Here is a 57,671-nt window from a genome sequence, read left to right as displayed (position 1 = left end):
CGGACGTTTCAGCGATCTGCGACGATCAATGAACCTTTACGTTTCAGAGCAGGACGAATTTGGCATTGTTGGCGCTAACAACTTCTGTAAAAGTGCACTTGCGCGGTAAAATGGCCGCCTGAGTCTCTGATACAGAAAGGACCCGGCATGATCCTGTGCTGCGGTGAAGCCCTGATCGACATGATCGCCTCGCCCACTGTTTCGGGTGAACAGGGTTTTGTGCCCCATTCTGGGGGTGCGATTTTCAACACGGCGATTGCGCTTGGTCGGCTAGGTGTTCCGGCGGGAATGCTGACAGGTGTTTCGACAGATATGTTTGGGCAGCAGCTCAACAAGTCTCTTCAAGCCAGCCATGTGGACACCAGCCATGTCATCGTTTCCGATCGCCCGACGACTCTGGCGTTTGTTCAGCTAAAGGACGGGCACGCGACCTATAACTTTCTGGACGAAAACTCGGCCGGCCGCATGTTGACGCCCGAGGACATGCCCAGCCAGTTGCCTGCGGTATCGGCGCTGTATTTCGGTGGCATCAGCCTTGCTTGCGAGCCTTGTGCAGATGCCTATGCGTCCTTGTTGAATCAACACGGGTCCGAAAAGGCGGTCATGCTGGATCCAAACATCCGTCCCGGTTTTATCAGCGACCAAACCCGGTATCGCACCCGGCTCAATGCGATGATTGCGCAGGCCGATATCGTAAAGGTTTCGGATGAGGATCTGGATTGGATCATTCCGGGACCAGAGAGCCTGACTGACAAAGTTCCGCTGTTGCTGAAAGAAGGCCCCGCTGTCGTCATCGTCACCAAAGGCAGCGAGGGGGCATCCGGATGTCTGGCGGATGGCAGATCAACCTCGGTGCCCGTCAAAAAGGTCAAGGTGGTGGACACGGTCGGCGCCGGGGACACGTTCAATGCCGGCGTACTGGCCGAGCTGGAACGCGCCGGGCATTTGAATAAGCAAGGGCTTCGCACCCTGACCCCCGATCAACTGAAAGCAGCTCTTGCCAATGGTGCCGAGGTCGCCGCCGTTACCGTATCACGCGCAGGGGCAAACCCGCCGTGGGCGAATGAACTTTGACCCCGAAAGGGACATTGATGAAACGATCAGATATCAACGCAATCAAAACCGAAGCCGAGGCTTTCATTCGGTCGTTCGGTACGGTTCTACCGCCCTTTGCCAACTGGTCGCCCGACCAGATGAAAAGCGATCAGGCAGCGGTTATTCGTGAACGTGGTCTGGGATGGGATATCACCGATTACGGACAGGGACGGTTCGACGAATTAGGGCTATTTCTGTTTACGCTGCGAAACGGCGATGTCGCTGATCTAAGCCAAGGGCGCGGCATGCTGTACGCAGAGAAACTGCTTGTCTCGCGGGACAAGCAGCTTTCGCCCATGCATCGTCATATCGTAAAGGCCGAAGACATTATCAATCGCGGCGGCGGCGATCTGGTGATGGAGATTTACGCCTCAGATGCCGAGGGCGGGATCGATCGGGAAAACTCGGTGACAGTGCCCAGCGACGGGTGCCCGGTGACGATCCAGCCCGGCGAGCTTTTACGGCTCGGACCGGGTCAAAGCGTGACGCTGATGCCGGGAATCTGGCACGCTTTCTGGGCCGAAAAAGGTAATTGCCTGATTGGCGAAGTATCGACTGTGAACGATGATCGAACGGACAACGTATTCGAGGACCCAATTCCCCGCTTTGCCACCATCGAAGAAGACGCAGCGCAAGAGTTCCTTTTGGTTGCTGATTATTGAAGCAAAAGCTGTGATCACGGAATAGACCGAACTCTACAACGGCGTATGCCGAAGGTACGTTCTGTATTGAAGCATCTCTTTGGTCAGGCGGCCATGTCGATCTCCCGAAAGGCGTGGCAGCAATATCCCGTGTTCAATCGTTAAGGACGGGACAGCCCTTTGCTGCCCATCCCGATAAGCCCCTTTTGCCAAAACGGAAAAACCGACTAACATGCGGTACAACGCGGTAGAGGGACTTGAACGATGGTGACAAAAGCAGAGCTGGAAGCCGAAGTTGCCGAACTTCGCCGTCAACTTGCCCAGCAAACCAAGGCTGATAAGGCGGAACCAAAGGAAGACCATTCCGACAGTCTGATCGACACGATCGAAAACTGGTCAGACCAGATGGACGAAGTTATGACCGAACTCGGAGAATTGCCGCATAAAAAGCCGATCCTGTTTGCGCTTGGCGTTTTCGCGCTTGGCTATCTGATTGGCCGTTCCCGGTAGGAGCCTGCACATGAGCCGCATTTCCCGCAATCTCTCGATCATTCTGCGTGCCGAAAGGCTGATTGCGCAAAGACAAGTCGCAGTAGCGGCCAAACGTACCGGTATTTACGGGGCAGCGGGGCTGGCAATTGGACTTGCGGTCGTGATGTTGAACGTCGCAGGCTTTTTCTGGCTGTCTGAGTCTGTATCATACGCAACCGCGGCACTGATCATGGCCGGCGTCGATCTGTTGGTGGCTGTGCTATTGGCGCTGATCGCCAATTCCATGTCATCACAGACTGACATCTCTGCGGTGGTTGAGCTCAGGGACCTGGCGCTGCAGGACATTGAGACCGAGATCAAGGACAACCTGGCCGAGGCGCGCGACGCTGTCACAGGTTTCCGGCGCGACCCGCTTGGGGCCGTGACGCCCGAGATCGTCAGCGCCCTGCTGGGCGCCTTGATCAAATTTTCCAAAGCTCGAAAGAAGTCGGGCGACTAACCTTACTGCGTCAGGTCAACCGCAGCACGCGCGATTACCATTTCTTCGTTGGTCGGAATCGACAGAATGCGAACGCGGCTAAAGTCTGTCGACAGAACCGTGCCGCCATCCGCGTTTCGCGCGTGGTCCATTTCGATTCCGATCCAGCGCATTCCGTCACAAACCATCTGCCGGATCGGAGCCGAATTCTCGCCAACGCCGCCCGTAAAGATCAGCGCATCAATGCCTTCCAGCGCGGCGGACAGCGCCCCCAATTCCCGGCGGATGCGGAACACATAATAGTCGATGGCCTTGCGCGCATCAGGCGTATCCGCCGCCAGAAGCGTGCGCATATCGGACGAAACCCCGGACAGGCCCAGCAGACCGGACTTGCGATATAGAACTTCGGCGATCTCATCCGCCGACATTCCATCCTGCTGCATCATGTACAGCACCACACCCGGGTCGAGCTGACCGCTGCGGGTCCCCATCGGAAGACCGTCCAGCGCCGAGAACCCCATCGTCGAGGCAACCGCGCGCCCGCCCGAGACCGCACACATGGACGCGCCATTCCCCAGATGCGCAATCACAACGCGGCCATCGTAGAGACCCGGCGCGATCTCTTTCAGTTTCTGCGAGATATAGTCGTAGCTCAGCCCGTGAAATCCGTACCGTCGGACACCCTTGTCATAATAACTCTGCGGCAACGCGAAAGTATCGTTGACCCAGGGATGGGTACGGTGAAAAGCGGTATCAAAACACGCCACCTGAATCGTATCCGGAAATGCAGCGCTGGCCGCCCGGATTCCAGCCAGTGAATAAGGTTGATGCAAGGGCGCGAACGGGACGAACCCCGTCAGAGTATCAATGACCGTTTCATCAATGAGAACCGGTTCGGAATACACCGTACCACCGTGGACGACCCGATGGCCGACGGCCTTCACGTGGATATCCGGGAGGTATTCCCGTGCCATTTCAAGAAAAGCGTGGATTGCTTCGTCATGACTTTGGGTGTTCGATAACGGTCGCTCGATCGACCGACCTCCGGCAGACTGAGCCAACAATCGGGGGGCATCGCCCAAACGCTCGATCTGGCCACGCCAGCGCATGCTGGGACGGTTTTCTTCGACAACTTCGTACAACGCAAATTTCAGTGATGAAGACCCGGCGTTCAGCGCCAGTACATGATCAGCCATAGAGCTTACCTTTACTTGCATAAGCGTGCAGCGCCGCAACCGCGCAAGACGCCAAGCGCGAGGCATCATCATCGGACCGCGATGTCAAGATGATCGGGGCACCAGCCCCTACGACGATCCCTGCGGCCTCGGCATGAGAGATGAAGGTCAGCTGTTTCGCAACCATGTTGCCCGCCTCAATATTCGGGGCGACAAGAATATCCGCTGACCCGGCGACCTCGGACGTGATGCCCTTGGTTCGGGCTGCTTTCAGGTCGACCGCATTGTCCATCGCAAGAGGGCCGTCAACCAATCCGCCGGTAATCTGTCCCCGTTCAGCCATTTTGGACAGCAGTGCTGCATCCACGGAAGACGGCATATGCGGGTTCACGGTTTCGACGGCAGACAAGACACCGACCTTAGGCGTTTCGATCCCAATGGATTGAGCCAAGTGAATTGCGTTCTGAACGATGTCGGCTTTGGTTTCTAGGTCCGGCGCAATATTCACCGCCGCGTCTGTTACCATGATGGGTCTCGGCATGCCCGGCACATCCATCACAAAGACATGCGACAAACGCCGACCGGTTCGCAGCCCGTTTTCACGTCGCAAGACGGCGCGCAACAGGTCATCCGTATGCAGATACCCCTTCATCAGGGTCTGTGCTTTGCCTTCAACCACCAAATCCACCGCACGATGTGCAGCAAGGCCGTGGTCCCGCGCCTCGACGATTTCGAGATCAGAGATATCCGCCCCTATCTCTGCTGCCGCGGCCATGATCTTGTCAGGATCCCCGACGAGGATCGGCGTGATGATGCTGTTGGCATGACCTAGCATCGCGCCACTCAATGAGTTGCTGTCTTCGGGCGCGACCACTGCCGTCGGCATGGGGTCCAAAGGTTTTGCCTTTTCGAGTAGCGCATCAAAATGACGATGACGCTGGACAACAAGGCCCGGAACTTCGATCGAGTCGAACGCCATGTGCTGGGCCGGAGGTGTGACCTGAACCGTACCGCTCAGAACCAAGGCGTTGTCTCCAACGCGGCGCACTTCGGCGGCGCAGATCAGATCGCCATCATCGCGCTTTTCGGCCACCGAGACGAACGCTGTTAGCTCATCGCCAGCAAGAACAGGAATGTGAAAGGACAGGTCCGCGCGGCGGGTTTGGGTCCCTGCCCCCGGCAACACGTTGCCCAGCACAGCCGCGACCAGACCTGCAGGCCACAAAGCCGGAGCTACCGCTTCGGGTTGCCCGTCGCCGTCGCCATCATAGGCTGCCAGATGCAACGGATTGTGGTCGCCCGATGCAGACGCAAACGCATAGAGGTCATCTACCGTACACAGGCGTGTCAGTTGGGCTTCGTCGCCAACTTCCAATTGGGCAAAAGTGCGGTTTTCGTAAATTTTCATTTTGAACTGGCTTTGCTTTTGTCAGAGGGCCGGACGGTCCGCGATTCAGGCTGGCGCTCTGACGCAGGCTGAGGCTCTGCGAGGTTAAGAACGTTGCTCAAATCCTCTACCATCGCTGTCAGTTCCGGCGAAGGCTCTTGTACCTCACCGGTGATACGGCGGATCAAATCGACTGCTTGTTTGCGATCTTTTTCCAGCGGCAGCAAGTCCGGCAGAGTATCGATTGCCCCTTGCCTGTCAAATGTCACAATAAGCGATTGTTCGTGCAGCAGGCGATGACGCTGATCGACCGTCAGGCTTTTGAACGGATCTTCATGCTTGAAGACGTGCGCCCAGCGATCAAGGATTTCGGCCCTGAAACTTTGATTGCTGCGCGCCAAAAGGATCAACATCCGCACCACGGCTTCTGCAACCCACCCTTGCTTTTTGTGCGCTAGGGCTGCTTCGACCTCTGGCAGGGATTTCAAACTTTCGGGATCGGCCAGCGTTCTGTGTGCCGCATTCTTTTGACCGAACCAAGAGGCCAAGGGGCCGCCCCAAAGAGAAAAGAACGTTAACTCGTACCAAGCGTCTCGAACGTCACGGCCATAGTCCATCGCCTGCTCTATCCAATCCGCTGAGATTTTTTCCAATTCAAGAAATGGATTGTCCGGCGCGGCAGAGGTTCGATTTTCCCGCGCCACGTCAGCCCAATATTTCATGCCCAAGGCGGCAGGCTGGGCAGAAGACATCGCCGCACGCTGTACCCTAAGGGGATGCATATTACGCAGCGCCTTTGCCGTCGCAGGAGTAGAAAGGGACTGAACGATCGGACGGCCAAATGTCTCATAAATATTGGCCTGAGTTTCAGACATATGAGCGACAGCGGCAAAGCTCGCTTCATCCAGTTTCCCGTCGTCCAGCGCCGATACGTCCGCCAGTGTTCGCTCATGAAAGCGAACTTCAAATTTCTTGTCGATGCCTTCGCCTTCGATATTTTCTATCTGCATTTCGTACAGGCCCGGCGCCATTGCTTCGACCGTTTCAAGCGTCGAGGCCAGTTCGCTATGTTCCTTTCGGACCACCTTTGAAGACACAAATATCCCCAGATGCCCGACCTCGTCATGCAGCATGTAGATAATGCGCTGCCCGCGCAGGCGAATCTCCTCTTCATCTGCATAGGTTTCGGCAATCCAGTTCAGCGCCTGCTGCGGCGGAGTGATATTGTCGCCCTGGCTGGCAAAAACAAAAATCGGACCTTTGATCGCCTTGATATCGATAGGTACACCCGGCTCAAGCTGAGCAGTATTCTTGACCAGGCGATTGCCCACGAAAAGCTGTTCGACGATCCAATGGATCTCGGCCTCGTTCAGAATAAAGTACCCACCCCACCAACGTTCAAAATCGATAAACCGTCTACGACCACCTTCGGGATCCCGGTAGAGATCGAAATACTTGCCAAAGTAGTTTCGACTGGCGTTTAGCTGCTCAAAGTTCATCACCAGATTGGCGCCGTCAAACTGACCAGCGCCTAAGTCCGACCAGAACATCGGCTGCCACGTCCCCCCCAGAACCCCGGCATTATAGCGCATTGGGTTTTCACCAACCGCCCCTGCCCAAGGTGCAACGGGCGCTCCGTTCAAGACCAACGGACCCGTTAGATCGGGATTGCACGCAGCCATCAGCAACGTCGCCCACCCCCCTTGGCAGTTACCTGTGACAACAGGGTGCGGGCTATCTGGATGACGGGCGCGCACTGTTCGGACAAATCCAGCCTCGGCATGCATCACATCGGCAAGGGTTTGACCGGGAACCGGATCACGCCCAAAGCTGACGAAATAAACCGGATGCCCCTTGGCCAGGGCGACACCGACCTGACTGTCCGTTTTGAAACCACCGATGCCACCCCCATGCCCCGCTCTGGGGTCGATGATCATGTAGGGGCGCTTTCGTTCATCCAGCGTCACGCCCTTCGGGGGCACGATCTTCAAAAGCTGATAGTTGCAGGGGCGTGTCAGGTCTTTGCCGTCAACGATGACGTCATAGTCATAGGCCAGCACTGGAGGGCAGCCTAGCGCCTCATGTTCAAGAAAAACGTCTCCTCTCTCGCGCAGCACATCCATAGTCAGGGCGACACGCTGGCCGGCATCCCTCAGATACTCAGACCAGTCACTGACGAACGAGCGGGAGGTCAAAATCCGGCCAGAAGCATCAACGACACGTTCAATCAGTCTGCGGGTCCGCTCTGAGTGTTCCTGCGCGATCCGGCTGGATTGCAAAGCCATCGATTGTGACAGCAAGTTCCACTGAACGCCGGACTGGTCCAAGGCATTGGCGACCGCCCCGACGGTGCGATCATTTACGACGGCTGCATCCTTGGCCAAATCCGAACCAAGCTTAAGGGATTTTGAATGAGGGTTCGGTATCACAAGAAAATCCTTTTTCAAACGATGCTTTCGTTCCATCCAAACGGAACATTGGCCGATTCTCTCAATTTTTCTGCGATGCAGCATACCCTTCGTTTCTGATTATCACAAACTTTACGCGGCGATATGACACTTCGACGAAAATCGGACATCTGCCGGCTTCAGAACAGGCGAAACTGCGAAAGCAGCTTTCCTTTGACACGGCGTTTTGGAAATATTCAAAAATCTGATTACAGTGCTTTCAACAAACAACGAGGGCACAATGAAATCACTGACCAGAATTACACGCGGCATTGGCGTTGCACTAAAAGATGGCCGAGTGAAGGGCATCTTGGCTTTCACAGTCGGCATGATCCTTTGGGCATCCGTTTTCTACCATTTTATCGAAGGGTGGAGCTGGCTCGACTCGATCTACTTTTCTGTCGTGACAATTTCGACAGTTGGTTACGGGGATTTTTCGCCGGAAACTGCCGCCGGAAAGGTCTTTACGATGGTTTATATTATCGTCGGCCTCGGCATCTTCGTTACAGCGGCAACGACAGTTGCGGACACGATCCTTTCTCAGGACGACGAAGACAAAAACAAGTAATCCGTCAGGTTCAAAGGCTTTTACCGGTGGTACCGTGAGGGTGCAGACACTCACGCAAACGACCAATTGCCGTTTGGTTTTTTGGGTTATTCTTCAAACCCATACAAATCACCGAGAAAATTATAAAATATACATATTAAATTTTTTGAGTCTAATATCCAAGGAAAGAAGAACTTTGGAGGGACGGAATGGAAAAGACTCAAGACGCAAAAATCGTCGATCTGGCAATACGCCTGCTGTTTCTAGGATTGTTCATCTACAGCGCTTTGGTCATGGTCGCGCCTCTTGCAAGCGTCGTTATTTGGGCGGCAATTCTCTGCGTAGCTCTGCACCCAGTATACGATTGGCTGCAGGGAAAGCTGGGGGGTCGAAAATCGCTGGCTGCGACGGTTTTGGTTCTTCTTGGCCTTCTGCTGACACTTGGCCCGGTCGCTACTGCTGTATCCGGGGCTGCTGAGCTGGGGTCGGATTTCGCTGAACAAGCAGACAGCGGCGAACTCAAAATTCCTCCGGCCCCGGAAGGGCTCAAGGAATTGCCATTGGTCGGAGACAAAATTGCGGATGTCTGGACCATGTTCGAGCGAAACCTGGACGGTGCGCTTGCCAAATACGGTGCGCAAATTTTGGAAGTCACCAAATCTCTGTTCGGAAAAGTGTTGGGCATTGGCATCGGACTTCTGGGTCTTGCGCTATCCGTCATAATCATGGGCGCTCTGTTCAAGCCGGGTCCTCAACTGGTTCAGGGGCTTCAAAGATTTGCCAATCGCGTCTTTGCCCCACGCGGCGGAGAGTTTGTGACACTGGCCGGTGCCACAATTCGTAACGTCACCAAAGGTGTAATCGGGGTCGCGGCGATCCAAGCGGTTGTCGTCTGGGTTCTGCTTGCGGTCTTTGGCATTTCGTCCGCCGCAACGCTGGCCTTTGTGAGCCTAATTCTCTCAATCATTCAGATTGGGCCCGGTTTGGTTCTTCTGCCCGTGATCATTTACGCCTGGAGCTCGATGTCCGGCGGTGCGGCCTTGTTGTTTACGGTTCTTGCGATCCCTGTAAGCATCATGGATAGTTTTCTGCGTCCTGTTTTCATCTCGAAAGGGCTGGAAACCCCGATGCTGGTCATCCTGATCGGCGTTCTTGGGGGGATGATGGCATATGGTCTGATCGGCATTTTCATGGGTCCAGTACTGTTCGCAGTGTTCTATGAGCTGTTCAAAGTTTGGATCGACCCGGCGCCAGAGTCTTCGGAATCCGCCGAGGAGGTTGCGGAATGAGAAAGACAATCTGGACGACGCTGGCCGTCATTCTCATATTTTTGATCTGGTATCTGGTCGCCGACCGGAAAACGCCGTTTACCGGCAATGCGCGGGTAAAGGCGGTGGCCACTCAGATTGTTCCCCAAGTGACCGGAACTGTTACCGAGGTATTGGTGGAAAACGGCCAGGTCGTATCCGCCGGAGATGTTCTGGTGCGTATCGATCGCAGACCTTATGAGATTGAGCGCGCAAAGGCCGAAGCCGATCTTGAGGCCGCCACTCAGGAAGTTGGTGCGTCGTCAGCCGAAGTGAGCGCGGCTCAGGCGAAACTGGCCCGAGCACAGAGCGACTTGGACACGATGCGAATCCAGACCGAGCGTGTTTTCGCACTTGAGAAGAAAGGTTTGATCTCTATCTCGCGGGCTGATGACGCCCGCGGCCAGTTGGCCGAGTCCGAGGCAAATCTGGAAAATGCCAAGGCCGATTTGGAAAAGGCGAAACAACGGCTTGGGGATGAAGGGCTTGAAAACCCCAAAATTCAGCGCGCGCTTGCAGCTTTGGCCGATGCAGAGCTGAACCTGGAATGGACAGAACTGCGCGCGCCTGCAACAGGGGTGATTTCCAACTTGCTGATCGCACCGGGAACTTACGCCCGGTCGGGTCAAGACCTGTTGACCTTTCTTGATGCAACGGATGTCTGGATCGAAGCCTATTTCACCGAAAACAACCTTGGCCGTGCCGGGATTGGGTCACCCGTGGACGTCGTATTGGACATGCATCCCGGTCAGATCGTGCAGGGCAAAATCGAAAGCTTTAGCGCGGCTGTTTCCCTCAGCGGCGGTGACGAGCCCGGCCAACTTGCAAGCCCGCCGAGCACCAAAGGATTTCTGCGCGAACCCGAGCGATTTCCTGTCCGTATCGTTTTGCCGGGCTACGAGGCCGGAAACGCCGAGGATGATCTTAGGTTCCAGTTGAACGGGCAGGCTGATGTGATCATGTATCTCAGCGACAACGCGTTGCTGAACGTTGTGGGGCGCACGTACATCCGCTTGGTATCGATCCTTTCCTATGCGTATTGAAGACAAACGCTCCGTACTCAGGTTGGCGCTTGGGGTAACCGGCGTTTTTGCATTGGGCCTGTTCCTGGGCTGGCCGCTAGCGGTTATCGGAGCGGTATTCACCGCGCTGTTCCTACAGGCACCCATGGCCCTGCCACTGGCGGCATTTGGAAAGCTGTTCGTGTTTTCCATTGGATTGATGTTTATCTCTTTCCTCTTATCGTCGGTTTTCGCGCCCTATCCAGTCGTTTTTCTGGTGTTGGTCGCCATTGGGATCGTGCTGTCCTTTACATGGTCCGTATCCGGTGCCGGGGTGCTGCCCGGCGTCATCGCTCTAATGGGAGCGTTGATGATCCCAAACCTTGTCCTACAGTCTCAGGATTTGGCCTTGGTTCTGGTGTTCTGGATTCCAATGAACCTGTTCTTTGCGGGGTTTGTATCGACTCTGATGTTCGTGCTGATCCCGGCCGAACCACCCAGCGAAGCACAAACGAAAGCCGCCGCCGACCGGGACTTTGACACCAGCCGCCGCATTTTCAGAATGTCGCTGGTCACAGTTCCGTTTGCGATTGCATTCTTTCTGTACGGTGCTTCGGCCTTGCTTGTTTTGTTCTTCGTGGCTCTTCTTAGCCAACAGCTTGCTGCAATGCCCGCCGCTGGAAAAACGGTCGCCAAGGCAATGTTGACCGCGAACTTGCTGGGGGCCGCGGTATCCATAATCTGCTATGAAATAAACGTCATCGCACCGGTTATGCTGACATCGGTACTGCTATGCTTTTTCTTTTGCATTGCCCTTGGCGCATTAGGAAAAACACAAATTCCGCTTGCCGCTGCTGCAGGGTCGGCGATCACGACCGCTCTGATCGTTTACGGCGGCTCGATCGCACCATTTTCCGACGAGGCGGACATCAAAAGCATTACGCGCGTCTTACAGGTCGCCAGCGCTGCGTTTTTCGTGATCATCGCCTATGTCGTCGTCGACGAATTCTGGCCAGAACGAAAACAGCGCGCTACGCCGTGAATACCATTCTTCGCCAATTCAGGTTGGGCCAAGGGTTTGGGGAAAAGGCTTAGAAAGGTTCGATGTTTCCCAAAAGAATTGAGGTCATGTCGGTTTCAAACGCGCCATCAACCGCTGTGACCCCCACTCCGGTCATGTAGTCTACATTGGATCTGGTAATGGCGGAAAGCTCGGCGTTATCATCCAAGAAAACCCACTCTGCACGGTACGCGGTTGATTGACCCACCGCTGTTTGCAAAATGGCCAAAGCATCCAGCGCGTTTATCATTCCATCTTGCGTTATGTCGGCTGCAATCAGGTTTTCAGGCGATGGTGGACCCCAGGTTGGGTTCAGGCCGACAGACATACGCAAGACCTGCAAAGCATCCAAAGCATTGATATCCGCACTGGCAGCCGAATAGGACTTCACGATATCCAGTTCGCCCGAGAATGTGCCGGACGGCAATCCAAGATCAAACCGTCCTTCGTCATCAGCCCGGACACTGACCGTACCGCCACCATCCAATGAGAACCTGATTTCGGCATCCGTCAGCGCAGGGTTGTCGGTCTTGGAATTAAGCGTAACGTTACCCTGAACGCCGTCTGAACTGCCTGGATCCAGTCCTCCGAAGTCACCGAAATCCACTGGAATATGGTCTGGCCCCTCAAATCCGGACCCGAACACCTGTGCCTCGGTCAAGGGTCCGCCGGAAGCGGATATCACTTCGATCTTTTCATCAAGGTATTCGATCTTTGCGCCCCGAACCGTGGACGTGAACGCCAGTTGTCCCGGAGAGCGCAAGAGCGGATAGTCATACATATCCAGACGATCTATTCCGGCCTGAAAATCCGTAATCGTGGTCGGGTCGCTGCCAAACTGCATTACGAAAATGTCTGCGCCGGACCCACCGGTCATGGTTGTCGCACCGGCATTGACAGACCTGGCGGTCACAACGGCAGAACTTGCGGCTTTAAAGCCAGCATTACCAGCGCTACGGGATCGCGCTTTGGTGCGGTCGCCAATACGCGGGATCGTCAATAGAATTCATCGCACGACAATCGGGGGGCTGGCCCGCAGCGGAGAGGAATTGATAGAAATTGTCCCCTTGGACGACGCGCTTCTGGTCGAAGCATATGTTCCCCCGGAAGACATCGCTTTCCTATATGCGGGACAACCGGTGAAAGTGAAAATAACTGCCTATGATTTCGCACGCTACGGAGCGTTGGACGGAAAAATCACACGAATTGGCGCAAACACAATAACGCGATCGGAAAACAGCGATGAGGAAGTTTTTGTGGTCGAAGTGCAGACCCGTCAATCAATCCTGGATGCCAACGGGGTCGCCGTTGAAATCATTCCGGGCATGATTGCCGAAGTTGACATACTTGCCGGGAAAAAGACGGTTCTGGAGTATTTGTTGCAACCTGTAGTGAAGATCAAAGATCAGGCATTGCGTGAATAGCTTAGGCCACGACCTTTTCTCTTGTAGCCGTCAATCAAAAGTCTACTTCTCGGCGTGTCAGGCCCGACCTAGCGTTCATTCCCCGGGGTCGTGAGCGTTTGATCAACGGAAAGATGCACTACATCCAATCAACATCGCCCAAAAAGATGTATCCGGCCCCATAGATCGTCTTGATCAAACGGGGATTCTTGGGATCTTCACCCAGTTTAGTTCGCAAACGGGATATTCTGACATCCATTGCTCGGTCAAAACTGTCACCCGCAGCTCCGCCCAACGCTTCTTGCATCTGCGCGCGACTAATTAGCCTTTTTGGGCTTTCAAGAAACAGACGCAAAACTTCACCTTCAGCATGGCTGAACGGGGTTTCCTCGCCAGAAGTATCTTCTAGTACGTACCTGTCAAAATGCGCTGTCCAGCCATTGAACCGAGCCGAGTCAGAATGAGTCATCTGCGACCTCGGCGTTCTTAACCTCGCTCGAATTCGTGCGACGACTTCGGCTGGATCAAAGGGCTTTGTGATATAGTCATCAGCCCCAAGTTCCAGCCCCGTCACGCGGTCCTGCACCTGGGCCCGACCCGAAATAATGATCACCGCGGCGCCTTGCTCTAGGGCCAGACGATGGACCAGCGCAAGGCCATCAGTGTCCGGCAAAGACAGGTCCACTAGGCACACATCCGGCGTTACGCGCTTTAGAGATGCCTCAAATTCGCGAGCGCGTGAAAAGCTTTGGGTTCTAAACCCGGCATCTTCGAGCGCATCAGTGAGAATTCGACGAATTTCAGGCTCGTCATCGACAATGGTCACCAGCGGTTGAGTCATCACGCAGCCTCGGTTCGGATCAGGGCGGACAGTTGCGCCCGTGTGAATGGTTTTCGCAGAACCGGCGCAAGCGTCAGTGCCTGCCGGTGCAATGGGTCTGAATACGGCAAAGACGTCATAAGGATGCACGGAAGCCGGGAATTCAACCTTCCCAGCAAATCCAAACCAGTTCCCTCCCCTTCAAGCCGAATATCTGAAAGGACCAACGCGATATCTTCGATATCAGCGGTCAGCGCCAGCGCTTCGTCCGTTGAGGTTGCCTCGATCACCGAAAAGCCCAATTCAACCAGCATATCCCGGAACTGACTTCGCAGATCATCACTGTCTTCGACCAAGAGAACCAAGCCTTCTTGAACAGGAGGGGCGGGACGATAGGGCAATCGCAGAACGACCGAGGCACCGGATGGCGTGTTCCGCAGGTTCAAATCGCCACCGGCCAATTTCACTGTGTCGTAGACCATGGGCAAGCCCAACCCAGAACCCTCGCTGCCTTTTGTCGTAAAAAACGGATTCAGCGCTTTCTCAAGCGCTTCGTTGGAAAACCCCGGACCTGTGTCGGACACGGTAATCTCTATCCAGATTGATCCCACCGTATGGGCGCTGATCGTTATCTGACCAGTCCCTCCGCAGGCGTCCCTTGCGTTGAGAACAAGATTGAGTAGCGCGTCCTGCACCATTCCAGGGTCCAACATCATCGCCTCATCCGGAAGCGTGTTCACTACGGAAAGGCCCACCCCTCGCGGAAGGGACGGCGACGCAAGGATACGCAAATCTTCCAGCAATCCACGCATATCTGTTGCCTTAGGCTGCGGCGTCCGATTTCCGGTCATATCTGCAATGCGGTTCAAAAGCTGCCCGCCCCGGCGGGCAGTTTGCTGGGTTGCGGACACCAATTCGCGGGCGGATTCGGGCAGGTCCATCTTTTCCATTCGAGACTGCATCCCAAGAATAATCGTCAGCAAGTTGGAAAAGTCATGCGCCAAACCGCTCGTCATCTGAGCGGCCATAGCGCGTCGACGGGTTTGTTGCAGCGCAACGCGGGCTTGCGTTTCTTCGGTTATGTCAACGGACATGACATAGACACCACCTTCACCGTCCGGCGTAAAGGATACACGAATCCGTCTTGAGCCTTGATCCTCGGTGAATTCGAACACCGAGGTTTCGCCGTCATAGGCTTTTTGCAGATGTGGCTCGACGCGCAGATATGCCGCCGATCCCAACGCCTGAGAAACATGCATTCCCAGAATTTCAGATGGACGACCTGTCATGACAGAGTTTAAGCGGCGGTTTGAATAGTCGTACCGGCCCTCGGAATCCAAATGCGCGATATGAGCTGGCATCATCTCGGTCGTCATACGCGTTCGGGCTTCGATTTCGGTCAACTGACGCTTGGCCTCTTCCAAAGCCGAGTTCGTCGCAGCCAGTTTTCGGTTTGCTGCCGAAAGTTCTTCGGCTCTGTCCAATAGCTGGCTTGACAGCTCGACGGATCGAGCGCGCAACAGCGCCTCGGCCTGTTTGGTATTGGTTATGTCTGTATAGACGGCAACCCACCCCCCTTTGGGCAACGGAGCCCCTTCAACCGAGATAACCTGACCGTTGGCGCGAACACGCTCTAGGTAATGGGGTTCAAACGTCAAAGCCTGCGCAACCCGAGTATCGACTACGTCATCGACGTCGACGTCTTCACCATATTCGCCATTTTCGGCAAGAAACTGGATGGTATCCCGAAACATTGATCCCGGCTCGACCAGATGATCCGGCAGATTGAACATGACCTGAAACGGACGATTGCTGACGACCAGCCTGAGATTGCTGTCATAAATCGACAAGCCCTGACCAATCAGGTTAAGACCGGCAGTCGTCATAGTCTTGATCTGTTCGTCCGTGATGTTCAATTCCGCCCTCCCCGCGTCACATGCGTAACACCGGTTCCAGCGCAGGTGTAGGGGGCATGAACGCGACAAATAGGGCTAACAGCCGCGCAATTGTTCAATACCGGGATTTTGACATTGGCCCATTCGCCGTAATCGAATGGAGCGACAACGTGTGGTCCATATTCCGCATCCGGTGTCGCAGCATCAAACGCCCTAGTCGAGCCAGCTCTGGCGCGTATTCCGGTTTTGTGGCGACGTTCTCCATTTCTCCATTTTTGCTGTGATCAAACAAGATCGGCGGAAGATCGGCGGCGAACTCAACCAGCGTGAACTTTTCGTCCCGCAAAATTCCCAGGCACGACTCGCTGTTTCCAGTGCCCAAGGTCTTTTGCCAGATCGTCGCCTTTTCCGGCTCAGAGAAGTCAAGCTCGCTAAAGGAATAGTCGCGCCAGTCGTCTGGAACCGCCCCTTGCAGCAAAGGCATCAGGGATCTGCCGTCCATCGCGTTGGGCACCGATTGCCCAACCCAGTCCAAAATGGTGGGGGTGATGTCGATTGACTCAGTGGGCGCAGAAACAAGTTTGCCGGCCTGGGACTGATTGCCCGGCACTCGGATCATCAAGGGGGTGTGAAATGCCGCATCATAGACCGTCATCTTGCCCCAGCTGTGCCGATCACCCAACATCTCTCCGTGATCGGCAGTGATGACGATCAATGTGTCATCATACTGACCGCTTTCCTTTAGGAACCGGACGACTCGACCAATGTGATGGTCCACCTCGCTCGCCAGCCCCAGATAGACCGAACGCAAGATGCGCACGTTCTCGGGCGTCGGTTCGACTTGGTCAAAGCCCAGAACGAAATCCGAAACCGACTGCTTGGCCATTGTCGGCCCAAAAAAGGGGTGAAGCGCCAGCTCGCTGGCTGCATCGGGATAACCGGCTGGCAAGGGCAACGTGGACGGGTCATACATGTCGTTATACGGCGCCGGAGCCACAAGTGGCGGATGGGGTCTGATATAGGTCAGATGCGCGAACCAGCCCTGCCCCGCACGAGGTGCCATATTGTCCAAAAAGGCGTTCGTCAGAAAAGCGGTGTCGCTGTCCTCAGCCGCGTAAATCGCGGGGTCGTTGAGACGGGCCGGGCTTCCGTCCGGGGCAGCCGGTTTATGCACATCCCAGTAGTCGTCGAATTCATACCCTTTCTGCATCAAATGAGACCGCCAAGGATAGGATTCCTCCAGCCTCATCTCGACCACTTCTTCAAACCCGGACATGGCGTTTTCGTATGACCTCAGGATAGGGTCGGATGGATCGTGAACCCGTGGGTCAGCCGACGTGTCAGTGTACCCAAACAGCAGCGGAAGATACCCTGCCTTTCGCATCTCTGTCGCGATGTTTGGGGTGTCGTGACGCAGCGGTGTCCCGTTTCGCACGGATCGATGGTTCATCGCATATTGCCCGGTCAAAATTGACGCCCGGGACGGCCCACATGGGTTCGTCACCGAGAAATGTCGGTCAAAGGAAACCGAGTCCGCCATGAACTCGCGCAAATTCGGCAGTTCAACATGCGCTGCCAATGCTCCGTTCAGGCAATCCGCCCGCAATTGATCGATGATGATGAACAGGACATTCCCCGCGCGCCTCATTCCACTCTCCATGATTCCGTAGACGTGGTCTTGGGCGAACTCTGTCGCGGTTCCGTATTTCGGGCAACAGGATTGTCATCGCCTCAATCCGATTACCTATGAAAGGCACAAGGATCTGATATGCCGCTTGTGCCGGGCACTTGGCCCTTCTTGCAAACGTCATTCCCAAGCCACAGAAATGAGTTCGCCTTCAAAAAATGCGTTGCAGCACACCGCCGTTTCACATCACATACGGCCATGACGCAGCCAACGATACAATCTGACAGGGATGCCAACGGCGTTTACTTCAAAGTGTCTGGCGACCTGCTGACACAATCGCTGAGCAGCGTCGAAAAAACCTTCTCGGCTTTCCAGCCGGACGGCAGCGACGTCGTCGTGGACCTTACCGACGTTCACGCATTGGATACCGGAGGCGCGTGGCTGGTCGCAGACTTGGCCCGGCGCGTCCAGACGTCTGGGGCCCAGGTCCACATTCAAGGCGTTCTACCTGCCTATTCCGACCTGATTGAAACGGTTTCGCAAAACATCCCACAAGAACCGGGCACCGAAGCAGATCGCCGCAGCTTTACCGACTGGGTTGAAAGCATCGGCAAACGAACCGTCGGAGGTTGGAATGACACCCTTTCGATGCTTGAGTTTCTTGGCCTCACCCTACACCGGCTTGTCCGAACCATTCTGATGCCACATCGTCTGCGCCGGGCCGCCTTGGTTTCGCAGATGGAAGAAACCGGGTTCAAGGCAATCCCCATTGTTGCCCTGATGGGGTTCCTGATCGGCGTCGTTCTGGCATTTCAGGGCGCGACACAGCTAAAGCAATTCGGAGCCGAGATTTTCGTGGTCGAACTGATCTCGATCTCAGTGCTGAGAGAGCTTGGCATTCTGCTGACTGCGATCATTGTTGCTGGCCGGTCAGGATCAGCATTCACGGCCTCCATCGGCTCGATGAAGGTTCAGGAAGAAATCGACGCCATGCGGACACTCGGACTAGACCCTATCGAGGTTCTGGTGATCCCGCGTGTCGTTGCCCTGTTGATTATGCTGCCGATCCTCGGCTTTGTTGCAGATATGGCCGCTCTGGTGGGCGGGGGATTGATGAGTTGGATTGATCTTGACGTCAGCCCTGGCATGTTTGCGACCCGGCTGAAAGAGAACACTGGCATCTGGCATTTTGCAATCGGCATGATCAAAGCGCCTTTCTTTGCGCTGGTCATTGGCGTCGTCGCCTGTTGGCAGGCGCTGCAGGTCAAAGGCTCGGCCCAGAGTGTCGGGCAACGCACGACCGCCTCGGTGGTGCAATCCATTTTCATGGTTATCGCACTTGATGCCCTGTTCTCGATCTTCTTCTCGGTCATGGGGGTCTGATATGGACGGAACACCCCTTGAACAGGCAACAAAATCCGACGCAAAACGCGAGGCAGTCATCCGCGTTCGCAATCTGACCAATCAGTTCGGCCCGCAAGTTGTCCACCAGAACCTGAACCTCGATGTCTGGCGTGGCGAAGTGCTGGGCATTGTCGGCGGCTCCGGCACGGGCAAGTCAGTTCTATTGCGTACAATCGTTGGGCTGAACAAACCTGCGGCCGGCAGCATCGACGTGCTGGGCGTTGACGTTCTGAACGGCCCCGAACAGGAAAGACGCCGGATCGAACAGCGCTGGGGCGTTGCGTTTCAGGACGGCGCTCTGTTTTCGTCACTGACCGTTTTGCAGAACGTGATGGCACCGCTGCGTGAACACACACGGCTGAGCGAAAGCCTGATGCGTGCGCTTGGGGGCCTCAAGATCAGCTTGGTTGGCCTGCCTCAGTTGAGTTGCGGCAAGTTCCCGTCCGAATTGTCCGGCGGGATGCGCAAGCGCGCGGCACTTGCGCGGGCGCTCGCTCTGGACCCGGAAATCGTTTTTCTTGACGAACCTACTGCTGGTTTGGACCCGATCGGAGCTGCAGCCTATGACGAGTTGATCGGCGAGTTGCAGCACGCACTTGGCTTAACCGTCTTTATGGTCACACATGATCTGGACAGCCTGTACGCCATTTGCGATCGCATCGCAGTTCTTGCGGAAAAACGCGTGCTTGTTGAAGGTCCGATTGAAGAAATGACCAAAGTCGATCATCCTTGGGTGCAGGAATATTTCACGGGCCCCCGCGCGCGCGCTGCGCAAGAGAAGGGGCAGGACAGGTAGAAGCCATGGAAACCCGAGCGAACTATATCCTGATCGGCGCGTTTACCCTTGCGGGTATTCTGGGCGCGTTCGGATTTTTTCTATGGCTGGCAAAATTCGAGGTGACGCGACAATACGCTTACTACGAGGTCCTGTTTGAAAACGTATCTGGCCTGTCGGCGGCTGGGGGCGTCAGCTATAACGGCTTGCCGGTCGGGCAGGTCATATCGCTGGATTTGGATGACGACGACCCGTCCAAAGTCAGGGTCCGCATTGAAATTGATGCAGACATTCCGGTGACAACAGAAACGATTGCGCAGCTTCAGTCGCTTGGCGTCACTGGTGTCAGCTATGTTGAACTGACAGGAGGCTCACCAGAAGCCGAGAGACTTCCCCAAGACAGCTTGATCAAAAGCAAACGCAGCGCAATCCAGTCCCTTTTTGAAGGCGCGCCGCAGTTGATGGAAAAAGCAATAACGCTACTGGAGGACGTCAACGAAATCGTCGACGAAAAGAACCGCAAAGCCGTTGCGGATATTCTCGAAAATGTCGCCTCGGCGACGGGGCGGCTGGACAAGACGTTGTCGGACTTTGAGTCTTTGTCATCCGATCTGGGCGGGGCCGCCAAAGACATTTCCGCTTTTTCATCGCGTCTGGGCCAACTGGCCGACACCGCGGAAACAACTTTGACCACCGGAACCGATACACTGAACAGTGTGAAAACAGCGTCCGAGTCCGCCACGGCCGCGCTGGATAGTGCGAAAGTCACAATCGAGGCGGCTGACACCGTGATCAAGCAGGACCTGAAACCCTTTCTGGACCGAGCCTCAGCATTGGCAGAAGACTTGACCGAACTTACCGGTGAAGGGTCTGTAGCATTGACGATGGTCACCGAAACCTTTCTGAACGCAAACGAGACGCTGGACTACATTGACAGAGCAATGGACACAGCCCACAGCACATTGACCTCGGCAGAGCGCGCGTTCGACTCGGCCAATCGCGTGATCGATGAGGACGTCGGCAAGGTGGTCGAAGACATTCGCAATGCGGCAAATCAAGTTGCCACGACCGTCACCAAAGTGACAGACAGGCTGGACGAGATTTCGGCCGACATCCTCAGCGCGTCTCAATCCGCTTCTGAACTTTTGGGGACGATCGACGGAATTGTGCAGGACAACCGGCGTCAGTTGTCTGATTTCCTGCGTGTGGGGCTGCCTCAATTCACACGCTTCATCGAAGAATCTCAACGGCTGGTCGTCAGTCTGGACCGATTGGTGGATAGGGTTGAACGAGACCCCGCGCGCTTCTTACTGGGTACCCAAGCATCGGAGTTTCGCCAATGATCAGGTCATTTATTGCCATGCTGGCGATCGTTTCGATGGCTGGCTGCACCGGGCTGGGAACGCTTCAGCAGGCGTCCAAGCCAAACGACCTTTACCTTTTGTCACCCAAAAGTACCTTTTCGCCCTCTCTGCCGCGCGTTCAACGACAGATCGTCGTGGAAGAACCGACGGCAACGGCTGCGGTCAACACGGATCAGATCGCAGTGCAGCCCACCCCCTTGCAAGTGCAATATCTGGCCCGCGCGCGGTGGGTGGATCGCGCGCCGCTGATCGTTCAAACTCTGTTGGTTGAAAGTTTCGAGAATAGCGGGAAAGTTGCTGCTGTCGGCAGATCGACTGTCGGCTTGAGGGCAGACTACGTGATCGTTCCCGATCTGCGCGAATTTCAGGGAATCGTCGTTAGCGAAGCGGACAATTCGTCAAACATTCGAGTTGAAGTTCGCATGAACATCAAGATTATCGACGAGTTTGAGGATAAGATTATTGCGTCGAGTTCCTTTCAGGAAAACGTAGTCTCAGCAAGTGACCAGACTGCGGATCTGGTCACTGCGTTCGACACCGCGCTTGGGAGAACGATGCGCGACGCGGTTGAATGGAGCATTCGCAAAATCCACACCCACGCCGCTAACAATCCAAGTTCGTTTTGACCCTATAACCCGGATCAGCACCGTCCAGCTTATTGAGCCAGTGTTTGCGCAAGGCGCATCAGGGTAATCGCCTCGGCCCTATAGCCAAACGGGTCTTTACCCCGCGCGGAACTGGCCAAGTTTATAGCATCCTCATAGGTCCAATCTCCCAAAAACGTGTCGTCTCGCATCAACTGCCCGAAACCGGCTATTGCGTATGAAAAGCGTACGTCATCCGTGACTTCGCCTTGCCGGAAAACGATGGGTTGCTCGATCAACTCACTTTGGGCGGTCCCTGGTGATTTGTAACGCAATTTAAAATACCCGATTTCATCTGACCCTGCGGTCTCAACCTGTTCGGCATAGCGCAGCGGACCATTCCTGACGGCATCCGATCCGACCGGAGTCACTTCGTATATGGCTGTTACGTTGTGGCCAGCGCCAATATCGCCAGCGTCCACCCTGTCATTCGAGAAGTCTTCGCGACGCAACGCCCGTGTCTCGTAACCAATCAACCGGTACTCGGCGATTTGCGCCGGATTGAACTCGACCTGGATTTTGACGTCGTTGGCAATCGGAAACAAAACACCCGTCAGTTGATCGACCAGAACTTTGCGCGCCTCGCTCAGCGTGTCGATATAGGCCGCCTGACCGTTGCCGTTCTGCGCCAGCGCCTGCATCGTTGCGTCGTCCAGGTTGCCACGACCAAAACCCAAAACACTCAGGAAAGTGCCGCTATCTCGCTTGTCTGCGATGAAATCCGTCAAAGCCTCGGGGTCGGATAGGCCGACGTTAAAGTCGCCGTCCGTGGCGAGAACAACCCGCGTTACTTCTCCTTCCGCGGCCATAGCTTCAGCAACTTGATACGCTTGCTGCAATCCTGCCTGTCCCGCAGTTGACCCTCCGGCCTCAAGCCTGTCCAGCGCGGACATGATCTTGGACTTTTCCGCAACTGTCGTTGGCTCAAGTACCTGCCCCGCACTACCGGCATAGGTGACGATCGAAACCTGATCTTCGGGTCGCAACTCGGACAGCAGCAGGCGGAACGACTGTTTGAGCAAGGGCAACTTGTTCGCATCCTGCATCGACCCAGACGTATCAATCAGAAAGACCAGATTCAGCGGCGGCCGATCGGCAATTTCGGGCATGGCACCTTGAATACCGATATGAACAAGCTGCGTGTCATTGTTCCAAGGTGTCGGGCTTACAGCAATGGTAGGTCGAAACGGTGCGGCTCCTTCCGGGGCAGGGTACGCATAGGGGAAATAATTCACCATCTCCTCGACCCGAATGGCGTCCCGCGGCGGCAAATGTCCACTTAAAAGCGATGAACGCGCGATCGAATAAGAGGCTGTATCCACGTCGATCGAAAACGTCGAAACAGGGTCTTCCGAAGTGACCTTTAGCGGATTGGTATCTGCGTTTGAAAATGCTTCTGTGTCCTGATCCGGCTGCACGACCAGCGATCGTTCTGACGGCGTAGCGGCGATCACCGGTGCCTCCATCAACGCGCCGCCAGTAACGATGGCAGACGGCTGATCCGCCGGAACCAACGCTCTTTCCTGCCGCTTTCTCTGAACGGCCGAGGTCGCCCCCTCATCGGCAAACTGCTCTTGCGAAAGGAGCGTGGCGGCTTCTTCCTGATCCAACCCTGTGCTTGGCGAGGAAAAACGGCTTTCAACCCAGCTTGTCGGTTGGATAACGTAGTCCCGCGTTTGCGGGAGGATCACGATCAGGGCAACGGCTGCAACGGCCGTAGTTGCGGTCAGTACGCCGCGATGGGTCAGGGCATTTAACATGGGCTTCGCTCCTTCTATCAGACGGGCCAAGTGGCCTCGCTCGACAGTGGGACGTGCCTCGGTCGCATTTCCTTGGGCATCAAGGAAACTTTTTTGCGCATGAGCCAGGTTTGCAGCGCGCCGTCCCGCATCCGGTGCCGGGGTGGCCGCACTTATTGTGGCCTTCAGCTTTTCAAGTTCATCTGTCATTGGGCCAGCTCCTCCTGCCGCATGACGCGCAGGCGCTTTCGGATTTCCGACATTCGCCAGGACACGGTGCCTTCTGAAACACCCAGCACCTCAGCAGCTTGGGCATGTGTCATTTCGTCTTCCAACGTCAGCGCCAACGTGTCCTGCAACTCGCAGGGCAAAGAGCGCATCGCCCGCACCAACCAGTCCACTGCCTCGGCCGTCTCTGCAGCCTCGGCGCGGCGCATTTTCTCGACATCGCCCCAACTGGCGGCCGCACGGGTGTGACTGGCACGGCGGCGGCGCGTGTCCTCCGCTGCGTTTACAACGACACGGTATAACCATGTTGTGAACTGCGCCTGTGCACGGAATCCGGTTATTTTCCCAGGCAACGCCAAGCAGATATCCTGCGTCAAATCTTCAGCGAGATCCGCACGCCCGGACAGCCGAAACGCCAATCGGAATATCCTGTCGTAGTGCCGCGCCAAAAGGGTGGCAAACGCCTCAGCGTCGCCATTGGCAGCAGCCATTGCCAAGTCCTCATCCGATGTTTTCATACGCATCACGATTGGTAAGACGGATCAGGAAGGTCAATCCTTGGCCAAAACAGAAAAAAAATTAGAACCGATCAGCCGAAGCCATATTCCAGTCCAGCTTGTATTCATCCGGGATAGCATCGGTCAGCAGCACGCCTTGATCCAGAAACGTATACAGTTCTCCGTAGGACCGTTCACGTTCATCAGCGGTCCGGCGGTGAATATCTGACGGTTGCAACTGGGACACGCGGCTTTTTCCCATAGCCCCAAGCAGTTCACGGAAACTTTCAAGCGTAGAGTCGTGATAGCGATGCACCCTTTGGCGCTTTTGCTGAACGTTCACGGCGCGCCCCCGCACCGGGTCTTGCGTTGCGACACCTGATGGACAGCGGTTGGTATTGCAGTGCAACGCCTGGATGCACCCGACAGCGAACATCATTGCACGCGCTGCGTTGCACATATCGGCCCCAAGCGCGCATTTCTCGACCATGTCATAACCAGTCGCCACCTTGCCCGAGCAAATGATACGTATCTCGTCACGCAAACCGGCGCCGCGCAGACAGTTGTTCACAAAGATCAGCGCTTCGTTCAGTGGCATGCCCAGACGGTTCGTAAACTCGACCGGGGCTGCGCCGGTTCCCCCTTCCGAGCCATCAACGGTGATAAAATCGGGCAAGATACCTGTTTCCAGCATCGCCTTGCAGATCGCCATGAATTCCGAGGGGCGACCAATACACAGCTTGAACCCGATAGGCTTGCCGTCCGACAGTTCGCGCAAATGCTGTACAAACTCCAGCAGACCTTTCGGTCCGTCAAACGCGGAATGGACGGGCGGGGAAATAACGTCCTGATGCAACGGAACACCGCGAATATCAGCGATCTCCTGATCAACCTTGGCCGCTGGCAAAACGCCGCCATGCGAGGGCTTTGCCCCTTGAGACAGTTTTATCTCAATCGCTTTTACAACTGGATTTCCTGCCTTTTCAGCGAATTGAACCCTGTCGAATCCACCATCGTCGGTGCGACACCCAAAATAACCTGTCCCGATCTGCCAGATGATGTCGCCACCTTCGGCCAAGTGATGCGGCGACAGGCCACCTTCACCGGTGTTGTGCGCAAAGCCTCCGTCCTTTGCGCCGCCATTCAAAGCCCGGATTGCATTGGCGCTAAGCGCCCCGAAACTCATCGCCGAAACGTTCAGGCGGGACGCGCTGTAAGGTTGCTTGCATTGCGGGCCGCCCAACACAATCCGCCCTTCGCTTTCCGGCACGTCCTTGGGTGCAAGAGAATGGTTTGCCCGGTGATAGCCTACGGACAAAATGTCGTATTGGGTGCCAAATGCCTGAGTATCGACTTGTCCCTTGGCGCGCGCATACACCAGACCCCGGATAATTCGGTTGAAGGGGCGCCCGCTTTCGTTTGTTTCAACAAAGTACTGGCGGATTTCGGGGCTCACAAATTCCAGCATATAGCGGAAATGGCCTAGAACAGGGTAATTGTTCAGCACGTTATGCTTGGTCGTCAGAATATCGTAGAGGCCAACCACGGCGTAGGGCACGAGTATCACAAGCAGCCAATAGGCCGGCGGCCAGAAATAACCCCAAAGCAGAGTTAACGGCAGGCACACATAGCTGAGGAAGTAATAGAGTCTGCGTACAATCATCGTGATCTCCGATACCGAGATAGGCTTAACCAATCGTTGGGCAAAACGACGTTTAGTTGCAAGAGTTTACGCCGTTCTACACCAAAAAGGGCTTAATCGCGAAGCTGGGTCTTCTGTTGATCCGAATGGTTGCCGCCTGTATCTGGAAAGACAGGTGAACTTGGGCAGGATCATTGGCTTTGAAAATAACGCGACCGGCGGTTCGATCCACGGCCCTTATGTTCTTGGCCGTTTTTGTAGGTGGGGCCGCGGGTTCGCTTCTGCGCGAAAGTCTATCCGTCACGATCCCTGGAATTCCGGTTTTGACTGCAACGTTCGGGATCAACATTGTGGCGTGCTTTGTTCTGGGTTGGCTGTTCTCCATCCGCCACTGCGTGCACGCCCATGTCCTGCACCTGGGTGCTGTTGGGTTCTGCGGGGGATTGTCCACTTTTTCGTCATTTGTCGCCGAACTTGAACGCCTCGCCGAGGCGAACTTTCTGACCGCCGCAACAGCGGCCGGTCTCGAGATCGCAATCGGTCTCGCGGCGGCCATCCTCGGCGAAGCGATCGGAAGACGCGGCCTTGGTCGGAGGGCGGGCGGTTGAATGATCTCTACCTTCACGCGATGTTTGGTTTGGGCGGCGGATTGGGCGCGGTTCTACGTCATGCGATCGCGTTGACAATCAGGCACGACCTTCCCTTGTCGACGCTAATCGTGAACGTGCTGGGCAGCCTGCTGTTGGGCTTGTGGTTTGGCTATCTGGGTGGACCAGCGGATATGGGCGAGCAGGAACGGCGCTTGGTTTTTGGTTTCTGCGGTGGCTTCACAACGTTTTCCAGTTTCGCCTATCAATCGCTGGAACTAAGACGAGAGCGCACGATCGCGTTGGCCGCCGGCAACATTCTTATAAGCATATTTTTGTGTTGGTCCGCACTTTGGCTAGGGCTTTTCCTCACCCGCTAATGAGCGTGAACCGTAGCCTGAGTTCCCGGCTTAGGCGCCTTACAGAACAGCAGAAGCGGTATTGAGGCCAAAGCCAGCAAGCCCAGATTATTAAATACGGTCAGGTAAGAAATCAGCTCGGCCTGACGGTTGATCTCCTGACCCAGAATTGCCGCACCTTCGGCGCTGTCCGGTGTCAGGCCCAGCGGTTGCAGATAATTTTGAGCGGCGGTGTTGTATGGCGTCACATTCTGGCTCAACACCGCTGTATTGGTCTGTAACCCACGAACAACCCACGTCCCGACCAGAGAAATTCCGATGGATGATCCAAGCTGCCGCGTAACATTGAACAGACCAGAGGCTTCGTCCTGACGCGCTTGAGAAATGCTTTCAAACGCAAGGATGGACATGGGAACGAAGACAAGACCCATGCCCAAGCCGCTTACGGCACCAGGCCAGGCCAACTGCCAGAACCCGGCATCCAGATTGAGTGCACCAAGCATGAAATTACCGACAGCCGTCAAAAGCATCCCCAGCCCGGCCAGAACACGAGGATCAAACCGTGTAGACAAAACTGCGCCTGTAAGAACCATTGATGCGCCGGCCGCAATCCCTCGGGGAATGAACAGATGGCCAGATTCGATGACCGGATAGTCCAACAGACTTTGAACAAAGGTCGGCAGTATGGCAATTCCACCGAACAGCGAAATGGCAAACCCAGCAATGACCAGATTGCACAGGGCAAAATTCCGGTCGGCAAAAAGGCGAAGATCAACGACCGGTGTCTTTGAGGACAGGGCGTGAACGACGAAACCAACAGCGCCAAGCACCGAAGCGATTAGGGCAACCTGAATGACGCGCGATGACAACCAGTCCTTGGTTTCGCCCTGATCCAGAATGAATTGCAGGCACCCGATTCCCACTGCCAGCAATGCCAAGCCCTTCCAGTCGATGCGAACATCTTCGGTTTTGTCGTCAGGCAACTCTCCGGCCAGCAACAGCAGCGCCATCGCCGCCACCGGAAGGTTCACGAAAAACACCATCCGCCACGAGAAATACTCGGTCAATATCGCGCCAATTGTCGGACCCAGAACCGGTGCAACAACCACCCCGAGGCCGAAAACTGCCATCGCCTGACCTCGTTTCTCGCGCGGGAAAGCATCAAAAAGAATGGATTGTGATAATGGAATAAGAAAGGCTCCGAACATGCCCTGTGCAAGTCGAAAGGCCACGATCGTCTCAAGGCTCCAGGACAATCCGCACATGACCGACATTGTCGCAAAACCAGTCACGGCCGTCAGGATCAACCGGCGTCGCCCTACCCTGCGGGCGACAAATCCGGTCAGGGGCATAACTACGACGGCCGAGACGATGTAGCTTGTTAATATCCACGTCGCCTGATCGGTTGTAGCTCCGAAGGCCGCTTGAATATGAGGCAGCGCGACATTGACGATCGTGCTATCCAAAACTTCGAGAATGGCACTCAGCACCACGGCAATGACAATCACCGGATTGACATGGCCTGTAGCCGAAAGGCTCATTCTCCTGCCCGTTCCGAAGTCGTATCCACCGTGACTTTGCTGCTGCCGCCTGCCCGCAGCGGAGCATCCGTCGGGTCAAGAGACACCCGCACGGGAAACCGGCGGGTGACCTTGACCCAATTACCGCTGGCATTCTCGGACGGCAGCAAGGAAAACGTATCCCCCGATCCGCGGCCAATGGATTGCACTTTCCCGCTCAGCGTCACCCCAGGCAACATGTCGATCTGCACTTTCACCGGCTGACCGGGTCGAATACGGGGCAGCGATGTTTCCTTGAAATTCGCGTCCACCCACCAATCGGAAGACTCGACAATCGAAAACTGGGGCGCGTTCGCTGATACGGCGGAACCGGGGCGCAATGTCAGGTTCGCAATCCATCCGTCAGCAGTTGCAAACACTTTGGTCCAAGCAAGATTGGCCTGATCGATTTCCAACTGCGCGCGCGCCGACAGAACATCATCCTGCTTGGCCTGCAATCCGCTTTGCAAAGCCAAAAGGCTGGATTGACTGGTGGTAAGCCCAGCCGAAGCCTGCGCAAAATCCGAGGTCGCCTGATCCAACGACCCCTGGGCCAGATCACCGGTCGAGAAAAGCGCCTTGGCTCGTTCGAGGCTTTTTTGGGATGTATCGAAAACGGATTGCGCGGATGCAACCGACGCTTCGGCCGCAGCGATCTGAGTGGCGTAGGATTCAGCCTGCTGTACGGCACTGTCCAGGTTTGCCCTGGACTGGTCCACGGCCGCCCGGAACTGAGTCTCATCAATCGTAAACAGCAGATCGCCGGCTTTGACTGCCTGGTTTTCTAACACCGAGACATCATCCACCTGGCCAGTCACCTGCGCGGCCACATTGATGATATTTGCCCCCACATAGGCGTCCTTGGTTGACGGATACCTTTCTTCATGCCGCCAAAACAGAAGCAGGCCAACAGCGATAGCGATCAACATTGTCACGGCAGCGACAGTTTTGAGGGACTTCATGGGTCGATCTCCTTGCTCAATCGCGTTTTGATCACATTGGATAGGTATGCATGCGGACCGCAAGGTTGCCCATGATCCATACGGTTCCGACGATAATGATCAGCAGGACCAATGTAGAAAACAGCACCAAGTCCAAGTCTTCGCGACTGCTGCGTCGACGGTCGATATGAAGGAAATAGACCAGTTGAAGGACAAGCTGCGCCAACCCCAGTAAGCCGATTGTCAGGTAGACGCCCTTTGTCTCGATCCCGAAGACATAAGCGACGGTGAAGACGGCTATGGTCAGGAACAGTGAACCGCCGTAGCCAATCACATAGCGCCGCCTCTCTCGCCTGTGCATTTCGCTGCGTCTATCCATAGGTCAGACCTCCGAAATAAACGATCGTAATTATCCCGATCCAGATCAGGTCGAGGAAATGCCAGAACAGCGCCAGCCGGACCACGCGCGACATCAGCAAATCCGTCAGCCCCATCAGTCGCAGTTGGACACCCAACACGATCAGCCACAGACACCCGGCAGCAACGTGCAAACCATGCAGCGGAACAAGACCGTAAAACGCGGACAAAAACCCACTGCGTTGTGGGATACCGCCTTTGTCCGCCATCGCGATAAAGTCCCGGATTTCCAACACCAGAAAGCTGAGTCCCAGAACCAAGGTCACGCCAAACCACAAAACGATGCGCGAACGCGGCAGGTTGTATTTCAATGCCAGCATTGCCAGCCCGACCGTCAGGCTGCTGGTCAACAGGATCAGGGTCTGTGCAAAGATGCTTTTGAGGTCAAAAAGTTCGTGCGGTCCCGGCCCGCCCGCCTGTGCGTCGATCATTGTGATGTATATGGCGAACATCAGCCCGAAATAGACCAGATCGCTCATCAGAAAGACCCAGAAGCCAAACGTGACGACTTCGCTGGCTTTGTCAGCGCCCGGATGCCGCCGACCAAGGTTCAGGCCGGGATAACTGTGTGTTGGAGCGCGCTTCATGTGGCGACCTCCAAGTCCGGACCCGCGCGCCCCCGGTTATCCGAAGAGAATTCAAAGTCCCGATTGATCGGGGCAGAGGCGTGGACAAGATCCAGCCAGGCCTCATGTTCCCTTTGCACCTGAGCTGCCGGAATAACCTCTTCGATATCCGTTTTGAAAGTCCACGCAACGAAGGACAACAGCATCAGAATGGTGACCAGCGCTGCCAACCACCAGATCCACCACACCAAGGCAAACATCCAGACACCGCTGAGGACGCAGAGCGTGAAACCAATCCGCGTATTGCGCGGCAGGCTGATGTCCTCATAGGCTTCGGGTGCTGGATAAGCCTCGCCCCTTTCCTTTGCGGCGGCAAAGTCATCGCGGTCGGTGACATGCGGAATAATGGCAAAGTTATACGGCGGTGGCGGTGCTGGGATGGACCATTCCAGCGTACGCGCATCCCACGGGTCGCCAACAGGCACGCGGGTTTTCTCACGGTCTCGAATGCTGACCCACAATTGCACCACCACCGCAAGCAGGGCACACAAGATGACCACCGACCCCAAAACGGCCACGATCATATAGGGATGAAAACTCGGGTCTTCCCAACTGAAAGACCGACGTGGCATCCCCATCAGGCCGACAAAGTAGAGGGGTAGGAACGTCAGCATGAAACCGACCGTCCACAGGACAACCGTGATGCGGCCCCAGGATTCGTTCAGGCGGAACCCGAAGGCTTTGGGGAACCAGTAATTATACCCTGCCAGTAGGCCAAACAGGACCCCGGGCAGCAGGACGTTGTGGAAATGGGCAACCAGAAACAGCGTGTTGTGAACCTGATAATCCACGGTTGGGTTCGCAAGGATCACCCCCGAAAGACCCCCGATGACAAAGAGCATCAGAAACGCCAAACCATAGAGCATCGGCACTGAGAACCGAATACGCCCACGGAACAGGGTCGCCATCCAATCATACACTTTTACCCCGGTGGGGATGGCGATCAGCATGGTCGCAATGCCAAAGACCGTATTGATCAGCGCGCTTTGACCCATTGTAAAGAAGTGGTGCAGCCAGACGGTGAACGACAGCACGGCAATGGACATCGTCGCAATGACCAGCGAGTTGTAGCCATAAAGCCGCTTGGCCGAGAACGTTGCGAACACCTCGGAATAAATCCCGTATGCGGGCAGGACCAGCAAATAGACCTCGGGGTGCCCAAACAGCCAGAACAGATTGGCATAGTTCATCATGTTGCCGCCAAGGTCATTGGTGAAGAAGTGGAAATCCAGATACCGGTCGGCGGCCAGCATCAGCGCCGCGACACCCAGCGGTGGCATCGCAAACACGATCAGGATAGAGCTGCAGATAATCGTCCAGCAGTACATCGGCAAACGCATGAATTTCATGCCCGGTGCACGCAACTTATAGATCGTGACCGCGAAATTGATCCCGGTCAGCGTCGTACCGATACCGGAAACAACGATTGCCCATATCCAGTAGTCCGGCCCAACGCCCGGATTGAAAGCGGCCCCCGTATAGGGCGGGTAAGCCGTCCAGCCCCCGGTCGAGAATTCGCCTACAAGCAAAGAAACCATCAGCATCATCCCGGCCGAGACCGTCAGGCCAAGACTGATCTGGTTCATCACGGGAAAAGCGACGTCGCGCGCGCCAATCATCAAGGGAACCAGAAAATTCGCCAATCCGAAGACAAATGGCACGGCCACGAAAAAGATCATGATAGTGCCATGCGTACTGAACAATTCGGCAAAGTGGTCCGCTTCCAGAAATCCGTCCCCCGGACCCGCTGCTTGTTGCGCGCGCATGACAACACCTTCAAGAACACCGCGCGCCAGCATCACAATTGCGAAGACAATGTACATGATGCCGATTTTCTTGTGGTCTGCACTTGTCAGCCAATCGCGCCAAAGCAGTCCCCAAAGGCGGAACCATGTCAGGGCGCCGACAACGACCAGAATACCGATAATCACAACGCCCGCAGCGGCATTGGCGACGATCTCATTCGCGTTCGGAGTTTGTATAAGGCCCGCCAGAGGGAACGACTCCCAGCTTAGTCGGCCAAAGAAACCACTGTCCGCAAAGCTCATTGCTGTGCCTCCTGCCCGAATTGTGCGGTTCCGGGCTGCTGATCGGCGGTCAAAGGTGCACCTTGGTGATACCGATGCAGGATGGATGCGAATAGATCGCTTTCCTCAAGGGTGAAATACAGCGCTTTGTCAGGCATTTCCGGCGTGCCAAGCGCGGCCTGAACTTCATCCCGGTCAGAACGCATGGCCAGTACCCTGTAGGTGTCCGCGGCCAAGGGAATACCGCTGGTGCGCACGGTTTCAACCCAGTGATCGAAATCCTGTGGCGACATGGCAAGAGTCTGAAACTTCTGCTTGGTGAACCCGCGGCCATTATACTGCGTGTTTTCGCCCTGCATGGTCGCCGGGGTATCCGCCACGATGTGCAGCTTGGTTGTCATTCCCGGCATAGCGTAGATTTGACCGGCCAGAGCGGGGATCATGAAGGACTGCATCACTGTGTCCGTTGTCAGTGTCAGCGCAACCTGTTGTTTGACAGGTACTGCCATTTCTCCGACGCTGGCGATCCCAAGGTCCGGATAGATGAACAACCACTTCCAATCCAATCCTACGACCTGCACGTTCAAGGCAGGCGTTTCACCGAATTCCGCAGAATAAGGATCTAAACGATGCGTTGCTTTCCATAGGTAAAATGACAGGATCGCAACGATGAGAACCGGAACGCCCCACATGACGAATTCCAGACGGGCCGAAAAATCCCACTTGGGTCGATAGGTTGAGCTAGCGGTAGTGCGCCGTCTATAGCGCCAAACAATCACTGGCACAAAAACCAAGACTGGAACGACAGCAATCAAAATCAAAACCGTTGCGCGTAGCAGATGAAGCCTCTGAACTTCCGCAATTGGGCCAACAGGGTCCAGAAAACTGTCACTGGCCCAAGATGCTTGCGCGCAGGCTGAAATCAGCACGATGGCGATCAGGATAGGCTGCAAGGCAAATGAAAACCTGTAACTGGCCACTCCTTACGATCCTCTCCTGCCTCCATTTGCAGCCAACTATCGGCAGAGTTCCAAGTTTTCTCAAGGTTTTTTGCGAAACCGGAAATTGTTCGCCACTTTGTGTGATCAACCGCGGAAATACGCACAATCAAATCGTGGAAAACGGCACTGTTGACTTACTCTTTTGGGCGCGAGACCTTTTTCCGATGCGTTGGCTTCTTTTCACCCTTGGCCTGTTGTTTCTTTCCACGAACGCGGCTGCCCTGGATCGCGGGGCGGTCGAACAGCAGTTTCAGGATTGGTTGACTAAAACCATATGGCCACAGGCCAAAGCCAAGGGTGTCTCCAAGCAGACGATGAACCGTGCTTTCGATGGAGTGACCCTTAACTGGAAATTGCCCGATCTCGTGCCTCCGGGAGGGTCAGCCCAAATACCCAAACAGCAAAAACAGGCAGAGTTTGGGTCACCTGGTCGATACTTCAAGGCAGGCACCGTACAAGGGGCCACGTCCATAGGGCGCCAGATGGCGCAACGCCATGCAACGACGCTTTCTCGGGTAGAGGCAAAAACCGGTGTTCCGTCACGCATCGTTCTGGCCATCTGGGGCCGTGAGAGCGGTTACGGTCAGGTTCCAATCCGCCACAATGTTTTTCGAGTTCTTGGGACCAAAGGGTTCATGAGCACCCGAGCAGATTATTTCACCAGCGAGCTGATCTCTGCCTTGCAGATTGCCGAAGCCGGACATGCTCCTCCGGGGGTGATGAAAAGCAGCTGGGCCGGTGCGCTGGGTCAGCCGCAGTTCATGCCATCGAATTTTCTAACCTATGCCAAGGACGGAAACGGTGACGGGCGCGCCGACATCTGGGCTTCGCCCGAGGACACGATCGCGTCCATAGCCAACTACCTTGACCAACATGGCTGGATCGCAGATCGCGACTGGGGGTTTGAGGTCACTGTCCCCAGCTCGGTATCTTGCGCCCTTGAAGGGCCGGATCAGGGGCGCCCAATCAAGGACTGGGCCAAGATGGGTATTTCGCGGGTTTCTGGCAGACCCTTTCCCAAGCATGAACTTTCGGGTCAAGGCTTCCTAATGATGCCTGCCGGTCGAAATGGTCCCGCATTTCTGGTGACCGAAAATTTCTATGTGCTGAAAGAATACAACAAGAGCGATCTTTACGCCCTTTTTGTCGGACATGTCGGTGATCGAATTCAATACGGTGTCGGAGATTTCCAGGGGCGTTGGGGCAAAGTCGGAAATCTTTACAGGTCTGATATCGCAGCGATGCAAATCGCCCTGGAACAGCAAGGCCATGACGTTGGCGGCGCGGATGGCTTACCGGGCTTCAAGACGCGGCGGTCAATCGGACGCTGGCAGCAGGCGACGGGCCAATCGCCAACATGTTTCCCGGACAAGAGCATGAAATCAGCATTGGTACCCTAGCGATTCGCGCTTGAGCCACCCTCGCCAAAAAGTCTTACCTTGCGTAACCGACCGATCCCTTATCGAAGCCTTTCACAAATGTGTCTGGAAGCCGCCAAGTTTCATCATAATATTTCCAGCAATCCCCGGTTTTCTTCACAATTCGCATACAACTGCCTAATTTGCAGGCAGAGGCTTTAACCTTTTTTTAAATAATGCCAACGTCAGCGTCAGTGAAAGGCGACTTTCGCAACTGCGTTCCCGACTGAAAACCGAAAGACTGCCGCGCGGTGTTCCTTGCGATCTGACGAAGCAGAACTTGAACCCGCTCAGAACCCTTTCAACGTCGGGCAAACAAGGTGGCCCGCCGCGATCGTGATCGAACGCGCGCGAATTTCCGCCAAAAAATGGGAGAAAAACATGAACAAGCACATTCGGACAACGCTGGCGGGGCTGCTGACCTCGACCATGATCACCGGCGCGGCATTCGCCGCCGGCACTCATCCTGAAACAGGCGAAGCATTGGCGGATGACCAGACATTCACCTATCGTATTCTGGACGAACACAGCTCGGTCGATCCGCAGGTCGTCGAGGACGTATCGGGCGCCGAGATTGTGCGCGACCTGTTTGAAGGTCTGATGAATCAGGACGAAGACGGCAATCTGGTTCCCGGCGTAGCCACCGAATTCACCACCAACGATACCAAAGACGTCTACACATTTACCCTGCGCGATGACGCCAAGTGGTCCAACGGCGACCCGGTAACCGCTGGTGACTTTGTCTTTGCCTGGAAGCGCGCTGTCGATCCGGCCCTGTCCTCGCCTTACGCATGGTTCATGGAACTGATGTCGATTGAAAACGCGGCCGAAATCATTGCAGGCGACAAGCCAGTGGATGAGCTGGGCGTCACAGCGATCGACGACCACACGCTTGAAGTCAAGCTGAGCGCCCCTCTGCCCTATTTCGCGCAGATGACCACGCATTCCACGACTTTCCCCGCCCCGCAGAAAGTCATCGAAGAATTCGGCGACGCGTGGACCAAGCCTGAAAACATCGTCTCGAACGGGGCATATGTTCTGACCGAACACCTGCCGCAGGAACGCTCGGTTCGTGAGCGCAACGAGATGTACTGGGACAATGACAACACCATCGTCGACAAGGTTGTCGCATTGGTGATCAACGACGAAAACGTCGCCCTGACCCGTTATCTGGCCGGTGAGCTGGACCGCACCGAGGTTCCCGCAGGTCAGTTCCCACGCCTTCAGAAAGAGCACCCCGACGAAGCCATCAGCTTCCCGCGTCTGTGCAACTATTACTACACGTTCAACCTGTCCGACGGTGGCCCCGAAGCGTTCAAGGACCCGAATGTCCGCCAAGCGCTGTCGCTGGCCGTAGATCGCAAGATCATCACTGAAAACATCATGGCAGGTGGCCAGCCTCAGGCTTACACCTTTGCGCCTGAGGCAACCGCCGGGTTTACGGTTCCCGAAGTTGAAATGGCCTCGATGTCTCAGCAGGAACGCGACGAGCTGGCCAAGGAACTGCTGGCTGCCGCAGGTTACGGTCCTGACAATCCGCTGAGCTTTGAGATGGTCTACAACACCTCGGAAGCTCATAAGAAAGTCGCTGTGGCGCTCAGCCAGATGTGGAAGCAGAAACTGGGTGTAAACGCCGAACTTGCCAACATGGAATGGAAGATCTTCCTGGAGGAGCGCGGCAACCAGAACTTCGATCTGGCCCGTGGCGCTTGGTGTGGCGACTATAACGAAGCCTCAACCTTCCTGGATTTGCTGCAGTCGGATTCCGGCTACAACGACGGCAAATACAACAACGCCAAGGTTGATGAACTTCTGGCTTCAGCCAAAACCGCCGATGACGCAGCACCTCTGTACACCGAGGTCGAGCGGATCATCGCACAAGAGACCCCTGTAATCCCGATCTATCACTATGCTGGCGTCTACATGATGGACAGCGATGTCGGGAACTGGCCGGTCAATAACGTAGAGCAGAACTGGTATTCCAAGAACCTCTACAAAATCGCTGAGTAATCATCTGTTGATCACGCTTTGCCCCGGAGACTTCTTTGGGGCAAAGCCAATATTTGGGGGCATGAAATGCTTGCCTATATCGTCCGGCGGTTACTGATCGCCGTCCCAACGATCCTTTTGCTGATCGTTGCAAGTTTCTTTTTGATGCACTTCGCACCCGGCGGGCCATTCACGTCAGAGCGGCCCCTGCCGCCGGCGGTTCTGGCCAATATCGAGGCGCGCTACGGGCTGGACCAACCGCTGTGGAAACAGCTTTGGGACTATCTGTACAACATCGTCGTGCATTTCGATTTCGGCCCGTCCTTCAAGTTCAAGGACCGCGACGTGAATGACATCATCGCGCAGGGCTTTCCGATCTCGCTGACCTATGGCTCGCTGTCCTTCCTTGTCGCCACTGCCGTGGGTGTCAGTCTTGGAATCGCCGCCGCGATCAAGCACAACAGCTGGATCGACTATTTCGCAGTTGGTCTGGGGATCGCGGCACAAGCGCTGCCGAACTTCATCATGGGGCCGATCCTGATCCTGACCTTCACCCTTTGGCTGGGCTGGTTGCCCGGGGGCGGCTGGAATGGCGGGCAATGGCAGTACCTGATCATGCCGGTGATCGCATTGGCGACCTCTTACATGGGGTCGATCGCACGGATCACCCGGTCCTCGATGCTGGAAGTTCTGAACTCGAACTTCATCCGCACCGCACGTGCCAAGGGCTTACCGACAAGGACCGTCATTTGGCGGCACGCGCTGAAACCTACACTTCTGCCGGTCGTATCCTATCTTGGGCCGGTTTTTGTCTACGTTCTGACCGGTTCGGTCTTCGTCGACATCTACTTCTCAACCGGTGGGTTGGGCCAAGCCTATGTGGGGTCCGCCCTTTCGCGAGACTATGCCGTGCTATTGGGCGTCACGATCCTTTATGGCGTCCTGACCGTGCTGGTAAACCTGCTGACCGACCTGGCCTACGCCTGGTTCGATCCGAAAATTCGTTACTGAGGGGCCGGCTATGCTTGGAAAATCACAAAAAGCCGCGCATCTGGCCGAGGATATCACCGACTACACGGTTATTCAGGGCCGCTCGCTCTGGCAGGACGCGCGTATGCGATTTGTCCGAAACAAGGCTGCAATGGCCAGTCTGTTCATTCTGGGTCTGATCGTACTGTTCACCCTTATCGGGCCTTATTTTGCCGTCTGGAACAACGAAGAAATCGACTGGAACGTCATGGGTGACGTCCGGGGCATGGGGATGCCCTCGGTCGAGACCGGGCATTTCTTTGGCGTCGATGATCTGGGGCGCGACCTCTATAGCCGAGTCATTCAGGCGACCACCACGTCGCTTTTGGTGGGGCTGATCGGGGCCGCAACCGCGCTGATCGTGGGAACCTGCTATGGGATTGCGGCTGGATATATCGGTGGCCGTACCGACGGCATCATGATGCGTTTCGTTGACATCTTGCTGGCGATCCCGGCCACGCTGGTCATCATCCTGCTTCTGGTCGTGGCAGGCCGGTCGTTCTTCATGCTGTTCATCGCTCTTGGCGCGGTGGGGTGGCTGACCATGGCGCGGATCGTTCGCGGGCAGACACTAACCCTGAAGAACCGTGAATTCATCGAGGCCGCCCGCGCCGCTGGCGTCAGTGAGTTCACCATCATGTATCGCCACATCCTGCCGAACCTGCTGGGTGTTGTGATCGTCTATGCCTCGTTGCTGGTGCCCGAGATGATCCTGACCGAAAGTTTCATCTCATTCCTTGGATTGGGAATTTCGGAACCCTATACCTCACTTGGCCGTCTGATCGCCGAGGGTGCTGGTACTATGGGCTACGGAACCCTCTGGCAATTGATATTCCCCCTGACATTCTACGTCGCCATCATCATCACGATGTTCTTCATCGGGGATGGCCTGCGTGACGCTCTGGACCCGAAGGATCGCTGATATGAGTCTGTTTTCTGTAAAGGACCTGAGTGTGCAATTCGATACACCGGATGGTGTTGTCGAAGCCGTCAAGGGCATCAGCTTTGACATCAATCCAGGCGAGTGCCTCGGCATCGTTGGCGAAAGCGGATCCGGTAAAAGCCAGACATTTATGGCTGCGATGGGGTTGCTGCCTCCGGCCGGGCGCGCCACCGGGTCGGCCTTGCTGAACGGCAAAGAGATCCTGAACCTGCCCGTTAACAAGCTGAACCAGATTCGGGGCGACGATGTTGGTATGATCTTTCAGGATCCGCTGACAGCATTGACCCCGCATTTGCGCATCGGTCAGCAAATGCGCGAAGTGCTGCAGGTCCACGAAGGGTTGCAGGGAAATGCGGCCCGCGCCCGATGCCTCGAGTGGCTGGATCGCGTTCGCATCCCCGAGGCGAAACGACGTCTGGACCAATACCCGCATGAACTGTCAGGCGGCATGCGTCAGCGGGTCATGATTGCAATGTCGATGCTGTGCAGTCCCAAACTGCTGATCGCGGACGAACCGACAACTGCGCTGGATGTGACGGTTCAGGCAGACATTCTGGACCTGATGGTCCGCCTGCAAAAGGACGAAGGCACGGCCATCGCCCTGATCACGCATGACATGGGCGTTGTCGCCCGCATGTGCGATCGAATTCAGGTGATGCGTCTGGGGCAGTTTGTCGAAGCTGGCGAGACGCGTGAAGTCTTTCGCGCTCCGCAGCACGAATACACCCGCACCCTGCTGGAAGCGATGCCGCGCATCGATGCCGGGGACGCACCCAAGGCTCTGGGCAAGACCGAAGAACCTCTGCTTGAGGTCGATGACGTCAAAGTGCATTTCCCGATCCACGTCTCTGGCGGCTTGTTTGGTCGCAAGGTACCTCTGAAAGCTGTTGATGGTGTGACTTTTGACATCCGCAAGGGCGAGACCCTGGGTGTCGTGGGTGAGTCGGGTTGTGGCAAATCGACATTGGCGCGGGCCGTACTGCAGCTGATCGAACCCAGCGGCGGCAATGTTAGCTGGCTGGGTCACCCCATCGTTGGGCTGAAACGGGCCGAGCTGAACAAGTACCGCAAGGATTTGCAGATCGTGTTCCAAGACCCGCTGGCCAGTCTGGATCCCCGGATGACAATTTCAGCTTCGATCGCTGAACCACTTAAAACCTACCGCCCCGACCTTACCGAGCGGGAGCGTAAAAAGATGGTTGCCGAGATGATGGAGAGGGTTGGCCTGAAGGCCAACATGATCAACCGCTACCCGCATGAGCTTTCCGGAGGGCAAAACCAGCGGGTTGGAATCGCGCGGGCGATGATCAACAAGCCGAAACTGATCATTTGCGATGAGGCGGTATCCGCGCTGGACGTCTCGATTCAGGCCCAGATTGTCGAATTGCTGCGGGAACTGCAGCAGGAGTTTGGCCTGTCGATGATCTTCATCAGCCACGATCTGTCCGTGGTTCGCGCCGTATCTAATCGGATCATGGTTCTGTATCTCGGCCGAATCGTCGAACTGGGTGATGGTGAAACCATTTGTTCGGACCCCATTCATCCGTACACAAAGTCGTTGATTTCGGCCGTGCCGATCCCGGACCCGGATGTAGAGCGCAGTCGGCAGAGGCTGAAATTGCCGGGCGAGCTTCCGTCTCCGATGGATCCAAAGGCTGCCCTACGGTTTTTGCCCAGTCGTTTATCTGCCGGGCAGACGGATTACGTGCCTCAATTGAATGAGGTAAAGCCTGATCATTTCGTAGCTGAACACGACCCGCTTGAGGCAATCATGGCCAAAGCCTAGTCAACCCAGCCCAGAGCCAGCCTTTTGGCTTTGGGCTTCCTTCTCACTATGCCTAAAAATTGACCGCATTGCCTACATTTTAGCGATCAATTTCCCATCAATTGATATTATTGTTTCCATTCCTGCGCTAAAGTAAGGCTCCACTGCTGCATGGTGCTGCAGATCGTTTTGACTCCCATTCCTCACAGTGGCACGATTTCTCCTGACACAGTTTACCGCGCCGAATGACGTTGATCATTTTGGGCGCACAGCCTAAGAGGAAGCCGCGAAAGCATTATGATTTTCGGGCAATAATTTATTAACTTGAGAGGTAACATGGCACGCAAGGTCACCAAGGCGATTTTCCCGGTTGCGGGACTGGGTACCCGGTTTTTGCCCGCAACAAAGTCGGTTCCAAAAGAGATTATGACCCTGGTCGATCGCCCTCTTGTTCAATATGCCATCGATGAGGCGCGCGCAGCCGGTATTACCGAGTTCATTTTCGTGACGTCGCGTGGGAAATCTGCACTCGAAGATTACTTCGATCACAACCACATTCTAGAGCAAGAACTGAAGTCCAAGGGCAAAACCGATCTGTTGGAAACCCTTAACGCAACCAACATGGAAAGCGGCGCGATTGCGTATATTCGCCAGCATAAAGCGCTGGGTCTGGGTCACGCTGTCTGGTGTGCACGGCGTCTTATTGGGGACGAACCTTTTGCCGTGATGCTGCCGGACGATGTAATCGCAGCCGACAAACCCTGCCTGCAGCAAATGGTAGAGGCATATGAGGAAACGGGCGGCAACATGGTTGCGGCCATGGAGGTTCCACCAGAAAAAACCCGCTCGTACGGTGTGTTGGACGTTGGTGAAAACATCGGATCCGTCGTGCGCACGCGAGGCATGGTCGAAAAGCCCAACCCCGAGGATGCGCCTTCAAATCTGGCTGTTATCGGCCGCTATATCCTGGGGCCGTCGGTTCTGTACAACCTGAACCAGAAGAAAAAAGGCAGCGGCGGAGAAATCCAGTTGACCGACGCGATTGCCGAAGACATCGGCAACGGCGTTCCGGTCTTTGGCTACAAGTTTGAAGGTCAGCGATTTGACTGCGGCTCAAAATCCGGTTTCCTCCAGGCGACCGTCGCCTATGCGCTTTCTCGCCCAGATTTGCGCGACGACCTGCGCGAATACCTTCACGAAGTTATCTCTGCAGATAAAGCGGCCCAGTAAGGTGTCCGCCGTTTAACGCGCTACTTGCCTAAGGCTAGCGCCACAGAGACCTTCAACTCGCAATGGGGGCGCGGACTACCGCGTCCCTTTTGACAAAAACTTCCCCCACGATTGTCAGTCAATATCTTCATTGTCAGGCTCAGTGCCGAATGGCGATGCTGATCAGAATTGGTCCAATTTTCTGTCTTTGATTGGAAACCTTCCAAGCAAATCAGAAGGATTAGCAGAATCCTTCCTGCGCGTGCGCATCAATCAGAACGGTTTAATCCGTCTCGGCCCAGTGTGTCCCGCGACACATGTCAGCGCGACAGCCACAGGAGGACAACCATGTCACAGAATTCGCCCCGACTGGACTTGCCGTTCATTCAACCCTCGCAAGCCCAGAAACATGTCACCCACAACGAAGCCCTGCGGCAACTGGATCTGATCGTCCAACTAAGCCTCTCGTCAACCGAAGCAACCAATCCGCCCGCAGCCCCTGATCAAGGCGATGTCTATGCCTTGGGCGTTGCTTCTACGGGGGAATGGGCCGGTCAGGATGGAAAGCTGGCCGCTTGGCTGGACAATGCGTGGCACTTCACAACACCAGCCACGGGATGGCGCGCTTGGGACGAAAGCCAGCACCGCCTGATTGTATGGGACGGTGCCGAGTGGATTGACGCTCCTATCGTTTCTCAGAATCTGAACGGTGTGGGCATCGCGACGGTTTTCGACGAGACGAACCGACTGTCTGTGCGTTCATCGGCCTCTTTGTTCAGCCACGACGGAGCTGGGCATCAGTTGAAAATCAACAAGGCAAGCGCTGCTGACACCGCCTCCTTGCTGTTTCAGTCGAACTGGACAGGACACGCCGAGATGGGTTTGTCGGGTAGTACAGGATTTTCCATCAAGGTCTCACCTGACGGCGGCACATGGACCGAGGCACTTAGCGTTGACCCCTCGACCGCACTTGCCAGCGGCGCGGCGATTCAGGCCAGCCCCGATGACACAACCCCCGGCCGCTTGATGAGAGCGGATTTCGGATACGGACCCGGAAATTTGCTAGGCACAGTATCCGCAAGTGGCGGCGTACCAACCGGGGCTGTCATCGAACGCGGAACGACACCCAACGCGGAATATATCCGGTTTGCGGACGGAACTCAGATCTGCACCGCCGTCCTTGGGCTGGTTGACTGTACCACCAGCGAAGGGGCCTTGTTCGCCAGTGGATCAGAGGTTTGGGCCTTTCCGATTGCGTTTGCTTCCGGGTCCACACCATCTGTCAGCGGCAGCGGCAGCAGCACCAGCCGGTTCCTGGGATTCGACGCCCCGACCGAAACTGAAGTCTCCTACAAAGTGCTTTCCACTGCGTCCGACACAACGCCCCGCGCTCCGACGGTCACCGCGATCGGTCGTTGGAATTGAGTTTCAGTTTCGCCCAACGCTTGGTTTGGGCGACTACTTAGATCTAAGTTCGGATTCGGCCTGATCCAGAAACCACGCGTAGGTTTCGCGAATACCGTCCTCAAGGCTGACCTCAGAACGCCAGCCCATATCAGCAAGCCGGGATACATCCATCAATTTGCGCATGGTCCCGTCCGGCTTGCTGACATCTTGCGTAATCCGCCCAGTGAAGCCTGTCGTTTTCGCCACCAGCGCTGCCAGTTCAGCGATGGATACATCCTCACCGCAGCCAACGTTAATGTGGCTGAGCATGGGCTGAGTGTTCGCTTGGTAAACATCCCGCGGCAGGTCGAGCACAAACAACGACGCCTCGGCCATATCGTCTACATGAAGGAATTCGCGGCGTGGTTTTCCTGATCCCCAAATCACCACTTCGTCCAGACCATCCTGCTTTGCCTCGTGAAAACGGCGGATCAAAGCGGGCAGAACGTGGCTGTTTTCCGGGTGAAAGTTATCACCGGGTCCATAAAGATTTGTGGGCATGACCGATCGATAGTCGACCCCATGCTGGCGGTTATAACTTTCGCACAGTTTGATCCCGGCAATTTTGGCCACTGCGTAAGGCTCATTGGTCGGCTCCAACACGCCGGTCAGCAAGGCGTCTTCGCGCATAGGCTGTGCAACAGCACGCGGATAGATGCACGAGCTACCCAGTTGCAGCAGAGAGGTAACGCCTGCGGCAAATGCCTGATGAATGACGTTGCACTCGATCATCAGGTTTTCATAAATAAAGTCAGCGGGATATGTATTATTCGCGTGAATTCCACCCACTTTGGCAGCCGCGAGAATGACCACATCGGGGCGTTCCGCCTGCATGAAATCACGCACTGCGGCCTGATCGGTGAGATCAAGTTCGGAATGTGTGCGCGTGATCAACTCAAGCGCTTCACCCGCCGCTTGCCGGTCCTGTAGGCGGCGCAGGATTGCGCCCCCGACCATACCGCGATGCCCGGCAACGTATATTTTGCGCACGCGCCCCACCTCAGCCATTTTCCAGACTGACAGGGAGATCGAACCCATGCTCTTTCAACAGCGCGTGGCGTTTGGCTGTTTTAAGGTCTTCCGACACCATCTCGGCACACATTTCCTGAACGGTCAGCTCGGGTTCCCACCCCAGTTTGTTCTTGGCATTTGATGGGTCGCCCAACAGGGTTTCGACTTCGGCTGGGCGGAAGTACTGAGGATCAATGCGCATGACCACGTCACCCTGTTTCAACGCCGGAGCCTTGTCACCGCGAACAGATTTGACGGTGGCGATCTCATCCACGCCGTCGCCTGTGAATTCGAGCGAGACACCCAGCTCGTCAGCAGACCATTCGATAAACTGCCGAACGGAATATTGAACGCCGGTCGCGATCACAAAGTCTTCGGGCTGATCCTGTTGCAACATCAGCCACTGCATCCGCACATAGTCCTTGGCGTGGCCCCAATCCCGCAGGCTGTCGATATTGCCCATGTACAGACACTCTTCGAGACCCTGCGCGATATTTGCCAGACCGCGTGTAATCTTGCGCGTCACAAAGGTTTCACCCCGGCGCGGGCTTTCATGATTGAACAAGATTCCATTGCACGCATACATGCCATACGCTTCGCGGTAGTTCACCGTGATCCAGTAAGAGTACAATTTGGCAACGGCATAAGGCGAACGCGGGTGAAACGGCGTGGTTTCACGCTGAGGGGTTTCCTGAACCAGACCATACAGTTCGGATGTCGACGCCTGATAGAAACGGGTTTTCTTTTCCAGACCAAGAAACCGGATGGCTTCCAGCAACCGCAAAGTGCCGATCGCGTCCACGTCGGCCGTGTATTCGGGCGATTCAAAACTAACCGCAACGTGAGATTGCGCCCCAAGGTTATATACCTCGTCCGGCTGAACCTCCTGAATGATTCGAGTCAGGTTGGATGTATCGCTCAGGTCACCATAATGCAGGTGCAGCCTTGGGTTGGGGACATGCGGGTCTTGGTAAATATGGTCAATACGTTGGGTATTGAACGAGGACGCCCGACGCTTGATACCGTGAACTTCATAGCCCTTCTCAAGCAAAAATTCGGCCAGATATGACCCATCCTGCCCTGTGATACCGGTTATTAGTGCAGTTTTTGTCATTGTCGTGTTCCACAAAACTCAATCTGGCTGATTGCACTCTCAGAAACAGCAAGATACCCCGGATTGCAAGCCAAGGTCGTCTGCATGCGCTGAAAGCAGCGGAACTTTCCTGAGCGAGCACGCGCCAAGTCCGGCATTTCGGAGAAAGGGAATGAAAAATGCGTATAGCGATGATCGGGACCGGATATGTCGGTTTGGTGTCGGGTGTGTGTTTTTCGGATTTCGGTCATGACGTGGTTTGTGTCGACAAAGCCGCCCAGAAGATCGAGACACTAAAGGCTGGAAACATACCGATATATGAACCCGGTCTTGATGTGCTGATGGCCAAGAATGTGGCTGCGGGTCGTCTGACTTTCACCACTGATCTTGCCGCTGCCGTGGACGGGGCGGATGCCGTTTTTATTGCAGTCGGTACTCCAACCCGCCGCGGGGATGGGCATGCTGATCTGACTTATGTCATGGCTGCTGCTGAAGAAATTGCACGGGCCGTAACCGGCTATACCGTTATTGTAACCAAATCGACGGTCCCGGTCGGAACGAACCGACAGGTTCACGCGGTTGTTTCTGGTGCCAACCCCGACGCCGATTTCGACGTCGCCTCGAATCCGGAATTCCTGCGCGAAGGTGCGGCGATTGACGATTTCATGCGACCTGATCGAGTTGTCGTCGGAGTTGAAAACGATCGTGCCGCCGAAGTCATGGCCGAGATTTATCGCCCTCTCTATCTGCGGGATTTTCCGATTTTGACAACGGATTTGGAAAGCGCCGAGATGATAAAATATGCGGCGAACGCATTTCTGGCGACCAAGATCACCTTCATCAATGAAATAGCGGGGCTGTGCGAACGTGTGAATGCAGATGTCAAAGAGGTTGCGCGCGGCATAGGGTTGGACGGCCGGATCGGGAACAAGTTCCTGCACGCCGGCCCCGGCTACGGAGGCTCCTGTTTCCCCAAGGACACCGCTGCTCTGGCTCGGATCGGACAAGAACACGCGTATCCCATGCAAATCACCGAAACGGTTATTCGCGTGAATGAGGGGGTCAAAAAGCGGATGATCGAGAAGATTCGCGACGCCTGCGACGATCGTTTTAATCAAAAAACTGTCGCTATCCTTGGCGTCACCTTCAAACCCAACACGGACGACATGCGCGATGCGCCGTCATTGACGATCGTGCCCGCCCTGATCGGCGGAGGAGCGAAGGTTCGCGTCGTAGACCCGCAAGGTCATGCAGAAGGCGAGGCTCTGCTGCCCGGCGTTGAGTGGCACAACGACCCCTACTCTGCCGCTGAAGGAGCCGATGTTGTTGTGTTGCTGACCGAATGGAATGAATTCCGCGCGCTCAACCTGCCTGAACTGGCATCAGCAATGAAATCGCCCCGGATGGTCGATTTGCGCAACATCTATTCCAAAGAGGCCGCCAAGAAAGCAGGTTTTCAAAGCTACGTTGGCGTCGGCCGGTAATCCTCGGCTCAGGTCGCGGCATAAAGCGGAACCGAATTGTCAGCGCCTTGCGCCAATGCCTTGCTTTGATCTTGTCGGACTTGCTCATACAAGGTCAGAGCCTCATTCGAGAACAACCCATTCGGGGGTTCCACATGTACAAAATTACCTTGTGCGTCCCGGCCTCGCGCTGGCATGGCGTAATCCCGTTCAGCGACCAGTTGCCTTGCATTCGGATTTAGATATCGGATCGCCAGACCAATTCGCCGGTCATCTGACCGGTTCGGGCCTGAGCCATGTATCGTCAGCCCATGGTGCAAGGACATCTGTCCGGGCTTCAATTCGATGTGGGTCTTGTCTTCATCGGCGACCTCGACGGCGATCTCCTGTCCGCGCGACAGCAGGTTGGTTTCCGAATACGTATCGTTATGCGGCAGAATTGGATTCTTGTGGCTTTCCCGCACAAAATCCATACATCCGCTTTCCACGGTTGCGGGCGACAGCGCAATCCACGCGGTCACCTGATCCGGTGTTTCGCCCATACCCCAATATGTCAGGTCCTGATGCATGCCGACTGTGTGCTTGGTGTGCGGCTCTTTGACAAAGAACTCGGCTGACCAGACCATGATATCTGGCCCCAAGACGCCCTGAACCACATCCAGAACGCGGGCGTCCAGCGCAATGCGCGCGGCGATGGGCATGACGAGATGCGCGTTCACCCGCTTGTATGTATTCAACGGCAGCGGAAGATTCGCTTCTCGCCAGTCACGTTCAATCCCTTCAAACTCGGCGCGTATCTCGGACGCTTCTTGCTCGGAAAATACACTTAGAGGAAACAGGAAGCCGTCTTCCCAGTACCGGGCCGATTGCGCCTGGGTCAAAGTGGACTGGTGTTTAGCGGTTTGATCAGACATGCGCGTTCCTCCCCGATGCATGATTGGAGAGGCTAAAGCAGAATTCGATATCGGCAGAACGCGAACTCTTGCCCGTTAGACTAAGTTCAGCTTAGCCTGCTTCACATGGCAACCCGTATCCCCTCCCTGAATTGGCTGCGCGTGTTTGAAGCAGCCGCGCGAACCGAAAGCTTTTCCCGCGCGGCCACGCAATTGAACATGTCGGCCGCAGCCGTCAGCCAACAGGTCAAGGCGCTGGAAACGCAGCTTGGGACACCCTTGTTCCATCGACACCCACATTCCGTCACCTTGACCGAAGCTGGCCGTGCCTATTTACCTTCGGTTCAGCAATCCCTTTTGATGCTTGAAACTGCGACGACCGGACTGTTTGGGGAAACCCGCGAACAACGGCTTTATGTTCAATCCGTGCTGTTGTTTGCGCATGGGATATTGGCAGCAGGCTTGCCGGATTTTCATGGGTCATATCCCCAGATCAACTTGTCTCTAACCACCGGAAACGCGACCTTGGACTTTGCCAACCGGTTCACTGACCTCCAGGTCGTTTTTGGAAACCCATCCTTGTTTGGCACGGAAGGCGACGAGCTGTTTCGCGAGCAGCTCTACCCTGTTGCGCCTCTGGAAGTGGCTGCCCAGATAAATGAGCCTCAAGACTTGTTCAGATTCACACTCATCGAGGTATCCACCCACCGCGCAAGCTGGCCATACCTGTTTGAAACCCTTCGACTACCAGCGGGGCAAGCCAAGTACTTCTTCGCCGATAACTCGATCATGGCAGCAGAGCTGTCCGCCAGCGGAGGTGGCATTGCCTTGGCCCGCGCCCCGGCGTCTGACCGGATCATGTCGTTGTCCGGTCTTGTCCCATGTCTGGAAGATGTCACGGTTCCGGGCCAGGAGGCGTATCACCTAATATACCAGTCACGCTCGGCCCTTCGCCCCCCTGCCCGCGCCTTTCGCGATTGGATCATGGACTACAGCGCGGCCGTCCAGACCCTGTAACGCCCCTGCCCTGTCACTTCGCGGATCAAGCCACGGTCGGTAAAGCGAGCGATATTGCGTTGAACTGCAGCCCGGGACGCTTGGGTCAACTCCTCCGCCAGAGGTGCTGAAACCATTGGCCATGACCTGAGAACATCAATCAACAAGGGTGGCGTGCGTCCGCTTAGGTCGTGGATGGACTCCCGTGCGCGCTGCTCCCATGCGTTCACACGATCAAGGTGCAACAGACCTGCCAAAACCGCCTGTCCTGCCCCCCTGATCCACGCGGAAAGTTTTTCATCAGGTGCACCCACACCGCGCAGAGCACCGGGTCCGGACAAAGCCAAAGGCATGAACATCGCTCCGCCACGGCCCATCGTTGCGCCATGCCTTGCTGCTATGATCGCGGCCTCGGTGTCCTGTCCAACCCCCTCGGAAAAGGCACGCCACGCATGAAATCCAATCGCGGCCTGCGTGACCGGATGCAAACCTTCGGTAGTGCCCAACACTTCGGCCAAGTCAGCAACCGCTTCGGGCACATCGTCCAGACCTTGTGCCATGCGATCCAGAAACGCGGTCAGACCTGTACTCCATCCCCCTTCCGAGGGACCAGCACCCGAGGTCAAACGACGCACTGCCCAGCCAGCACGGAACAACGCCTGTACGTCATCACCGGTCGCGCCAATTCTCAGCCCGGTCCACAAAGCCAGTCGATCAACACTGATGCGATCACCCGTCCACCACCCAAGATCCGACACATCCATAAGGGCAAGCCGGTGGGTCCACCCTCTTGGACCAGCTCTTAGACGTTCGTCCAACGCGCCGAATGTCGCAGCCAGGTCCGCCAATTCGTATGACAATTCAGCCTGAGCCGCACGCCAGTCTCGCGGATCAAACAACAGGCGGCGGTCCGCCCTTGGTCCGGGCGGCAGAAAGTTGTCCTCAGGTTCTGCCTCGCCGTCAAACGGCATGAACCACAGATCCTCATCCTCCGGCGGGTCAGCATCATAGATACTGGGAGGACCGAGTGTTTCGTCGTCCTCGTCTTGACCTGGCCTGTCAGAGTTTGAAGTCATGACCGGTATAATTCGGCTATTTCAACCAGTTCACAAGGCATTTTCTGTGGCACCACGAAAGCGGCCGGCAAAACCTCTGGACAGCACGGCCAGACAAATTCGCATTGTCCAAAATTATGTAGTTCCCTTTGACTACCCCACCGCGCTATCCCTTGTCACAAAGCAATGAGAGAGACACAGGGCATGAGCGAAACGGTCAAATTAACAGCGGATGAAGCCCGAAACCTGTGCCTGACTGTACTGACCAGTTCAGGGTTTGGTTCCGACCATGCAGAGGCCATCGCGGAAACCCTGATCACATGTCAGTTCGACGACTGCCAATCCCACGGGCTATTCCGCCTGTTCATGTGTGCAGACACGATGAAATCCGGAAAAATCGACGGCATGGCAAAACCCGCGGTTACCGCGTCTGACACGGCAATCGTACGAGTGAACGCGCAGGGCGGCATGTCTCTGCTGGCGTTCCAAAGCGCCCTGCCCGTCTTGATAGACAAAACCCGCAGACACGGAATCGCGGCGATGGTTATCAATCGCTGCTTTCATTTCTCTGCGCTCTGGCCCGAAGTGGAACGTTTGTCCTCTGCTGGGCTGGCTGCAATGGCAATGGTACCGAGCCATTCATGGGTTGCGCCAGCCGGAGGGACACGCGGAAGCCTGGGCACAAATCCCCTGGCCTTTAGCTGGCCACGCCAGAACAAAGACCCGTTTACCTTTGACTTCGCCACAAGCGCCTTTGCGCGCGGCGAGATCGAGCTTTATCGTCGCGCAGGAAAACCGTTGCCCGAGGGTGTCGCGATTGACAGTGAAGGAAACCCGACCACCGACCCCCAAGCTGCAATGGACGGGGCGATGCTGACCTTTGGCAGCTATAAGGGCTCTGCCCTGTCAATCATGATCGAGTTGCTGGCCGGTCCGCTAATCGACGATTTGACCAGTCTTGAAAGCATGGAATTCGCTGATGGTACAGGGGGTGCCCCCTATCATGGCGAGATCATTCTGGCCTTTGACCCAGCCCAATTCAGCGATGGAAAGATCCATGAAAACGACGCTCGGGCCGAGCGTCTGTTTGCTGACATAACCGACCAGGGCGCTCGATTGCCGTCCCAACGAAGGTTTGAGGCACGCGCCCGGAACGCGGCACGCGGCTATGTCGAAATCTCAAAATCTCTGTATGATGATCTGCAAGCGCTCGCCCATCAGATTTGACCCCTCTTTTACTTGCTGAGGTGGCTGGCTAAGAAGGTTTTCCAAACGTTTTCAGGAGACCCCCTTGGACCGCATTACCCGCACTATCGCAACTGAAATTAACGCCCGCCCGGAACAGGTCGGTGCAGCGGTCAAGCTGCTGGACGAAGGTGCGACTGTCCCGTTTGTGGCTCGCTATCGCAAGGAGGCGACAGGCGGGCTGGATGACACCCAACTGCGCGACCTTTCTGACCGTCTAACGTACCTTCGGGAAATGGACGCACGACGCGAGACGATCCTGAACTCGATCAAGGATAAAGGGAAATTGACCGAGGATCTTGCGCGTTCCATTTCACGCGCGGATACCAAGGCGCAGTTGGAAGATATTTATCTGCCGTACAAACCCAAGCGTCGAACCAAAGCGATGATTGCGCGGGAAAACGGACTTGAGCCGCTAGCCGACGCAATTCTTGAGGATCGGGCCGCCGATCCGGAAACCTTCGCTCGGGATTATCTGACAGAGGCCGTCGCGACACCCAAAGACGCACTGAACGGTGCGCGGGATATTATAACCGAGCGGCTAACAGAAAATGCTGTGCTGCTGGGTGAGCTCAGGACATTTATGCAGAAAGAGGCATTGCTGTCATCCAAAGTCGTTGACGGCAAACAGACTGAGGGCGCGAAATTCAGCGACTATTTCAGCCATTCGGAACAGTGGGCAAAAACTCCATCTCATCGGGCACTGGCCATGTTGCGTGCCTCGAAGGAAGGCATCGTGACGTTGGACATCGCGCCCGACCCTGAAACAGGTGCCGCACGGGCGGAGGCGATCGTGGCGGCGCATCTACACACCCGCACGGAAGCACCTGGTGATGTTTGGCTGCGCAAGGTGGCCGGATGGACTTGGCGGGTCAAGTTGTCTTTGTCGATGATGGTCGAACTTATGGCAGAGTTGAGAAGTCGTGCCCAAGAGGATGCCATTCAGGTTTTTTCTCGCAACCTCAAGGACTTACTGTTTGCAGCGCCCGCAGGGGAAAAACCAACGCTTGGGTTGGACCCAGGAATTCGGACCGGTGTCAAAGCGGCAGTGGTTGACGCGACCGGAAAAGTTTTGGCAACGGATACGCTCTACCCTTTCCAACCGCGAAACGATCTACGGGGTGCGCAGCATGCAATTCTGAGCCTTGTTGCGGCACATGGAATTGAATTGATTGCGATAGGCAATGGAACTGCAAGCCGCGAAACAGAAAAGCTTGTCTCAGATACACTCAAGCTGTTGCCGAAATCGACGAAAGTCCCCACCAAAGTCGTTGTGTCAGAGGCTGGGGCTTCTGTGTATTCTGCATCCGAACTTGCCGCGCGAGAGTTTCCCGATCTGGACGTTTCACTGCGAGGCGCGGTTTCAATTGCGCGCCGCTTGCAGGACCCTCTGGCGGAACTGGTCAAGATTGAACCGAAGTCAATCGGCGTTGGCCAATATCAACATGATGTTGACCAGCATCGCTTGTCGCAATCGCTGGAGTCTGTAATTGAGGATGTTGTGAACGCTGTTGGCGTTGATCTGAACACCGCGTCTGCCCCTTTGCTCTCACATGTCTCGGGCCTGGGCCCCGGGCTGGCCGAGGCCATTATTGCCCACCGCGATCAAAATGGCGCGTTTAAATCGAGGAAAGAGCTTTTGAAAGTCTCACGGCTTGGCCCGAGGGCGTATGAGCAGTGCGCTGGTTTTCTACGTATCCGAGACGGAGCAGACCCTTTGGATGCGTCTTCAGTTCACCCCGAGGCATATGAAGTCGCTCGGCGTGTGGTCGCGGCCTGTGGGAGGGACATTCGTCAAATAATGGGCCAGGAAGGTGCACTAAAAGGATTGCGCGCCGAACAATTCGTGGATGGCACCTTCGGTTTGCCCACTGTTCGGGACATTTTCTCTGAATTGGAGAAGCCCGGCCGTGATCCGAGGCCAAGCTTCGTGACAGCCTCGTTCGCAGATGGGGTTGAAGATATTTCCGATCTGAAACCAGGTATGACGTTGGAAGGAACAGTGACCAACGTTGCAGCCTTTGGTGCTTTCGTTGACGTTGGGGTCCACCAGGATGGATTGGTCCACGTCAGTCAACTCGCCGATCGATTCGTCGAAGATCCGCACGAAGTCGTCAAAACCGGGCAAGTGGTGAAGGTCACTGTGGTTGAGGTTGATGTTAGTCGAAAGCGAATTGGACTGAGCATGCGGAAGGATGGAAAGCCGACAGGCAGCAAAAAACTCGGAACGCATGATCGGTTGAAGAGTCAAACCGCACCCGGGACGAAGGGATCGCAACGGTCAAAATTTGGCAAAAATGCACACTACAGCGCGTTAGGCGATGCGCTAAAGTCGGCGATGAAGAACCGCTGATCTTGCCAGCTCGACCTAATCAAAGGCTTCGGGCTCCAACTCCTCCCAGAATTCAAAGATTCTGGTGGCGTTCAGACCCGATCGCCACCCGTGTGCTCTGAAATGCTCTCGGTCCAGGTCATTATCTAGGCCGGCCAAAAACAGACGTTTGTCTGCATCCTTCTGAGTAGGGTTTCGCCGCGAAACCAACTCTTCAACGATGGAGAGCTTTCTGGACCTTTCTGAACGCTCCGCCGACCGAGCCGCGTACTCCCGGTCTTCCAGAGCCTTCTTTTCCTGTCTCAGTCGAGCAGCTTCAATAGCTTCGGGACTCGGAGGCAATGCCTTTTCCTCAGTCGGGGCTTGATAGTCGTCTCTAAGCGCTGCTGACAGATACCCGAGAGTGGACTTAACAGCCCCCTGCCCTTTCATGTAGTCAATCTTTTGCTGAACATAAGTTTCACCATGCTCGGCGATCCACTGGCGGGCCAATCTGTCAGACACTCCTTGCTGTCGCAGAGCTTTGTACACAGGGAGATTACGAACACCGTCACTGTCATCGATCTCAAACATCGCTTTTTGCGGGTTGCCCCTTATTCGAAATCTTATATCGGTGACTGTGCGCCCCTTCTTTTGGAACTCGGGCTCAATGAGGATGTCCGAGCTCTTATTCACTTCGGCAACCGCAGGTTTTATTATCTTGGCATTCAGGTGTTTGAAGCTGCTGTAGTAGTCACTTCCATCCACCCCCATGAGCTTTCTGAACACATCCAATGTCCACCAACCTGTGGAACCAGTCCTTACGAAGCGGTAACAATTTTCATAGAGTGCCAGACCGTGACCTGAACTGAAATTTCGCTGGATCTGGACATTGATCAAAGCATAGATTTTTGGATCATAGAGCTTTTGCGCCAACGCAGGAGAATAGGCGTACTCGCAGACACCGTTCTTTAGCTTGGCAAAACTTAGTAGTGACGAAACACCCCACTCCTGTCTGCCTTGTTCGTCCAACATATCCCATTCCGCTACGGTTTCGGCCAAAGCACGCAGACTGGACCGTAATGTGTCGAAGTCGTTGGAATTGTAGCCAACCATCAACGCCAGGGTACGAGCATCAATTGTATGCGTTGCGGCAGATGTCAGCGTATCATATGCGTTAAGCAGAAGTACATTTGACAGCTTGCGTTGGAGCAGCGTCAGCTTACCGCTAATGTGAATAGCAGCAACGTTCTTTTTGACCGTCTCGCGGCGCAGCGCACCGGAAAGGTTATCCATATCCAATTTAGTTTGCGGCATGATTCTGCCTGACTGCTCGTTTAGACATTTCTGACACGAAAGGTACCTGCGCATCAATCTATTTTGGGTGCCCAAATACAGGATTGGCCCCCTCCCGTGAATGGGTACCTTTAAGCAAATCGAATCCAGCTACCCTCGGAAAGGCATGTGTAGAGAGTCGATACGCGTGTAATGGACGCTACCAGCATCTCGAAAAACCTATATTCAGGGTCTTTTTTCGATGATCTCCAAGAATACTGAGAATCGGGCCTCGTCATACTGACTCTTGGTCCGTTTAGCCCTGTATACGGGTGCCTTTGATCCTGAATACAGGTACCCTACATACCGAAACCAGGTACCTTAGTCTATTTATGTTTTTGTTTTCGAACAATAAAATGGTCACAAAGAGTCTAAACTAACTAAACAAATTAAACGTTTTGTTGTGTCCAATTCTGGATTTTTAATCAGTTTCGCCACGAAACCAGACACCGAAAGCACTTTCTTCTAGAATTAGCCATTCTTGAGATAGCCTCAGGTAAAAATGTGCGTTATATTGTTATACATACGTCGCAAAGGCGAACATTACCCGAGGCACCGACAGTGAAAAAAACCAACCAACCTCATCTACCGCCGTACCTGAATCTCGACCCCAGAACGTCTGCTGGCAAGTTGCCTGATCCTATCGGAACGACTCGATTCGCCAAAGCTGCTGCTTTTTGCGCTAAAGGCCGAGAGGACCTAGCTCGGAGAGGATATGCTCCAGACGGTGAAAAGAGACTTCGCCGGTTTTCGATTTGGGAGATAACAAAGTACCTAATCCCAGTGGCGCCAGCGCATTTGCGGCGTGTTTTGAAAGCCAATCCAGATTTACCACAAGGAGAAGGTGAAACAGGCTCAAAATGGTTTTCACTTGAAGAAGTGTTGTTACTACGCAAGCATTTTGCGGCCGAGGGAGTAAGTACTAAGGAGTATTTGCCGTACAGACCTGAAGGGTTGCCTGCAAAAGTGGTCGCGGTAGCCAACTTTAAGGGCGGTGTAGGGAAAACGTCTACGGCAGCGCATCTGGCGATGTCTGCTGCTCTGGACGGGTATCGGGTATTGGTGGTCGATTTGGATAGTCAGGGATCCATGACGTCAATACTTGGGGGAAGTGTTGCGGATGAATGGCAGACCGTTTTCCCCTTGATAGCAAAAGATTACGCAAAGGCTGTGCAAGAAGAGAATCGAGTGCGAAATGCGGCGGGGCAAGCCGAGATTCCTTTGGATGAGACTTTGAATGAAGCTCTGAAAACAACTCCTGGTGATGTTATCCAAAAAACCCACTGGCCCAACATAGATTTGTTGGGCGCACAGTTGAACCTATATTGGGCAGAGTTCCAAATACCTGTATGGAGAATGGGGCTAAGGAGTTGGCCACTATGGGATGGTTTGACGAACTTCCTTCACGATGATGGCGTCTTGGATGACTACGATATCGTCTTTCTCGATACCCCTCCTGCACTTGGGTACCTAACAATCAACGCCCTTGCCGCGGCCGATATTTTGCTAGTGCCGCTTGGTGCGTCGTTTCTTGAGTTTGATTCAACAGGCCGCTTCTTCGACATGCTCTATACTACTTTTGCCAGCATTGAGGATGGCGAGAATGCAGCACAACGCGCCGCGGGGCTTCCAGAGCTCAAATTCGAGTGGGATGTTGTTCGGGCAATTATAACTCGGTTTGACGCCAGTCAGCAGACGGACATGGCCAATGTTATTCAAGCTTATTTTGGCGACTTCATGAATGCATACCGGCAAGATTACACGGCTTTGGTCGGGCAGGCCGGTGAGCAGGTTAATGGAATTTACGAGGCTGATTATCGTGACTTCAACCGTGACACTTATGTCCGTGGTCGAGAAACCTTCGATAGGACCTACGCGGAATTCAAGGAAGTGCTGATCGGATGCTGGTGGCGCGACGCTCAAATGGAGGGAAAGCAAGATGGCTAAACGCAGAAGGCTGACAGCCCCAGATACAACCGAGCTCGAGCAATTAGAGGCTGGTTTCGCGGCGAAACCGTCCATGAATCCCTTCGATGCAAAAGGGGCCGCTCCCCCTATCGCGCAGGTTGCTGCCGAGGCCGCTTCCCTCAACGGTATGGCTTCAGTAACAGATCGTGTTGCTCTGGCTCAGGACCAAGGGGATGCCGAGCGGTGGCGCGATGCTCAGGACGCGGGGCTGATTGCGCAGATGCTGTCCTTATCCGCGATTGACGAAGATTTTATCCGCAGAGATCGAATGGTCGAAGATGAAGAGGCCATGGACGAACTCTTGGAATCGTTGCGTGTTCATGGCCTGAGAACTCCGATCGAAGTAGCCCGAGATGGTGACGGCTATGGCTTGATCTCAGGTTTTAGAAGGCTGGGTGCATTCCGTAAATTGGCGGAAACCGACTCGAGATTTTCCGAGATTCCGGCTTTCGTGCGAGAAGCAGATTCGGGTCAAAGTGCGTATGTCTCGATGGTCGAGGAAAATGAACTTCGGTCCAACCTGAGCCCCTATGAGAGGGGCCGCATTGCTGTTTTGGCGGCAGGGCAGGGCGTTTTCGATTCAACCGAAAGCGCTGTTGACGTATTGTTTGCCGCATCTTCCAAGGCAAAACGTTCAAAAGTACGAAGTTTCGCGGTCGTGCATGAGGCACTAGGAGATCTACTTCAACACCCCATTGTTCTCACAGAAAAGGCTGGCCTGAAGTTGGCCTCAGCATTGAGAGCAGGTGCGCAACCCATGTTGCGCCAGGTATTGGCCGGGGCAGGGGTGCTTGAGCCAAGAGAGGAATGGGCATTGCTTGAAGCGGCGCTGAAATCAACCTCAGAACCGGTCAAAAACAAAGCGCGTGGAGGTCGGCCGCAGCAGGTGAAGCGTTTGAAGCCAGTCGCCCTTCCGGGAGGGGGGGATGTCGCGGGTGAACTAACCGCGACTGAAGTGCGAATTCGAGTTCGCTTGGAGGATGTTTCAACTGACGATGCACAAGAACTCCTTCGTCAAATTGCGGTTCACCTAAGCTAGTTTCGCTGCGAAACCTACCTTACCAATGCAAGTGATGCCAAGCTAGCGAAGCATTCTGCCAAGAGCCCAAATTGGACTTTCAAGCCGAACTCACATGTAATGAGCAAAATTGCCATATAATGACCGTTATTCTCAGCGAGGGCTTGTATGTGGAATGTTGGGCCTGCCAACAACCGAGTGTTGGTCGGGCTTTGTTGCAAAGTTTTGAGCTGACCGAACTGTCTTGGCGATTGCAACGAAACTAGGCAGCCAACTCAGCGAATTGTTTGAACGGACAG

General features: G+C 55.3%; 50 protein-coding genes (1 of these 50 running past the window's edge). 29 read left to right on the top strand and 21 right to left on the bottom strand.

What is annotated here, in order from left to right:
* The 5 genes from ACR0KS_RS17735 to ACR0KS_RS17715 form a co-directional block, all read left to right on the top strand.
* Positions 1–109: the end of a glucokinase gene (locus ACR0KS_RS17735; RefSeq protein ID WP_480681609.1), read on the top strand. Its footprint begins 872 nt before the window's first position; the window shows 109 of its 981 coding nt (coding positions 873–981); its start codon lies beyond the left edge, outside the window; its stop codon occupies positions 107–109.
* A gap of 38 nt (positions 110–147) precedes the next feature.
* Positions 148–1,074: a carbohydrate kinase family protein gene (locus tag ACR0KS_RS17730; protein ID WP_170563316.1), complete on the top strand. Its 927-nt coding sequence runs from the start codon at positions 148–150 to the stop codon at positions 1,072–1,074.
* A 17-nt stretch (positions 1,075–1,091) separates the two neighbouring features.
* On the top strand, positions 1,092–1,757 hold the full coding sequence (locus ACR0KS_RS17725; RefSeq protein WP_170416002.1) for a D-lyxose/D-mannose family sugar isomerase: 666 nt from the start codon (positions 1,092–1,094) through the stop codon (positions 1,755–1,757).
* A gap of 243 nt (positions 1,758–2,000) precedes the next feature.
* A complete protein-coding gene (locus tag ACR0KS_RS17720) occupies positions 2,001–2,246 on the top strand; it encodes a hypothetical protein (protein ID WP_170416004.1) in 246 nt (81 codons plus the stop codon).
* A gap of 10 nt (positions 2,247–2,256) precedes the next feature.
* The gene (locus tag ACR0KS_RS17715) at positions 2,257–2,727 is read left to right on the top strand and encodes a phage holin family protein (protein ID WP_170416006.1); all 471 of its coding nucleotides are present in this window, start codon (positions 2,257–2,259) and stop codon (positions 2,725–2,727) included.
* 2 nt (positions 2,728–2,729) lie between these two features.
* Here the strand turns inward: ACR0KS_RS17715 and ACR0KS_RS17710 are convergent, their stop codons facing one another.
* From ACR0KS_RS17710 to ACR0KS_RS17700, 3 genes are read right to left on the bottom strand one after another with little or no spacing between them, the layout of a single operon-like run.
* On the bottom strand, positions 2,730–3,902 hold the full coding sequence (locus ACR0KS_RS17710; RefSeq protein WP_170416008.1) for an acetate/propionate family kinase: 1,173 nt from the start codon (positions 3,900–3,902) through the stop codon (positions 2,730–2,732).
* Positions 3,895–5,289, bottom strand: coding sequence for a bifunctional enoyl-CoA hydratase/phosphate acetyltransferase (locus ACR0KS_RS17705; RefSeq protein ID WP_170416010.1), 1,395 nt, complete (start codon positions 5,287–5,289; stop codon positions 3,895–3,897). The genes ACR0KS_RS17710 and ACR0KS_RS17705 overlap by 8 nt, the downstream gene beginning before the upstream one ends.
* Complete coding sequence (locus ACR0KS_RS17700) at positions 5,286–7,697, bottom strand: DUF3141 domain-containing protein (RefSeq protein ID WP_480693288.1); 2,412 nt, start codon at positions 7,695–7,697, stop codon at positions 5,286–5,288. Before ACR0KS_RS17700 ends, ACR0KS_RS17705 begins: the two co-directional genes overlap by 4 nt.
* A gap of 259 nt (positions 7,698–7,956) precedes the next feature.
* Here ACR0KS_RS17700 and ACR0KS_RS17695 point away from each other — a divergent pair, with 259 nt between their 5' ends.
* From ACR0KS_RS17695 to ACR0KS_RS17680, 4 genes are all read left to right on the top strand, one after another.
* Positions 7,957–8,283, top strand: a complete 327-nt coding sequence (locus ACR0KS_RS17695) for a potassium channel family protein (RefSeq protein ID WP_170416012.1) — start codon at positions 7,957–7,959, stop codon at positions 8,281–8,283.
* A gap of 188 nt (positions 8,284–8,471) precedes the next feature.
* Positions 8,472–9,551 (top strand): AI-2E family transporter, encoded by a 1,080-nt coding sequence (locus ACR0KS_RS17690; RefSeq protein ID WP_170416014.1) that lies wholly within the window; start codon positions 8,472–8,474, stop codon positions 9,549–9,551.
* Positions 9,548–10,612, top strand: a complete 1,065-nt coding sequence (locus tag ACR0KS_RS17685) for an HlyD family secretion protein (protein WP_170416016.1) — start codon at positions 9,548–9,550, stop codon at positions 10,610–10,612. Before ACR0KS_RS17690 ends, ACR0KS_RS17685 begins: the two co-directional genes overlap by 4 nt.
* Positions 10,602–11,612, top strand: coding sequence for a DUF2955 domain-containing protein (locus tag ACR0KS_RS17680; protein WP_170416018.1), 1,011 nt, complete (start codon positions 10,602–10,604; stop codon positions 11,610–11,612). Before ACR0KS_RS17685 ends, ACR0KS_RS17680 begins: the two co-directional genes overlap by 11 nt.
* A gap of 49 nt (positions 11,613–11,661) precedes the next feature.
* On the opposite strand, the gene ACR0KS_RS17675 is transcribed toward ACR0KS_RS17680, so the two are convergent.
* Positions 11,662–12,507: a dockerin type I domain-containing protein gene (locus ACR0KS_RS17675; protein ID WP_170485901.1), complete on the bottom strand. Its 846-nt coding sequence runs from the start codon at positions 12,505–12,507 to the stop codon at positions 11,662–11,664.
* Between ACR0KS_RS17675 and ACR0KS_RS17670 the strand changes: the two genes are divergently transcribed.
* Positions 12,506–13,054, top strand: a complete 549-nt coding sequence (locus ACR0KS_RS17670) for a beta-barrel domain-containing protein (RefSeq protein WP_480693287.1) — start codon at positions 12,506–12,508, stop codon at positions 13,052–13,054. The genes ACR0KS_RS17675 and ACR0KS_RS17670 overlap by 2 nt on opposite strands.
* A gap of 118 nt (positions 13,055–13,172) precedes the next feature.
* Here ACR0KS_RS17670 and ACR0KS_RS17665 read toward each other — a convergent pair whose 3' ends face one another.
* From ACR0KS_RS17665 to ACR0KS_RS17655, 3 genes are all read right to left on the bottom strand, one after another.
* Positions 13,173–13,874 carry a response regulator transcription factor gene (locus ACR0KS_RS17665; RefSeq protein WP_170389038.1) on the bottom strand — a complete coding sequence of 234 codons (702 nt, stop codon included), beginning with the start codon at positions 13,872–13,874 and terminating at the stop codon, positions 13,173–13,175.
* Complete coding sequence (locus ACR0KS_RS17660) at positions 13,874–15,739, bottom strand: PAS-domain containing protein (protein ID WP_480681611.1); 1,866 nt, start codon at positions 15,737–15,739, stop codon at positions 13,874–13,876. The genes ACR0KS_RS17665 and ACR0KS_RS17660 overlap by 1 nt, the downstream gene beginning before the upstream one ends.
* 124 nt (positions 15,740–15,863) lie before the next feature.
* Positions 15,864–17,396, bottom strand: a complete 1,533-nt coding sequence (locus tag ACR0KS_RS17655; protein ID WP_170416023.1) for a sulfatase-like hydrolase/transferase — start codon at positions 17,394–17,396, stop codon at positions 15,864–15,866.
* Positions 17,397–17,633: 237 nt separating this feature from the next.
* On the opposite strand from ACR0KS_RS17655, the gene ACR0KS_RS17650 reads away from it, so the two are divergent.
* From ACR0KS_RS17650 to ACR0KS_RS17635, 4 genes are read left to right on the top strand one after another with little or no spacing between them, the layout of a single operon-like run.
* On the top strand, positions 17,634–18,758 hold the full coding sequence (locus tag ACR0KS_RS17650) for an ABC transporter permease (protein WP_170416025.1): 1,125 nt from the start codon (positions 17,634–17,636) through the stop codon (positions 18,756–18,758).
* 1 nt (position 18,759) lies between these two features.
* On the top strand, positions 18,760–19,575 hold the full coding sequence (locus ACR0KS_RS17645) for an ATP-binding cassette domain-containing protein (RefSeq protein WP_170389034.1): 816 nt from the start codon (positions 18,760–18,762) through the stop codon (positions 19,573–19,575).
* Between the two features lie 5 nt (positions 19,576–19,580).
* On the top strand, positions 19,581–20,897 hold the full coding sequence (locus ACR0KS_RS17640; protein ID WP_170416029.1) for an MlaD family protein: 1,317 nt from the start codon (positions 19,581–19,583) through the stop codon (positions 20,895–20,897).
* Positions 20,894–21,544, top strand: a complete 651-nt coding sequence (locus ACR0KS_RS17635) for an ABC-type transport auxiliary lipoprotein family protein (RefSeq protein WP_480681494.1) — start codon at positions 20,894–20,896, stop codon at positions 21,542–21,544. Before ACR0KS_RS17640 ends, ACR0KS_RS17635 begins: the two co-directional genes overlap by 4 nt.
* Before the next feature lie 29 nt (positions 21,545–21,573).
* Here ACR0KS_RS17635 and ACR0KS_RS17630 read toward each other — a convergent pair whose 3' ends face one another.
* The 3 genes from ACR0KS_RS17630 to ACR0KS_RS17620 form a co-directional block, all read right to left on the bottom strand.
* Positions 21,574–23,511: a VWA domain-containing protein gene (locus ACR0KS_RS17630; protein ID WP_170485903.1), complete on the bottom strand. Its 1,938-nt coding sequence runs from the start codon at positions 23,509–23,511 to the stop codon at positions 21,574–21,576.
* A complete protein-coding gene (locus ACR0KS_RS17625) occupies positions 23,508–24,047 on the bottom strand; it encodes an RNA polymerase sigma factor (protein WP_170416033.1) in 540 nt (179 codons plus the stop codon). The genes ACR0KS_RS17630 and ACR0KS_RS17625 overlap by 4 nt, the downstream gene beginning before the upstream one ends.
* A 61-nt stretch (positions 24,048–24,108) precedes the next feature.
* Positions 24,109–25,689, bottom strand: coding sequence for an FMN-binding glutamate synthase family protein (locus ACR0KS_RS17620; RefSeq protein ID WP_170559541.1), 1,581 nt, complete (start codon positions 25,687–25,689; stop codon positions 24,109–24,111).
* 179 nt (positions 25,690–25,868) lie between these two features.
* On the opposite strand from ACR0KS_RS17620, the gene ACR0KS_RS17615 reads away from it, so the two are divergent.
* The gene (locus tag ACR0KS_RS17615; RefSeq protein ID WP_480681497.1) at positions 25,869–26,276 is read left to right on the top strand and encodes a fluoride efflux transporter FluC; all 408 of its coding nucleotides are present in this window, start codon (positions 25,869–25,871) and stop codon (positions 26,274–26,276) included.
* Positions 26,273–26,635 (top strand): FluC/FEX family fluoride channel, encoded by a 363-nt coding sequence (locus ACR0KS_RS17610; protein ID WP_170563321.1) that lies wholly within the window; start codon positions 26,273–26,275, stop codon positions 26,633–26,635. The genes ACR0KS_RS17615 and ACR0KS_RS17610 overlap by 4 nt, the downstream gene beginning before the upstream one ends.
* Here ACR0KS_RS17610 and ACR0KS_RS17605 read toward each other — a convergent pair.
* Genes ACR0KS_RS17605 through ACR0KS_RS17580 form a run of 6 tightly spaced genes read right to left on the bottom strand, consistent with a single transcriptional unit; the run spans position 26,632 to position 33,164 of the window.
* Complete coding sequence (locus ACR0KS_RS17605) at positions 26,632–28,155, bottom strand: DHA2 family efflux MFS transporter permease subunit (protein WP_170416039.1); 1,524 nt, start codon at positions 28,153–28,155, stop codon at positions 26,632–26,634. The two genes, ACR0KS_RS17610 and ACR0KS_RS17605, sit on opposite strands and share 4 nt — an antisense overlap.
* Positions 28,152–29,135, bottom strand: a complete 984-nt coding sequence (locus ACR0KS_RS17600; RefSeq protein WP_170563324.1) for an HlyD family secretion protein — start codon at positions 29,133–29,135, stop codon at positions 28,152–28,154. The genes ACR0KS_RS17605 and ACR0KS_RS17600 overlap by 4 nt, the downstream gene beginning before the upstream one ends.
* A gap of 31 nt (positions 29,136–29,166) precedes the next feature.
* Positions 29,167–29,493: a cytochrome o ubiquinol oxidase subunit IV gene (locus ACR0KS_RS17595; RefSeq protein ID WP_480681499.1), complete on the bottom strand. Its 327-nt coding sequence runs from the start codon at positions 29,491–29,493 to the stop codon at positions 29,167–29,169.
* Positions 29,486–30,118, bottom strand: a complete 633-nt coding sequence (locus ACR0KS_RS17590; protein ID WP_170416045.1) for a cytochrome c oxidase subunit 3 — start codon at positions 30,116–30,118, stop codon at positions 29,486–29,488. Before ACR0KS_RS17590 ends, ACR0KS_RS17595 begins: the two co-directional genes overlap by 8 nt.
* Positions 30,115–32,205: a cbb3-type cytochrome c oxidase subunit I gene (locus tag ACR0KS_RS17585; protein WP_170563327.1), complete on the bottom strand. Its 2,091-nt coding sequence runs from the start codon at positions 32,203–32,205 to the stop codon at positions 30,115–30,117. Before ACR0KS_RS17585 ends, ACR0KS_RS17590 begins: the two co-directional genes overlap by 4 nt.
* Positions 32,202–33,164 (bottom strand): cytochrome ubiquinol oxidase subunit II family protein, encoded by a 963-nt coding sequence (locus ACR0KS_RS17580; RefSeq protein WP_480681502.1) that lies wholly within the window; start codon positions 33,162–33,164, stop codon positions 32,202–32,204. The genes ACR0KS_RS17585 and ACR0KS_RS17580 overlap by 4 nt, the downstream gene beginning before the upstream one ends.
* Before the next feature lie 185 nt (positions 33,165–33,349).
* Here ACR0KS_RS17580 and ACR0KS_RS17575 point away from each other — a divergent pair, with 185 nt between their 5' ends.
* The 7 genes from ACR0KS_RS17575 (at position 33,350) to ACR0KS_RS17545 (ending at position 42,963) form a co-directional block, all read left to right on the top strand.
* On the top strand, positions 33,350–34,585 hold the full coding sequence (locus tag ACR0KS_RS17575) for a lytic murein transglycosylase (RefSeq protein ID WP_170485908.1): 1,236 nt from the start codon (positions 33,350–33,352) through the stop codon (positions 34,583–34,585).
* Positions 34,586–34,984: 399 nt separating this feature from the next.
* The gene (locus tag ACR0KS_RS17570; RefSeq protein ID WP_170416051.1) at positions 34,985–36,613 is read left to right on the top strand and encodes a peptide ABC transporter substrate-binding protein; all 1,629 of its coding nucleotides are present in this window, start codon (positions 34,985–34,987) and stop codon (positions 36,611–36,613) included.
* A 66-nt stretch (positions 36,614–36,679) separates the two neighbouring features.
* Entirely contained in the window at positions 36,680–37,603 is a 924-nt protein-coding gene (oppB, locus tag ACR0KS_RS17565) for an oligopeptide ABC transporter permease OppB (protein ID WP_170389023.1), read from the top strand.
* A gap of 10 nt (positions 37,604–37,613) precedes the next feature.
* Entirely contained in the window at positions 37,614–38,543 is a 930-nt protein-coding gene (locus ACR0KS_RS17560; protein ID WP_170416053.1) for an ABC transporter permease subunit, read from the top strand.
* Between the two features lies 1 nt (position 38,544).
* Positions 38,545–40,350, top strand: coding sequence for an ABC transporter ATP-binding protein (locus tag ACR0KS_RS17555; RefSeq protein ID WP_170563330.1), 1,806 nt, complete (start codon positions 38,545–38,547; stop codon positions 40,348–40,350).
* A 315-nt stretch (positions 40,351–40,665) separates the two neighbouring features.
* Positions 40,666–41,559, top strand: a complete 894-nt coding sequence (galU, locus tag ACR0KS_RS17550) for a UTP--glucose-1-phosphate uridylyltransferase GalU (RefSeq protein ID WP_170416057.1) — start codon at positions 40,666–40,668, stop codon at positions 41,557–41,559.
* A gap of 327 nt (positions 41,560–41,886) precedes the next feature.
* Positions 41,887–42,963: a DUF2793 domain-containing protein gene (locus ACR0KS_RS17545; RefSeq protein WP_170485910.1), complete on the top strand. Its 1,077-nt coding sequence runs from the start codon at positions 41,887–41,889 to the stop codon at positions 42,961–42,963.
* Positions 42,964–42,996: 33 nt separating this feature from the next.
* On the opposite strand, the gene fcl is transcribed toward ACR0KS_RS17545, so the two are convergent.
* Positions 42,997–43,974 (bottom strand): GDP-L-fucose synthase, encoded by a 978-nt coding sequence (gene fcl, locus ACR0KS_RS17540; RefSeq protein ID WP_480693286.1) that lies wholly within the window; start codon positions 43,972–43,974, stop codon positions 42,997–42,999.
* 10 nt (positions 43,975–43,984) lie between these two features.
* Positions 43,985–45,109: a GDP-mannose 4,6-dehydratase gene (gene gmd / locus ACR0KS_RS17535; protein WP_170485911.1), complete on the bottom strand. Its 1,125-nt coding sequence runs from the start codon at positions 45,107–45,109 to the stop codon at positions 43,985–43,987.
* Positions 45,110–45,267: 158 nt separating this feature from the next.
* On the opposite strand from gmd, the gene ACR0KS_RS17530 reads away from it, so the two are divergent.
* Positions 45,268–46,572 (top strand): UDP-glucose dehydrogenase family protein, encoded by a 1,305-nt coding sequence (locus tag ACR0KS_RS17530; protein WP_170559551.1) that lies wholly within the window; start codon positions 45,268–45,270, stop codon positions 46,570–46,572.
* Between the two features lie 8 nt (positions 46,573–46,580).
* Here ACR0KS_RS17530 and ACR0KS_RS17525 read toward each other — a convergent pair whose 3' ends face one another.
* On the bottom strand, positions 46,581–47,465 hold the full coding sequence (locus tag ACR0KS_RS17525; protein ID WP_170559553.1) for a phytanoyl-CoA dioxygenase family protein: 885 nt from the start codon (positions 47,463–47,465) through the stop codon (positions 46,581–46,583).
* Positions 47,466–47,570: 105 nt separating this feature from the next.
* On the opposite strand from ACR0KS_RS17525, the gene ACR0KS_RS17520 reads away from it, so the two are divergent.
* The gene (locus ACR0KS_RS17520) at positions 47,571–48,461 is read left to right on the top strand and encodes a LysR family transcriptional regulator (protein ID WP_170485914.1); all 891 of its coding nucleotides are present in this window, start codon (positions 47,571–47,573) and stop codon (positions 48,459–48,461) included.
* Here ACR0KS_RS17520 and ACR0KS_RS17515 read toward each other — a convergent pair.
* Positions 48,434–49,516 (bottom strand): helix-turn-helix domain-containing protein, encoded by a 1,083-nt coding sequence (locus ACR0KS_RS17515; protein WP_170563333.1) that lies wholly within the window; start codon positions 49,514–49,516, stop codon positions 48,434–48,436. The two genes, ACR0KS_RS17520 and ACR0KS_RS17515, sit on opposite strands and share 28 nt — an antisense overlap.
* Before the next feature lie 183 nt (positions 49,517–49,699).
* On the opposite strand from ACR0KS_RS17515, the gene ACR0KS_RS17510 reads away from it, so the two are divergent.
* Both ACR0KS_RS17510 and ACR0KS_RS17505 read left to right on the top strand, forming a co-directional pair.
* On the top strand, positions 49,700–50,722 hold the full coding sequence (locus tag ACR0KS_RS17510; protein ID WP_170485916.1) for an Ldh family oxidoreductase: 1,023 nt from the start codon (positions 49,700–49,702) through the stop codon (positions 50,720–50,722).
* A gap of 64 nt (positions 50,723–50,786) precedes the next feature.
* A complete protein-coding gene (locus ACR0KS_RS17505) occupies positions 50,787–53,093 on the top strand; it encodes a Tex family protein (protein ID WP_170563336.1) in 2,307 nt (768 codons plus the stop codon).
* Between the two features lie 15 nt (positions 53,094–53,108).
* Here ACR0KS_RS17505 and ACR0KS_RS17500 read toward each other — a convergent pair whose 3' ends face one another.
* Positions 53,109–54,368 carry a replication initiation protein gene (locus ACR0KS_RS17500; protein WP_170485918.1) on the bottom strand — a complete coding sequence of 420 codons (1,260 nt, stop codon included), beginning with the start codon at positions 54,366–54,368 and terminating at the stop codon, positions 53,109–53,111.
* Between the two features lie 579 nt (positions 54,369–54,947).
* Here ACR0KS_RS17500 and ACR0KS_RS17495 point away from each other — a divergent pair.
* Positions 54,948–56,333 carry an AAA family ATPase gene (locus ACR0KS_RS17495; protein WP_170485919.1) on the top strand — a complete coding sequence of 462 codons (1,386 nt, stop codon included), beginning with the start codon at positions 54,948–54,950 and terminating at the stop codon, positions 56,331–56,333.
* Complete coding sequence (locus ACR0KS_RS17490; RefSeq protein WP_170485920.1) at positions 56,326–57,393, top strand: ParB N-terminal domain-containing protein; 1,068 nt, start codon at positions 56,326–56,328, stop codon at positions 57,391–57,393. Before ACR0KS_RS17495 ends, ACR0KS_RS17490 begins: the two co-directional genes overlap by 8 nt.
* The last annotated feature ends 278 nt before the right edge of the window (positions 57,394–57,671 follow it).

The sequence above is a fragment of the Ruegeria sp. BC7 genome (assembly GCF_056539165.1).
This window is presented reverse-complemented; position numbering and strand designations above follow the sequence as displayed.

Excerpts from the sequence above, each read along its gene's own strand:
- ACR0KS_RS17730 (WP_170563316.1), top strand. The coding sequence starts at position 148 with ATGATCCTGTGCTGCGGTGAAGCCCTGATCGACATGATCGCCTCGCCC.
- ACR0KS_RS17725 (WP_170416002.1), top strand. The coding sequence starts at position 1,092 with ATGAAACGATCAGATATCAACGCAATCAAAACCGAAGCCGAGGCTTTC.
- ACR0KS_RS17720 (WP_170416004.1), top strand. The coding sequence starts at position 2,001 with ATGGTGACAAAAGCAGAGCTGGAAGCCGAAGTTGCCGAACTTCGCCGT.
- ACR0KS_RS17715 (WP_170416006.1), top strand. The coding sequence starts at position 2,257 with ATGAGCCGCATTTCCCGCAATCTCTCGATCATTCTGCGTGCCGAAAGG.
- ACR0KS_RS17710 (WP_170416008.1), bottom strand. The coding sequence starts at position 3,902 with ATGGCTGATCATGTACTGGCGCTGAACGCCGGGTCTTCATCACTGAAA.
- ACR0KS_RS17705 (WP_170416010.1), bottom strand. The coding sequence starts at position 5,289 with ATGAAAATTTACGAAAACCGCACTTTTGCCCAATTGGAAGTTGGCGAC.
- ACR0KS_RS17695 (WP_170416012.1), top strand. The coding sequence starts at position 7,957 with ATGAAATCACTGACCAGAATTACACGCGGCATTGGCGTTGCACTAAAA.
- ACR0KS_RS17690 (WP_170416014.1), top strand. The coding sequence starts at position 8,472 with ATGGAAAAGACTCAAGACGCAAAAATCGTCGATCTGGCAATACGCCTG.
- ACR0KS_RS17685 (WP_170416016.1), top strand. The coding sequence starts at position 9,548 with ATGAGAAAGACAATCTGGACGACGCTGGCCGTCATTCTCATATTTTTG.
- ACR0KS_RS17680 (WP_170416018.1), top strand. The coding sequence starts at position 10,602 with ATGCGTATTGAAGACAAACGCTCCGTACTCAGGTTGGCGCTTGGGGTA.
- ACR0KS_RS17670 (WP_480693287.1), top strand. The coding sequence starts at position 12,506 with ATGGTTGTCGCACCGGCATTGACAGACCTGGCGGTCACAACGGCAGAA.
- ACR0KS_RS17675 (WP_170485901.1), bottom strand. The coding sequence starts at position 12,507 with ATGACCGGTGGGTCCGGCGCAGACATTTTCGTAATGCAGTTTGGCAGC.
- ACR0KS_RS17665 (WP_170389038.1), bottom strand. The coding sequence starts at position 13,874 with ATGACTCAACCGCTGGTGACCATTGTCGATGACGAGCCTGAAATTCGT.
- ACR0KS_RS17660 (WP_480681611.1), bottom strand. The coding sequence starts at position 15,739 with ATGACGACTGCCGGTCTTAACCTGATTGGTCAGGGCTTGTCGATTTAT.
- ACR0KS_RS17655 (WP_170416023.1), bottom strand. The coding sequence starts at position 17,396 with ATGAGGCGCGCGGGGAATGTCCTGTTCATCATCATCGATCAATTGCGG.
- ACR0KS_RS17650 (WP_170416025.1), top strand. The coding sequence starts at position 17,634 with ATGACGCAGCCAACGATACAATCTGACAGGGATGCCAACGGCGTTTAC.
- ACR0KS_RS17645 (WP_170389034.1), top strand. The coding sequence starts at position 18,760 with ATGGACGGAACACCCCTTGAACAGGCAACAAAATCCGACGCAAAACGC.
- ACR0KS_RS17640 (WP_170416029.1), top strand. The coding sequence starts at position 19,581 with ATGGAAACCCGAGCGAACTATATCCTGATCGGCGCGTTTACCCTTGCG.
- ACR0KS_RS17635 (WP_480681494.1), top strand. The coding sequence starts at position 20,894 with ATGATCAGGTCATTTATTGCCATGCTGGCGATCGTTTCGATGGCTGGC.
- ACR0KS_RS17630 (WP_170485903.1), bottom strand. The coding sequence starts at position 23,511 with ATGACAGATGAACTTGAAAAGCTGAAGGCCACAATAAGTGCGGCCACC.
- ACR0KS_RS17625 (WP_170416033.1), bottom strand. The coding sequence starts at position 24,047 with ATGAAAACATCGGATGAGGACTTGGCAATGGCTGCTGCCAATGGCGAC.
- ACR0KS_RS17620 (WP_170559541.1), bottom strand. The coding sequence starts at position 25,689 with ATGATTGTACGCAGACTCTATTACTTCCTCAGCTATGTGTGCCTGCCG.
- ACR0KS_RS17605 (WP_170416039.1), bottom strand. The coding sequence starts at position 28,155 with ATGAGCCTTTCGGCTACAGGCCATGTCAATCCGGTGATTGTCATTGCC.
- ACR0KS_RS17600 (WP_170563324.1), bottom strand. The coding sequence starts at position 29,135 with ATGAAGTCCCTCAAAACTGTCGCTGCCGTGACAATGTTGATCGCTATC.
- ACR0KS_RS17595 (WP_480681499.1), bottom strand. The coding sequence starts at position 29,493 with ATGGATAGACGCAGCGAAATGCACAGGCGAGAGAGGCGGCGCTATGTG.
- ACR0KS_RS17590 (WP_170416045.1), bottom strand. The coding sequence starts at position 30,118 with ATGAAGCGCGCTCCAACACACAGTTATCCCGGCCTGAACCTTGGTCGG.
- ACR0KS_RS17585 (WP_170563327.1), bottom strand. The coding sequence starts at position 32,205 with ATGAGCTTTGCGGACAGTGGTTTCTTTGGCCGACTAAGCTGGGAGTCG.
- ACR0KS_RS17575 (WP_170485908.1), top strand. The coding sequence starts at position 33,350 with ATGCGTTGGCTTCTTTTCACCCTTGGCCTGTTGTTTCTTTCCACGAAC.
- ACR0KS_RS17570 (WP_170416051.1), top strand. The coding sequence starts at position 34,985 with ATGAACAAGCACATTCGGACAACGCTGGCGGGGCTGCTGACCTCGACC.
- oppB (WP_170389023.1), top strand. The coding sequence starts at position 36,680 with ATGCTTGCCTATATCGTCCGGCGGTTACTGATCGCCGTCCCAACGATC.
- ACR0KS_RS17560 (WP_170416053.1), top strand. The coding sequence starts at position 37,614 with ATGCTTGGAAAATCACAAAAAGCCGCGCATCTGGCCGAGGATATCACC.
- ACR0KS_RS17555 (WP_170563330.1), top strand. The coding sequence starts at position 38,545 with ATGAGTCTGTTTTCTGTAAAGGACCTGAGTGTGCAATTCGATACACCG.
- galU (WP_170416057.1), top strand. The coding sequence starts at position 40,666 with ATGGCACGCAAGGTCACCAAGGCGATTTTCCCGGTTGCGGGACTGGGT.
- ACR0KS_RS17545 (WP_170485910.1), top strand. The coding sequence starts at position 41,887 with ATGTCACAGAATTCGCCCCGACTGGACTTGCCGTTCATTCAACCCTCG.
- gmd (WP_170485911.1), bottom strand. The coding sequence starts at position 45,109 with ATGACAAAAACTGCACTAATAACCGGTATCACAGGGCAGGATGGGTCA.
- ACR0KS_RS17530 (WP_170559551.1), top strand. The coding sequence starts at position 45,268 with ATGCGTATAGCGATGATCGGGACCGGATATGTCGGTTTGGTGTCGGGT.
- ACR0KS_RS17525 (WP_170559553.1), bottom strand. The coding sequence starts at position 47,465 with ATGTCTGATCAAACCGCTAAACACCAGTCCACTTTGACCCAGGCGCAA.
- ACR0KS_RS17520 (WP_170485914.1), top strand. The coding sequence starts at position 47,571 with ATGGCAACCCGTATCCCCTCCCTGAATTGGCTGCGCGTGTTTGAAGCA.
- ACR0KS_RS17515 (WP_170563333.1), bottom strand. The coding sequence starts at position 49,516 with ATGACTTCAAACTCTGACAGGCCAGGTCAAGACGAGGACGACGAAACA.
- ACR0KS_RS17510 (WP_170485916.1), top strand. The coding sequence starts at position 49,700 with ATGAGCGAAACGGTCAAATTAACAGCGGATGAAGCCCGAAACCTGTGC.
- ACR0KS_RS17500 (WP_170485918.1), bottom strand. The coding sequence starts at position 54,368 with ATGCCGCAAACTAAATTGGATATGGATAACCTTTCCGGTGCGCTGCGC.
- ACR0KS_RS17490 (WP_170485920.1), top strand. The coding sequence starts at position 56,326 with ATGGCTAAACGCAGAAGGCTGACAGCCCCAGATACAACCGAGCTCGAG.